The following is a 53,501-nucleotide window of genomic DNA, read 5'->3' on the forward strand; positions in this document are numbered from 1 at the left end:
GCGTTGGCCTCGTAGATCGGGATGATGTTGGGGTGCTCGATGCTGGCGACGGTCCTGGACTCCAGGATGAACCGCTGGCGGAACCGGTCGTCGACGCTCAGCACCGGGTTGAGGATCTTCAGCGCGACGCGCCTGCTCAGCCTCGGGTCCAGCGCCAGGTAGACGACGGCCATGCCGCCCTTGCCGATGATGTTCTCGATGTAGTAGCCGGCCACCTCCTGGCCGATGAGCGCTCTGTCGTTCACGTGCATCACGACGTCTCGATGGGCTGGCCACAGTAGCCGCAGAACCGGTGTGCCTGGCCGAGCCGCATGCCGCAGGCCGTGCAGAACGTGAGAGTGGGCTGCGGGGAGGTGAGCACCTGCTGCTGCTGCGGCACCACCGGGAACTGCAGCGACCGGCGCACCATGATCGTCTGGTTGGCGCCCTCGTCGTACCCCTGCTGCTGCGGGACCAGCGGCGGCGCCTGCTGCCCCTGGTCGTCGTCCGGCCCGCCGCCGGCCCGGTGGCGCCGCCACAGCAGGAACGCGCCCACGGCGGCGGCGACGAACAGCACGCCCGCCGCGACGATGAACGGCCACAGCGGCAGGCCGCTCGGCGCCGGGGCGGCCGCCCTCTTGGTGCCCGCGTCGTCGGGGCCGCCCCGCTTGGCGAGCGCCTCCTTGAGCAGGTCGGCGGCCACCACGTTGCCGGGGTAGAGCTCCAGCACGCGCTGGAAGCCCGGCGCGGCCTCGGTGTAGTACTGAGTGTGGTAGCGGGTCAGCGCCCCTTCGAAGGCGGAGTCGATCGCCCCGCGGCGCGGCGCGATGCCGGCCTTCGACAGGGTCGAGGTGATCTCCCGTACCCCGATCATCTTGCCTTCCTTGCCGCCGCCGATCAGCATCCCGACGACGTGGCCGTCCTTGTCGCCGATGACGGGGGCGCCGGCCAGGCCGCGGTCGGCCAGGCCGCCCAGCTTGACGGGCTCGTCGGCCTTCTTGTCCGGGTCGGCGAACGGCCGGCCATTCTCGCCCGCGCCGCCGCCCTTGGCGAGGTGGGCGATCTCGACGGTGGTGCGCACGTTCGGGCCGGGGCGGCCGAGGAAGCCGGCCACGCTGGTGGGGGAACCCGGCTGGTCGGGCACCTTGTCGGCGAGCGGGGCGGTGGGCATGCCGACGCTGCCGACCGCGCGGGCGACGGGCATCAGCACGGCGGGGGTGTCGGGACCGGAGCCGGCGCGCACCAGGTCGGCCTTGAAGCCGTCGGTGTCGGCGGGCGAGACGTTCGGGAAGATCGTGATGTCGGTGGTGACGTCGATGATGCAGGTCGCGGTGGCCCGCTTGGGCGGGTAGCAGTCCTTGAGGTGACGGTTGAGCACGGGGTTGTCGAGCGAGTGACGCTTCGCGTCCTGCGGCACCTTCACGTCGTGGTGCTCGGCGAACACCTTGTTGGCCGCCAGGACGGCGACGTCCTCGTCGTCGGTCTTGACCACGCGGGTGAGCGTGACGATCGCGCCCTCGGGGTTGACGACGATGCCGGTGCCCTCGCCGATGGGGAAGTCGTAGGAACGCTCCACGTGGCGTAACTGGCCGACGTGGTCGAGAAGCGTTATCTCGACGTGCGAGACCGCCTCCACCCGCACCACGGCCGGGGTCACCAGATCGGTGATGCCGCTGGGGTGCTCATGGGCGACCGCGGGAATGGCGAGCAGGGCGACCGTCACCCCGACGCCGCCTGCCAGCACTGTGAGACGTGCCATCACCGCTCCCGCACGAAGGGTTGTAACCAGGGTCCCAATCACCTGTCGTAAGTCAATAGATCCGCGTATGAAGAAGCGGTTGCAGTACTTCCCCCGACGTAAGAACCCCTCTCGACGCCCTATCGTCCGAGAGCCCTCCGGCGTTACAGATTTTCGTGATCAATTCAGCGCGGCCGGGTCGAAGCTGACGGAGAACGGTTCGGCCAGGTCGGCGACGGTCCCCGCCTTGTGGGCGCTCGGCGGTCCGTAGGCGTCGCCGTCGAGCTCGTACGCGTAGAGCACCGGCCCCTCGTCGAGCTCCACGCGCCAGTAGACGGGGATGCCGGCGGCGGCGTACGCCTCCGTCTTGAAGGCTCTGTCGCGCATCTGCGTGCTGGGGCTGACGATCTCGACGGCCAGCAGCACGTGCTCGGGCGAGAACATCAGCCCCACCTGGTCGGTGCAGGCCATCGGCACCACGACCAGATCGGGGATGTAGAAGTCCTTGGCGCTCACCCGGAGGTTCACCGTCGACAACGGCTCGAGCTCCGGAGGCGAGGCGTCGTCGAGGATCCGCTGAAGGCGGAAGATGACTCTTTGGTGCAGAGGAGTGGGGGCAGGGCTCACCAGTAGGCTCCCGTTGAAGAGCTCGTAGCGATTCCCGTCGTCGGGAAACTTGAGCAGGTCATCGACAGTGAACGGCGGCCTGCCCGGAAGAACCGTGCGCGCGCTCGTCGGTTCGGTCGTCGGTTCGGTCGTCGCCATGATGGTCACCCGCCCAGTATCGGGAATGCAGCCCTCGCCCACATGCTACTTACCCGCATTCCCTGACTTTCGGTAACCGGGCCGCCACGCTTCGGCGCCCTGTTTGACGGCCGCGTGGACGGCGCGGGCCAGGCGGGCGCCCCACTCCGAGCGCGGGCCGCAGAACACCTCCTGGGGACCGGACTCGGGGACCGCGACGCAGACCGCGTCCGAGGCGGTGCCCGTGCACGGGTAGCCCGCTTCCAGCAGCGCCTGCGTCTTGGCCTCGGTGACCGTCATGACGGCGTTGACCAGGGCCGCGTCCGTCATGGCCACCGGCAGCGCGGCGACGATGTTGACGGTGCCGGCGATCGGGGCCAGCTCCGGGTCGGCCGCGCCCGCCGGGGCCGCCGCCCAGGTCGGCACCCGTAACCCGACCGTGGCCACCGCCTCCGCCCCACCGTCGGCGGCGCGGGCGTAGCGGTCGACCGAGGCGGCGGTCAGCATGCCCACACCGTCGCCGCCCGGCCCCAGCCCGGTCAGGTGGGCGACCGGGTCCATGCGCGCGTAGCCGGCCGCGACCTGCGCGTTCAGCACCCACGTACGCGGCCCGATCCCGCCGCCCAGCATCGCCGAGGAGATCATCCGCCACCCCGGCCCGAACTCCCACAGCAGCGACCCCAGCCGCTCCCCGTCCTCGACGCGGTAGCCGAGCTTCACGTCTCTCCCCTGACCAGGTGCACCACGGGCCGCCCGCCGGGGCCCGGCTCGATCATGACACGGGCGTCGAAGTGCTCGCCGACGAGGGCGCCGGTGAGCACCTCGGCGGGTGCGCCGCGGGCCACGGACCGGCCGCCGGACAGGAGCAGGAGCGTGTCGGCGTACTGGCCGGCGAGCGTCAGGTCGTGCAGCGTGGTGATCACGGTGAGGCCGTCGGCGGTCCTGAGCCGGTCCACCAGTTCCAGCACCTGCTGCTGGTGCCCGAGGTCGAGCGCGGTGGTGGGCTCGTCGAGCAGCAGCACCGGCGCCTCCTGGGCGAGGGCGCGGGCGAGCACCACCCGCTGCCGCTCGCCGCCGGACAGCTCGCCGACCCTGCGAGCGGCGAAGCCGGTCAGTCCCAGCCGCGCCAGCACGCCTCCGGTGATCTCCCGGTCGCGGCGGCTCTCCCTTCCGAGGTAGGGGATGTACGGGGTACGGCCGAGCAGCGCGTAGTCGAAGACCGTCATGTCGGGCGGCAGCGCGGGCGCCTGCGGCGCGTAGGCGACGAGCCTGGCCCGCTCGCGCGGCTTGAGCCCGCTCCCCTGCCGGTCGTCGAGGACCACCTGGCCCCGGTGGTCCAGCACGCCCATGACGGCCTTCAGCAGGGTGGACTTGCCGGCGCCGTTGGGCCCGATGACCGCGAGCCACTCGCCCCGCGCCACGTCGACGTCCACCCGGTCGAGCACGTCACGCCCGCCGAGCCGTACCGAGAGGTCCTTGACCGTGATCATGTCGCCGTCCCCCGCGTCATGCGCAGCACGGCCACGAAGAACGGCGCGCCCACGAACATGGTGACGACCCCGATCGGCAGCTCGGCGGGGGCGATGACGGTCCGCGCGAGCAGGTCGGCGAGCACTAGGAAGGCGGCGCCGCCGATCAGCGACAGCGGCAGCACGCTGCGGTAGGAGCCGCCGGCCAGCCGCCGCACCACATGCGGCACGACGATGCCGACGAAGCCGATCAGCCCGCTCACCGCGACGGCCGCCGCCGTGGCCATGGAGGCGGCCAGCAGCACCACGAGCCGCACCCGGGCGGCCCGCACGCCGAGCGCGCCGGCCTCCTCGTCGCCGACCGCGAGCACGTCCAGCATCCGCCCGTGCACCAGCAGCACGGCCGCGGAGACGACCGCGTACGGCAGCACCATCCAGATCTGCGGCCAGCCGCCGCCGACGTCGCCGAGGATCCAGGAGTAGACGCGCCGCAGCTCCTCCACCCCGAGCTGCTGCACGAACGTCTGGATCGCGGTGAGGAACGAGGTGACCGCCACCCCGGCCAGCACCAGCGTCGCGGTGCCCCCGCCGGTGCGCCCGGCGGCGCTGCCCAGCGCGTAGGCCAGGAACACGCCGCCGACCGCGCCCGCGAACGCCGCGACCGGGGTGGTGAGCGCGGAGCCGGGCAGCAGCACCACGGCCACCGTGGTCATCAGCCCGGCCCCGGCGGCGGCGCCCAGCAGGTACGGGTCGGCCAGCGGGTTGCGGAACACGCCCTGGTAGCCGGCGCCGGCCATGGCCAGCAGCCCGCCGACCACGGCCGCCAGCAGCACCCTGGGCAGCCGCAGCTCGTACAGCAGTCCCTGCTCCACCGGCGACAGCCCGGCGTCGACCGACACGAACGGCAGCCAGTCGGCCACCTGGAGGACGACCTGCCGGGGCGAGATGTCGGCGGCGCCGCCCAGCAGCCCGGCGACCATGACGGCGGCCAGCACCAGCAGCGCCCCCGCCAGCCACACCGGCCGGGCGCGGGCGGGCTTGACGTGCGCCACCGGGTCGCGTCCCGCGGCCTGCCCGGTGGCCTGCTCGGCGAGCACTATCGGGAGGCCGCCTTCGTCACGGCGTCGCCGACGGTCTGCGCCAGGTCGGCGACGCGCGGGCCCCAGCGGGAGGCGATGTCGTCGTCGAGCTCGATCACCTGGTCGTTCTTGATCGCGGACAGGTTCGCCCAGCCGGGGCGCTTGGCGAGGGCGTCCCTGTTCTGCCCGCAGCACTTCACGTCGGCCAGGAAGATCAGGTCGGGGTCGGCCTGGGCGATGAACTCGGCGGACAGCTTGGGGTAGCCGCCGGCCGCGTCCGGGGCCTTGTCGGCGATGTTGGTCAGCCCGAAGAGGCCGTAGACCTGGCCGATGAAGGTCGTGGACGTGGCGCCGTACGGGGTCTGGTCGAGCTCGTGGTAGTAGGTGAGCCGCTTGTCCTTGGGCGCGTCGGCGGCGAGCTTGTCCAGGGTGGCGCGCATGGAGGCGACCACCTCCTCGGCCTTCTCCGCGTTGCCGGTGGCCGCCCCGAGGTCGCCGATCTCGTCGTACGCCTCGTCGAAGGTCTTGGCGGAGGGCTCCCACAGCACCGGCACGTTCAGTTTGCCCAGCTCGGTGATGACCTGCTCCATGTCGTCGGAGAGCACGACCAGGTCGGGCTTGTGGGCGACGATGGCCTCGACGTTCGGCTTGAAGCCGGACAGCTCGGTCCGCGGCGCCTCGGGCGGGAAGTTCGACTGGTCGTCGACCGCGATCACCTGCGGGCCGGCGCCGATGGCGAACAGCGTCTCGGTGTGGGTGGCCGAGAGCGACACGATCCGCTCGGGCCTCTTCGCGATGGTGACCGGGCCGTTGGCGGCCTCCACCGTCACGGGGAAGGCGGCGTCGGCCTGGGTGGCGGAGCTGGTGGCGGAGCTGGCGGCGGGGGTGGGGGCGGCTGTCGTGCCGGGCTGTCCGCATGCGGACAGGGCGAGCGTTCCCAGCAGCGCGCCCGCGAGAGCCTTGCGTACGGGCCTCACGAGGTAGTCCTTTCACACTGTCGGAACCGAGAGACCCGCGGTGAGCGACGGATCACCCTTTTCCACGAGGGTTGATGACGTCACGCAGAGGCAGGCGACCTGGCTATGACAGTTGCGGGACAGCGCCGGACTCACACCGGACTTCGCTGCGCACTGCGCGTCGGACAAACGCTATCAATCCTCTTGGAAGCGCCCGCGTCAAGGGGTACGCAGCTGTGCTTCGGCCTCCTCGATCACCTGCTGGAGCCGGAGGCCGTGCGCGGCGTCGAGCGGATGGCCGCCCTGCCGGACCGTCCTGGCGAACTCCTCGGCCACCCGCGGCAGCGGGTCGCCGCCGGGGTCCAGCACGGCGGCGCCCTTCCTGCCGTACACGGCCACGCTCGCGGGCGGCAGGTCGCCGACGGCGGCCTGGCTCAGCGACACCTCGCTGACCGCGCCGCCCTCGTGCTCCAGCAGCAGCCCGGCCCAGCGCAGCGGGTCGCCGTGCGCCCGCACCCCGGTGATCCGGCCGAGTGCCGCGTCCATCAGGTCGATCATGTGCGGCCCCGCGTCGAGCAGCGCGCCCCGTTCCAGCCGCCAGGGGGTGGCGAACGGGTGGTCGCCGACGAGGGAGCCGGAGATGTTCGCGGCGTGCCCGCCGAACGGCTCGATCTCGCGGCACCGGTCCAGGAAGGCCCGGGTGCCGGCCGCGTACCGCAGGGTGAGCACCAGCTGGCTCGGCACGCCCGACTCGGCGACCGCGTCCGCGAGCCGCCGCGCGCTGTCCAGCGAGTCGCCGAGCGGCTTCTCCAGCAGCAGCGCCTTGCCCGCCCGCGCGGCCCGCGCCGCCAGCTCGGCCTGGACCGCGGGCGGCACGCAGAACGCGACCGCCTCGCACGCGTCGAACAGCTCCTCCAGCCGCGCGTACACGGGCACGCCGAGCCGGGCGGCCGCCTCGGGCCTGCGCGCCCAGACGCCCGCGAGCCTGGTGTGCGGGCCCGCCGCCAGCATCGGCGCGTGCGCCATCTCCGCCCACGGCCCCGCCCCGACCAGCCCGACCGCCACCGGCTCCATAGCCATCTCCCCGTCCCGCACCGAGTCCGATCCTTCAGCCGACGTGACCCTACTGAAGCGGCCGGCAGGATGCGCGTCCACGAGGCCGGGCGGAGACCGCTGACGCCAGGCTCGTGGGCGTGCCGGATGATGGACCCCATGGAAGAGATGGTGTTGCTCCGCCACGGCGAGACGGAGTGGAGCAGGACGGGCAGGCACACCGGCCGCACCGACGTGCCGCTGACCCCGCGCGGCGAGGAGCAGGCCAAGGCCCTCATCCCGGTGATCGCGGAGAGCCCGTTCGAGCGGGTCGTGGTCTCGCCGGCGCGGCGCGCCACCCGCACCGCCGACCTGGCCGGGCTGGGCTCCTACGAGGTGGACCCCGACCTGTGGGAGTGGGACTACGGCGGCTACGAGGGCGTCTCCACCCCCGACATCAGGAAGGACCGGCCGGGCTGGTACCTGTGGCGCGACGGTGTGATCCCCGGCGAGACGCCGGGTGAGAGCGCGGCCGAGGTGGGCGCCCGCGCCGACCGGGTGATCGAGCGGTGCGCACGAGCGCGGGGGCGGGTGGCGCTGGTGGCGCACGGCCACCTGCTGCGCGTGCTCACCGCCCGCTGGCTGCGCCTGCCCCCGCAGGACGGGCGGCTGTTCAAGCTCGACACGGGCACCTACTCGCGGCTGTCCTACGAGCACGGCGAGCCGGTGATCAGGACGTGGAACGCCCCGGTCACCGGACCTTGACGCGCATCGCCGCCGCGTGCAGCGCCCTGGTCACCAGCCAGCCGCGCAGCGAGCCGAACCGGGGGTCGTGGGCGCGCGGCTCCTCCCAGAGCGCGGCGAAGACGTCCTGGGTGACCTCCTCGGCGTACTCCTGGCTGCCGGTCACCTTGATCGCGACCCCGTACACGTACGCGCAGTGCGCGTCGTAGACGGCGGCCAGGGCGTCGAGGTCGCCCGCCACGAGCCGGGCGTGCAGGTCGGTGTCGCCGCTCATCAGTCGCACCCCAGGGTCGCGGCGGCCTTGATCAGCTCCCGGGCCAGGCCCGCGTCGCCTTCGGCGGCGTACGGGAACGACTCGGGCGGCAGGCGGTCGGCGAGCAGCCGGCAGAAGTCGGCGGCGCCGGCCGAGATCAGCGCCGAGACCCGGCCGGGCCCGGACGACAGCGGCACCGTCCAGCAGCCGCCGCCCGGACCGGTGAGCTGGAAGGTGGCCGACGCGCCGTGGTCCTGCCGCGGCACCGCGCGGGGCAGCATGGCCAGCCCGAACTCGACGATCATGCGCAGGTGGGGCTCGGGCGGCTCGGCGACGGGCCGGTCGGTGAGCCGCCGGATGTCGTCGGCGTGCGTCCAGGTCTCGAACGCCCGCTGGATCAGCGCGTGACGCAGCGGGCCGCGTGCCGGCGCCTGCCGCGTGTTGCCGGCCAGCTCGACCTCGGCGGCCAGCAGCACGCCCTTGCTGGCCGAGACCCGTTCCAGCATCGAGCCGGCCTGCCGGCGCCAGCGCCGGTGCACGGGGTCGGTGCCGGGGTCCGGCACTCCCATGAAGCGGGCCACCCTGGCGTCGTTGGCGGCGAGGTGCTCGACCAGGCCGCGCACCGTGCCGTGCCGCGCCATCGGGGCGTCCCACTGCGGTTCGCTCAGCTCAGCCAGCAGGTCGTCCATGAGGGCCACCTGCTCGGCGTAGGGCACGCTCACCTCCGCCACCGCCGGCTCGGCGGGCTGCCTGCGGCGCCGGGCCATGGACAGCACGGCCTCGCGCAGTCGAGGGGGCGGCTCCTCCGCCCTCTCGTGGTCGCCGCGGAGCAGCGCGAGCGCGGCTCCGCACTCGGGGCACGAGGCGGCGTGGTCGCCGCGCCCGTTGAAGAGGTACGAGTCAGTCATGGCCGCCTCCGCAGCCTGAACCTAACCCGTGGCGGGCCGCGGCGCCAGGCCGCCGGCGAGGGCGGGCCTACCGGTGCGTGGCCCTGATCGCCCCGCAGGACGGCCGGCGGGGGTGACGCCCCGGAATGCCACCACGCGGTCCCCGGCCGCCTGCGGAGCGGCTCAGGAGAGCGCCTCGGCCGGTTGCGGGCCGCGGCCGGTCAGCCATTCCAGGACGCTGCGGTGGCCCCGGGCGGCGTCCTCGAAGTGGCCCCAGTGCCAGTAACGCGGCTGGTCCCGGATACCGGTCACCCAGGTCCGGTACGACACCGAGCCGGCGGAGGCCGCGGGCGCCACGCCGTAGGTGCGGACGACGACCTTGCCGCCGGGTGCGAACAGCACGTCATCGGCTATCGGATACAGCGTCATCTGGTCGAGCATGACCTGATCGTGCCCGGAGCAGTCGGCCCGCCCGTTACGCCTCCGGCGCGCCCTGGTTAAGCGAGCCCGCCGGAGGTTAACAGCGCGTTACACCAGCAGGCCGTCGAATTCTCCGTCCTTCACTCCGAGCACCAGCGCCCGGATCTCGTCGCGGGTGTAGATCAGCGCGGGGCCGTCGGGGAAGCGGGAGTTGCGCACCGCTATCCCACCGTCGGGGAGCTTCGCGAGCTCCACGCAGTTGCCCTGCGAGTTGCTGTAGCGGCTCTTGCGCCACGCCACACCGGACAGATCGCCCGCGGGCATGCCGTTATAGGTCTGATTCATCTACATCTTTCTGAGAAGGCCGCCGATGAGCTCGACGGTGCCCCCCGGCGTGGTGCTCTCCACGCACAGCTGCTCCATGGCCGTGAGGTACGGGTCGATGTCCTCGCGCTTGTCCAGGTACAGGGCACCCCAGAGCTGTTCGACGTAGACGACGTCCGACAGGTCGGACTCGGGAAACCGCAAGATGCTGAACGCGCCCCCTTCGGCGGCGTGCATGCCGTATCTGAAAGGCATCACCTGAAGGGTGATGTTGGGCAGAGCGGCGACTTCCAGCAGATGCCGGAGCTGCTCGGCCATGACCTTCCGTCCGCCGATGGTCCGTTTGAGGGTCGCCTCGTCGATGACCGCCCACAGCCGCGGGCCGTCGTTCTTGGTGAAGCGCTCCTGCCGCTGCATGCGCAGATGCACGCGGCGTTCTATCCGATCGGCGGACATGTCAGGATTGCCGAGTTGGATCACTGATCGCGCGTACGCGGCCGTCTGCAGCAGGCCGGGCACGAACTGCACCTCATAGGTGCGGATCATGCTCGTCGCCTCCTCCAGCCCCACGTAGGTGGTGAACCAGGAGGGCAGCTCCTGCGAGTAGTTCTGCCACCAGCCGGGAGTGTTGGCCTCCCGGACCATCTCCAACAGGGCACGGCGCTCGGCGTCGTCGTCGACGCCGTACAGCGTGAGCAGGTCTTCCACGTCACGTGTCTTGAATCCGACGCGCCCGAGCTCCATCCGGCTGATCTTGGACTCGGAGGCGCGGATGTGGAATCCGGCCTGGTCGCGCGTGAGTCCGCACTTCTCGCGCAGGCGCCGCAGGCTCGCACCGAGCATGATGCGCCGAACGGTCGAAGCTGAACCGGGCGGATCGATGGACACGTGGTGCTCCTTGGTCGTTTCCTTGGCACACAGTCTGTCACTTCACGGCCGAAAGATCATGGGCCGCGGACAAGATCCCCTTTCCCACTGATTGACCTTTTGGAGCAAACCGTAGCGCCTGCACGCACTGTCTGCACGTGCATTCGCTCTTGCAAGTGCACGAGAGTTTGCCGCACAATGATCACCGTGCAATCCACCACGGCAGCCGGCCAATGGACCACGTTCGACTGGTGGCCCCCCGTCGGCTGGTGGCCGGAGGCGGCGCGTGATCTCCTCGAGCCTGGCCCGTCCGCGAGCGCCACGTTCGTGCTCCCCGCCACCCCCACGTCCGTCCACTCCGCGCGCAGCTACGCCGCCGGGGTGCTCACCGCGTGGGGGCTGACCGAGGTCGGCGACAACATGGAGCTGGTGGTCTCCGAGCTGGCCACGAACGCGCTGCGGCACGGCGTGCGCGCCGACGACCCGTGCCGGCGCGGTCCCGTGCACATGTCACTGGTCCGCCGCGGCCACCTGGTCACCAGCGCCTTCACCGATCCCGGCTCCTCGGTGCCCACGCTGAGATACTCTGGCCCTCTGGATACCGGCGGCCTGGGTCTCCACATCGTCGACTCACTGAGCCTTCGCTGGGGCTGGTCCGCGCTCTCGCCCCACGGGAAGATCGTGTGGGCGGTGCTCTCCTGACCCGGAGTGATCTGCACTACCGTGGATGGTCATGGCTCACGGTGAGTTCCACGCTCGACCCCATGAGAGTGCTGACCGATGGACGATCACCTGCTCGGCTGGCTGAGGACCCTCGACGAAGACAGGCTCGCCCGCGTCCTGACGCACCGGCCTGACGCCCTCGCCGCGCCCTGGCCACGGCGGCTCGACACGCTGGCCCAGCGGCTGAGCAACGGCTTCGCGGTGATGGCCGCGCTGCGCGCTCTCCCCCTGCCCTGCCTGCAGCTCGCCGAGGCGTGCCTGGTCCTGACCCGGCCCACCGCCGAGCGGCTGGCCGACTTCCTCGCCGCGCCGCGCGCCGAGGTCGAGCGGTGGCTCGACCATCTCTACGACCACGCGCTGGCCTGCCCCGCGAGCGACGGCGAGATCCGCCTGGCCGAGGCCGTGACCCGCTACTGGAGTTCGCCGCTCGGCCTGGGCGAGCCGCTCGACCACTATCTCAACTCCTGGACGATCAGCGGCGACACGCTCCGCGCGCTGGCCCGCAACCTGGGCCTGCCGCCCCACTCCAGCAAGCGCCGCACGATCCTGCGGGTGAGCGAGGCGCTGTCCGACGAGGACCACCTCGACACGCTGCTGCGCCACGCCCCGGCCGGGGCCGCCGAGCTGCTCGACGAGTTCGCCTGGCACGGCCCCGTGCGCGAGGTCGACGGCGGCCGGTTCGTCACCCGGGGCACGCCGGAGAAGTGGGCGGCCGACCACGGCCTGCTCTACCGGCCGAGCTGGAACGTCGCCGAGATCCCGCGCGAGGTGGCGCTGTCCCGGCGCGGCCCCGGCTATCACCCGCCGTTCACGCCGCGGCCGCCCGAGGTGGCCACGATCCCGGTCGACCCCGAGGAGGTCGACCACCTGATGACACTGGCCGCGCCGCACGTGGTGGAGCGCTGCGCGGCCCTGCTCGACAACACCTCCAAGACACCGCTGCCGCTGCTCAAGACCGGCGGCGTGGGCGTGCGCGAGGTGCGCAGGATCGCCAAGGAGACCGGCTGCGACGAGGACGAGACCCGGCTGCTGCTGGAGATCTGCGCGGTGGCGCGGCTGCTCGCCTGGGACGAGGAGTCCGGCGGCCTGGTGCCCACCGAGCGCTTCGATCGCTGGCGGCTCGACGAGGGCGCGGCGCGGCTGCGGGTGCTGCTGTCGGCGTGGTGGCGCATGGAACGCTCGTCCCTGCGCAAGACCGACGGGCGTTACGGCACGGTCCTGGGCGACGACCAGAGCGGCGCGGCGATGGCCCGCATCCGCCACGCCGTGCTGCCGGCGCTGCTGCGGCTGCCGTCCGGCACGGCCTTCGCCGACCACGAGAGCCTGGTGGCGAACGTCCACTGGCACGCGCCGCTGGTCGACCGCGACCTGCTCGACCGGTGCGCCTCCGCGGTGGTCGAGGAGTCGCGGCTGCTCGGCCTGGTGGCCCACGACGCGCTCACCGACCTCGGCCGGGCGCTGGCCGGGCTGGCGGCCGGCGCGGGCAGCGAGAGCGACGACGCCGCGCCGCTGGTCGAGCACGACCCCGCGCTGGTGGAGGCGTCCACCCGGGCGCTCGCCAGCGTGCGCAGGAGCGCCCTGTTCGGCCCCGACCTGACCGCGGTGGTGACCGGGCCGCCGTCGGCGGAGCTGGCCGAGCTGCTCGACCGGGTGGCCGAGCGCGAGTCGCGGGGCGCGGCCTCGGTGTGGCGGTTCACCACCGAGAGCGTGCGCCGCGCGCTCGACCGCGGCTACGACGCTGACGAGCTGCTGGAGGAGCTGGCCGAGGTGGGCGCCGTCCCGCAGCCGCTCGACTACCTGGTGCACGACGTGGCCCGCCGGCACGGCGAGGTGACGGTGACCACGGTCGGCTGCGTGGTGCAGGCCTCCGACCCCGCGCTGCTGGCCGAGATCGCCGCCCACCGGCGGCTGTCGCGGCTCGGGCTGCGGCTGCTCGCGCCGACCGTGCTGATCGCCGCCGCCGACGCCGAGCGCACGCTCGCCGTGCTGCGCGAGGCGGGATACGCGCCGGTGCCGATCGCCGACACCGGCGAGATCGCGATCCGCCGCACCCGCGCGGAGGAGCCCAGGAACGGCAAGCTGATCCTGCTGCCCGGCGGGCAGGTGGCCGAGCTGTCCGACGTCGTCCCGGTGATCGCCGAGCCGGCGCCCGACCCGCACGAGCACGCCGAGCGCCTGATCGCCGAGAGCCACAGGGCGGGCGAGCGCAACGGCCGCACCTGGGCCGTGATCGGCCGGATGGCGACCCGCCTGCCCACCGCTCAGCAGTCGCTGCTCGGCTTCGTGGTCGACCGGGGCGTGCGCGCGGGCATCACGCTGACGGGCGGCCTGACCGCCACCATCAGCCACGGCGAGCTGCGCGGCGGCGCGCTCGACGCCTGGTGCGAGGAGGCGGGCGACTACCTGGAGTTCCCCCTCGCCGAGATCGTCGAGGTCAGGGGAGCTTACTAGCCTTCTTCAGGTTGGCCACGAGCTCCTCCAGGAAGTCGGCGTAGCCGGCGTAGCTGAAGGGCGCCTCGGCCCGCCACGGGTAGAGCTGCCCCGCCTTGACCGCGGGGAGCTCGGCGAAGGTCGGCTTCTTCATCATCTCCTCGGGCTTGAGCGCCTGCGTGCGGGTGTCGTACAGGATCACGTCCGCGTCGTAGGCGTCGGCGTTCTCCCAGCTGAGGGTCTGGAAGAAGCCGCCCTCGTCGACCTTGTCGGGCACCACGATGTCGAGGCCGTTGTCGACGAGGTGGCGGATGTCGGCGTACTCGGGCGGGTTGACCACCCACATCTGGTCGGCGCCGCCCGACATCATGAGGATCTTGAGGTCCTTGAGCCCGGCCAGCTCCTTGGTGGCGGCCTCCATGCGGGCCTTGGCCTCGGGCACGCCCGCGAGGTCGGCGCCGAGCGACTTGGCGAGCTCCTCGTATGTGCCGATCACCTCGGTGGCGGTCTTGCCGGTGAGCATGATGCCGGCGGTGGGGGCGACCTGCTCGATGGTGTCCTTGGACTTCTCGGGCACGTACCAGAGCGTGCCGTTCTCGTACATGCTGCTGACCAGGAGCTCGGGCTGCAGGCTGATGTACTGCTCGACGTTGAACTCGTCCCACACGTTGCCCAGGCCGGTGACCTTGGTGATGTCGACGTTGCCGGCCTGCGGGTCCCTGCTGCCGTCCTGGAGCTTGTGCGGGCCGAAGACGCCGATCGGGCGGACGCCGAAGTCCCACAGGGCGGCGGCGGCGCCGACCTGGGCGACGATCCTGGTGGGGGTCTTGTCCAGTTCGAGCTTCTTGCCGCGGTCGTCGGTGAACGTCCAGGCCTGCGCGGCCGGGGATGCGGCGGGTTCGGCGGATCCTGCCGGGGCGGCCGTGCCGCCCCCGCCGCCCCCGCCGCACGCGGCGAGCGTGACGGCGGCGGCCAGACCTGCCGTCGCGGCGAAGAATCCCCGTCGAGCCATGACCGGTCCCGACATGACCACTCCCTAAGGTTAGGCTTGCCTCGCTATCGAGGCTTTAGATTAGCCTTGCCTAAGCTTGATGGTGAGGAGAGGGGGTCGGGTGCGTCCGGCTGAGCACACGGGGCCTGTCGCCGGACCGGCCCCCGGGCCCGTGCCCGGTGACGGCGAGCCGCCGTCGCGACGCCGCCGCAGACAGGCCGTGCTCGCCGCGGGCCTGCTCCTGGCCCTGGCGCTGCTCGTCCTGGTGGCGCTGGCCAGTGTCGCGCTGGGCGCCCGGGCGATGCCGCTGACGGCGGCCCTGGACGCGTTCCTGGCCCCCGACGGGTCCAGCGACCACACGGTCATCAGGGAGCTGCGGGTGCCGCGCACGCTGCTCGGCATCGGCGTCGGCGCGGCGCTCGGCCTGGCCGGCGCACTCATGCAGAGCCTGACCCGCAACCCGCTGGCCGACCCCGGCATCCTCGGCATCAACGAGGGCGCCGCGCTGGGCGTCACGCTCGCGCTCGGGCTGTTCGGGCTCTCCGACCCGGCCGTCTACGTGTGGTTCGCGTTCGCCGGCGCGGCCGGCGCCTCGGTGGTGGTGTACGCGCTCGGCGCGTCCGGGCGGACCGGAGGAGGGCCGGTACGGCTCGCGCTGGCGGGCATCGCGGTGGGCATGGTGTTCACCGCCATCTCCTCGGCCATCCTGCGCATCGACTCCCAGACCTATGACCGGATGCGGTTCTGGCTGACCGGTTCGCTGGCCGGGCAGACGGCCGACACCGCGCTGCGGCTGGCGCCGTTCCTGGTGGCCGGGCTGGCGCTGGGGCTGTTCCTGGGCCGTCCGCTCAACATGCTGTCGCTGGGCGACGAGGCCGGCCGCGCGCTGGGCGTGGCGGTCGGCCGCACCCGCGCGCAGACGGCGGTGGCCGTGACGCTGCTGTGCGGGTCGGCGACGGCGGCGGCCGGGCCGCTCTGGTTCATCGGGCTGGCGGTGCCGCACGCGGTGCGCGCGGTGGTGGGCCAGGACATGCGGTGGGTGCTGCCGTACTCGGCGCTGGTGGCACCGGTGCTGCTGCTCGGCGCGGACGTGGCCGGACGGCTGATCGCCCGGCCGGGCGAGGTGCAGGTCGGCATCATGTGCGCGGCCATCGGCGCGCCGATCTTCATCCTGATGGCCCGGCGCAGGAGGATCGCCGCGCTATGAACGTCCGCCTGGGCCCCTGGTCGATCCGGCTGGCGCCGCGCGCGCTCGCCGTCACCGTCATGCTGCTGCTGATCGCGTGCGCGGTGGCGGTGGCGGCGATCTCGACGGGTGAGTTCACCGTGCCGGTGCCCGACATCCTGGCCGCGCTCACCGGCGACGGCACCCCGGTCGCCGAGCTGATCGTCAACCAGCTGCGCGCCCCGCGGGTGGCCACCGGGCTGCTGGTGGGGGCCGCGTTCGGGCTGAGCGGGGCCATCTTCCAGAGCCTCACCAGGAACGCGCTCGGCAGCCCCGACTTCATCGGCTTCACCGCCGGGGCCTCGTCGGGCGGGATCCTGGCCGTGATCGCGGGCGGCTCGGCCGCGGTCATCGCCGGGGGCGCGCTGGCCGGGTGCGTGATCACCGCCGTGCTGGTGTACGCGCTGTCGTACCGGCGGGGCGTGCAGGGCTACCGCCTCGTCCTGGTCGGCATCGGCGCGAACGCCCTGCTCCTGGCCGCCAACTCCTACCTGCTGACCCGGGCCAACATCTACGACGCGGCCACCGCCGCCGCCTGGCTGACCGGCAGCCTGAGCGGGCGCGGCTGGGACCACGCGATCCCGGTCGGCGTCGCGCTGGCACTGCTGCTGCCGCTCTGCGCGTACGTGGCCAGGCCGCTGCGCATGATCGAGATGGGCGACGACGCGGCCCGGGCCATGGGCATCAAGGTCGAGGCGGTGCGCGCCGCCGCGATCGTGGCGGGCGTGCTGCTGTGCGGGGTGGCCACCGCCGCCGCCGGGCCGGTCATGTTCGTCGCGCTGGCCTCGCCGCAGCTCGCCCGCCGGCTGACCCGCTCCCCCGGCGTCACCCTCGCCTCCTCGGCGCTCATGGGCGCCGTGCTGCTGACCGCTTCCGACCTGATCGCCCAGCGCCTGCTGGCCCCCGTCCAGCTGCCCGTGGGCGTGGTGACGGCCGCCATCGGCGGCGCGTACCTGGCTTTCCTGCTGCGAAAGGACCGCTACTGATGACCGCCCGTCTGTCAGGCACCGACCTCACCCTCGCCTACGACCAGCGGATCGTGGCCAGCGAGCTGTCCGTGTCCATCCCCGACCAGTCGTTCACCGTCATCATCGGCCCGAACGCGTGCGGCAAGTCCACCCTGCTGCGGGCCCTGGCCAGGATGCTCAAGCCGAAGAAGGGCGCCGTGCACCTCGACGGCAGCGTCATCACCTCGCTGCCGTCGAAGGAGGTGGCGCGGCGGCTCGGCCTGCTGCCGCAGAGCTCGATCGTGCCCGACGGCATCACCGTGGCCGACCTGGTGGCGCGCGGCCGCTACCCGCACCAGCGGCTGATGCGGCAGTGGTCGAAGGCCGACGAGGCGGCCGTCACCGAGGCGATGCGCGCCACGGACGTGACCGAGCTGGCCGACCGGATCGTGGACGAGCTGTCGGGCGGCCAGCGCCAGCGGGTCTGGCTGGCCATGGCGCTGGCCCAGGAGACGCCGATCCTGCTGCTGGACGAGCCGACCACGTTCCTCGACATCTCGCACCAGATCGAGGTGCTCGACCTCTGCGCCGACCTGCACGAGGCCGGCCGGACGATGGTGGCCGTGCTGCACGACCTGAACCAGGCCTGCCGCTACGCCACCCACCTGATCGTCATGCGGGACGGCAGCGTCCTGGCCGAGGGCCACCCGGCGGACGTCGTCACCCCCGAGCTGGTCGAGCAGGTATTCGAGCTGCGCTGCGAGATCATCCAGGACCCGCAGTCGGGCACCCCGCTGATCGTCCCCGAGTCCCGCCGCCGGGTCACGTCTCCCGCGTGACCCGGCACGGGGATCGTCAGGGCGCGCAGCGGCGCACGGCCAGCACGGCCAGGGCGCGGATCACGTCCAGGAACTCCGGCACCGCCACCTGCTCGCGCGGCGCGTGCGCGAAGCGCACGTCGCCGGGGCCGTAGTGCAGCGTCGGGATCCCGCCGCCCGAGTACAGCCGCAGGTCGCTCCCGTACGGGGCCGCGGCCTCGGGGAGCGTGGCCCCGCTGGTGTCGGCGGCCGCCCGCCTGACCTCGTCGAGCAGCGGGTGCCCGGCGGGCAGCCTGCCGCTGGCGAACTGACCGCCCGGCCAGGTCACCGCCGGCGGGTGCGCCCGCAGCCACGGGTGCGCGACCGACAGCACCGCCTCCTCGAACGCGGCCCGCGCCGCCGCCGGGTCCTCGTCCAGCCGCACCCCCAGCCGGCCCTCGGCGACCAGCAGGTCGGGCACGGTGCTCGCCCAGTCGCCCGCGCGCACGGTGCCGATCTCGATCGGGTACGGCAGCGGGTTGCCGTCGAACACGGCCGGGACGTCCCGGTTGCGCTCGGCCTCCAGCCGCCTGATCGCCTCGAACACCGGCCAGAACACCTCGACGGCGTTGACCCCTTCCAGGCGGGCGGCGCCGTGCGCGGCCCGGCCCGCGATCTCCAGCCGGAAGGTGAGCGCGCCCGCGTTGGCGGTGATCACCTTGCCGCTGGTCGGCTCGGTGATCACCGCCGCCTCGGCGGTGTGGCCCCTGGCCAGGGTGCCGAACGCGCCGAGCCCGCCGTCCTCCTCGCTGACCACGCAGTGCACGGCCAGCGGACGGGTGAGCTTGATCCCGGACCGGTGGACGGCCCGCGCGACGGCCAGGTTGGCGACCAGGCCCGCCTTCATGTCGCAGGCTCCCCTGCCGTGCAGGACGTCGCCGCTGATGCGGGCGGCGAACGGGTCGCTGCCCTGCCACTTGGCCAGGTCGCCGACCGGGACCACGTCCACGTGGCCCTGGAGGGCCAGCGCCGGGACGCCGTCGCCGCCGGTCACCCCGACCACCCCGTACCCCTCGACCCGCGGCGCCTCGGTGCCGGGGAACCCGTCGCGGCCGCGCAGGTCGTCGAGGTCGAGCTTCCACACGTCCACGTCCATGCCGGCCTCGGTCAGCAGGCCGGCGAAGTGATGCTGCAGCTCCGACTCGGCGTCGGTGCCGGTGATGCTGGGCACGCCGACGGTCTCGGCCAGCAGGTTGACTGCCTCTGACTCGTCGATGGCGTCCAGGACCCTGGTTTCCACGTCGCGCATGCGCACACTGTCTCATGTCCGGAATGCCGTGGCTCGTGGTGAACTCGTGCCGGGAGTCGGGACGATACAGAGTTGTGAGACCTGTGACGAGTGCGGCGGCGAGTACGGCGGCGAGTACGGCGGCATGGGGCGTGGCGGGGCTGTCGGCGGCGTGGGCCGCGCTGCGGCTGTCGGGATTCGAGCCGGACTGGCCGTGGGTGCCGGCGGTGGCGATGACACCGCACGCGACGGCCGCGGCGGCGGCCGGGCTGGTGCTGGCGGCGCTGCTGCGCAGGCGGGCGGCGGCCGTGCTGGCGCTGGCCGCCACGGTGGCGCTGAGCTGCGCCGTGGTCCCCCGGGCGGTGGCCGACGGCGGCCCGGCGGCGGCAGGCACACCGCTGCGGGTGCTGGCGGCCAACCTGATGGTCGGGTCGGCCGACACCGGCGAGCTGATGGCCCTGGTGTCCCGGGTCCGGCCCGACGTGCTGGCGCTGCAGGAGCTGACCCCCGGCGCCATGGAACGACTGGAGAAGGCCGGGTTGCGGGAGGCGCTCCCGTACGCCGTCACCCGCCCCAGGAGCGGAGTCGGCGGCTCGGCGCTGTACGCGCGGCACCCGCTCGTCCCCGGCGAGGCGATCGAGCACGGCCGGTTCGGCCAGGCTCGCGCGGAGCTCGCGCACCCGGGCGGCGCGCGGGTCGATCTGGTCTCGGTGCATCCGTGCGCGCCCAAGCGGTACGGCCGGCAGCCCTGCTGGCGGACCGGGCTGGAGGCGCTCCCCCGCGCCGGCGGGACGCTGCGGGTGCTGGCCGGCGACTTCAACGCCACGCTCGACCACCTGCTCATGCGCGAGCTGCTGGCGAGCGGCTACCGGGACGCCGCCGACGTCACCGGCCACGGCCTGCGCACGACGTGGCCCCAGGGCGGCTGGGGCCCGGTCCCCGGGGTGGCCATCGACCACGTCCTGGCGGACGCCCGCGTCGGCGTCCGCTCCTTCGCCGTGCACGCGCTCAGGGGCACCGACCACCACCCGGTCTCGGCCGTGCTCACCCTGCCCGCCGTGGAATGACCCCTGATCCGGCGGACGTAAACTTGCCCCGTGGAAGAGCCGAAGTTCGAGATTCAGATGCTGCACGATCGGGTGATGATCCGGCTGGAGCGCGACACCGAGGAGCGGCGCAGCGGATCGGGCATCGTCATCCCGGCGACGGTGAAGATGGCCAACCGGCTCGCGTGGGGCGAGGTCTGCGGCGTCGGGGCCAACGTGCGCTCGGTCCGGGTCGGCGACAAGGTGCTGCTCAACCCTGAGGACCAGTTCGAGGTGGAGCTGCGCGCGCAGACCTATCTGGTGATGCGCGAGCGCGACCTGCACGCCGTGGCCACGCAGGAGACCGACCACGGCACCGGCCTCTACCTCTGACGGCTCACGAGAGCACGAACTGCCTGGCCACCTGGATGACGTCCACGCCGAACGTGAGCATGCTGAGGTAAATGATCACGCCCATGGCGCAGAGGGTCACGATCGCCACGATGATCCGCACGGTCCAGCCCTGCCGCTTGTACCACTCGGTCCAGGCGTGCAGGGTGCGGCGGCCGAACCCCAGCAGCTTGTGCGCCCAGTGGAACTCGGTCGACAGCACCGCCAGCCCGGCGAACACGACGAGCCAGCCGGGGCCGGGGAACGGCACCATGATCAGGCCGCCGATCACCATGACGGTGCCGATCACGCCGATCACGATCTTGAGCGTCATCGCGCCGGTGCGCGTGGCCCTGATGCCGTCGAGCCAGCCATGAAGGCCGCGACGGCGGGGGATGCTGGAGCGACGCTCGGCCTCTTCCTTCATGAGGTCGGCGTCCCCCGTCTCGGATCTCTGCGTCGGCACGGTCCCCCCGGACAGTCGGTGTGTTCACCAGGATACGGGTAGGCCCACCGGGGCGCGTGACCAAATGCGGACTACTCCTGGTACGGCCACCAAACCCGTCATACGGTAAAATCTAGTGACAAAGCAGGAAATCCCGGGCTTTTTTCGAATACTGTAGAGCATGCCCGAGGTCATGCTCCGCACCGCCACCGGCCCCGTTCTGACGGCCGCGATCACCGGTGCCGTACTCCCCCACGAACACCTCCGCACCGACACCCGCTGGGCGGTAGGCGTCGATTCCGACCCGTACCGCTGGCTGGACGAGGAGCAGGCGGTCATCACCGAACTCCGCGCGCTGCGCACCGGCGAGGACCCGCTCGGCCTGGTCGTGGAACTCACCTCGCTGGGCATGGGCCGCGACGCCACCGCGCTGGCCAGGATCGCCGCCGGCAGCCGCGTCCCGGTGATCGCCGCCACGGGCCTGTCCACCGGCCCGTTCTCCGGGCGCCTTCCCGGCGTCCGCGACGCCGACGCCGACACGCTCACCGGCCTGCTGATGGCCGACATCCTCAACGGCCTGGACGACACCGGCGTCTTCCCCGGCGTGATCGGCGAGGTCGGCTGCTGGGGCCCGCGCCCCACCCCGGCCGAGGAGCGCGCCCTGGTCGCCGCCGCCCGGGCCGCGCTGGCCTCCCGCCTGTCGGTGGCCACGTGCGGCCAGGACGGGCTGGGCATGCTGGAACTGCTGATGATCGAGGGCCTGGCGCCCTCCCGGGTGTCCGTCGGGTACGCCGGCACCGACCCGGCCGTGGCCCGCAAGATCGCCGAGACCGGCGCGTACGTGAGCCTGGGCTCGATCGGCATGGGCGCCGAGCGGGCGGCGGCCGTGGCGCTGGACCTCGTCCGCGAGGGCCACGCGGAGCGCCTGCTGCTCAGCAGCGGCGTCAGCCGCGTCGCCCAGCTGCGCAAGTACGACGGCCCCGGGTACGGGCACCTGTCCGGCGAGCTGCTGCCCAGGCTGCGCGAGGCCGGCGTCCCCGCAGAGACGCTGCGCGCGATCACCCGCGACAACCCGCTGCGCTGGCTGACCGGCGGAGCGGCCTGACCCGCCTGCCAGACTGGGTCCATGATCTGGGTCGTCAGCGGCCCGCCGGGGGCGGGCAAGTCCACGGTCGCCGCCGCGCTGCTCGCCCGCCTGTGGCCGGTGCCGGCCCTGCTCGACAAGGACACGCTGTACGGCGGGCTGGTCGCCGAGGTGCTGGCCGCTCACGGCAGGCCGCACGGCGAGCGCGAGGGCCCGTGGTACGACGAGCACGTCAAGCGGCACGAATACGCCGGGATGACCGCGACGGCCCGGCGGATCCGCGAGCACGGCTGTCCCGTCATGCTCGACGGCCCGTTCACCGGGCAGGTGCACGACGCGGCGCGCTGGGAGCGCTGGGTGACGGAGCTGGGCGGCCCGCCGGTGCGGCTGGTGTGGGTCCGCTCCGACGCAGCGACGCTGCGCGAGCGGCTGACGGCCCGCGGCCTGCCCAGGGACGCGGGCAAGCTGGCGGCGTTCGACGCGTACCTCGCCCGGATCATGGTGGACGAGCCGCCCGCCGTGCCGCACCTGGAGATCGACAACCGGCGCGGGGCGGCGCCGCTGGAGGCGCAGCTCACCGCGGCGGGTATAGCGCCGCGAGCACCGCGGGCAGACGCGTCACCCACCGGGTGAACCGCCCCTCCTCGAACGCGGCGCCCGGCTCGTTGGCGAGCTGCTGCGACAGCAGGCCGGCGATCAGGCTGGAGCCGAGGGCCTGCCCTTCCTCACTCGCGGCGTCGGGGTGCAGCTCGCCGCGCTCGATCGCGGCCGCCGTCAGCGCGGTGAAGTGGTCGTGCACGGCCAGGGCCGGCGCGTACGCCTCCGCCGAGGGCTCGAAGCCGGGCACCGGCCGCCAGAACAGCAGCTGGGCCAGCGCCTGGTTGGCCATCACCCACCGCGCGCCGGCCTCCAGCGAGTCGGCCATCGCGGTCAGGCCAGGCTCCCGGCCCGCCGCGCCCCGCCGCACCGCCTCCAGATAGGCCCGCTGGCCGCGCTCGAACAGCGCGTCGTAGACGGCGTGCCGGGACGGGAAGTACTTGTAGAGCGACGGCGGCCGGATGCCGAGCCGCCTGGCCACGGCCGACAGGCTCAGCCCGGCCACGCCCTCCTCGGCCATCACTTCCAGGGCGATGGCCAGGATCTCCTCCAGCGTCTCCGCCCGCCGGCGGGCCCTCCGATCGGGAATGTCAGCCATGGCATGTAGCTTAGGCTATAGGTAGTAGCTGAAGCTATGAAGGAGAGCCATGTCCCGCGAGATCGTGCTCACCGGACTCCGGCAGAACAACCTCCGCGACGTCTCCCTGCGGCTGCCAAAGGAGAGGCTGATCGTGTTCACCGGCGTGTCGGGCTCGGGCAAGTCGTCGGTGGTGTTCGACACCATCGCCGCCGAGTCGCAGCGCCAGCTCAACGAGACCTACACCGCGTTCATCAGGAACCGGCTGCCCAAGCGCGAGCGCCCGCGCGCCGAGCGGCTGTCCGGGCTGACCGCCGCGGTGGTCGTCGACCAGCGGCCGGTGGCGGGCAACGCCCGCTCCACGGTCGGCACGATGACCGAGATCCACCCGATGCTGCGGGTGCTGTTCTCCCGGCGCGGCGAGCCCTCGGCGGGCCCGGCGACGGCCTACTCGTTCAACGATCCGTCGGGCATGTGCCCGGAGTGCCACGGCCTGGGGCGGAAGACAGAGGTCGACGTCGACCGGCTGGTCGACGTCGACCTGTCGCTGGCGGAGGGCGCGCTCCGGCCGTACGCGGTCGGCGGCTACGTGTGGGGGCTCTACGCCGGCTCGGGGCTGTTCGACCCGGACAAGCCGCTGCGCGACTACACCGCACGGGAGCTCGACCTGCTGCTGTACGGAAGCGGTCTCAAGGTCGAGCGCGACGGCCGCGCCCATGACTACGAAGGCGTGATCACCCGGTTCGACCGCGTCCACCTGCACCGCGACGTCGAGTCGCTCGACCGGGCGGCCCGCGAGGTGGTGCGCGAGCGCGTCTGCCCCGCGTGCGACGGCCGGCGGCTCAACGCGGCGGCGCTGGCCTCCCGCGTCGGCGGGCACACCCTGGCCGACTACTGCGCCATGGAGATCTCCGACCTGATCGGCGTGCTGGCCGGGCAGGCCGACCCGGTGGCCGAGGCGGCGGCGGAGGCGCTGCGCCGCATCGACGCGATCGGGCTCGGCTACCTCAGCCTCGACCGGGAGACGCCGACGCTGTCGGGCGGCGAGGCCCAGCGCCTGAAGACCGTGCGCCACCTGGGCAGCAGCCTCACCGGGCTGACGTACGTCTTCGACGAGCCCACCGTCGGCCTGCACCCGCGCGACGTGCGCCTGCTCGGCGACCTGCTGCGGGAGCTGCGCGACAAGGGCAACACGGTGCTCGTGGTGGAGCACGACCGCGACGTGATCGCTCTCGCCGACCACGTGGTCGACCTGGGGCCGGGCGCGGGCGCCGAGGGCGGGCGGGTGGTCTACCAGGGCCCGCCGGCCGGTCTCGGCGACACGCTGACCGGCAGGGCGCTGCGGCGGGCGCGCGGGTTCAAGGAGCGGGTGCGCGCCCCGTCGGGGTGGCTGGCGATCGACGGCGCCCGCGCCCACAACCTGCGGGACGTGACGGTCCGGGTGCCGCTGGGCGTGCTGACGGCGGTGACCGGCGTGGCCGGTTCGGGCAAGAGCACGCTGATGACCCGCGAGCTGCCCGCCCGTCATCCCGGCACGGTGCTGGTCGACCAGTCGGCCGTGCGCGCCTCGCCCCGCTCGACCGTCGCCACCTACCTGGGGGCGATGGACCGGCTGCGCAAGCTGTTCGCGACCGCCCACGGGGTGCCGGCCACCTGGTTCAGCGCCAACGCGGCGGGCGCCTGCCCGGCGTGCGAGGGGCGCGGCGAGATCCGGACCGACCTGGCCTTCATGGACCCGGTGACCCGCGTCTGCGACGCCTGCGGCGGCACCCGCTACAACCCCCGGGCGCTCTCGTACCGGCTGGCCGGGCGCGACATCGCCGGGGTGCTGGCGCTGACCGCCGACGAGGCCGTACGCGACTACGCCCTGCCGGGCCTGGACCGGCTGGGCGAGCTGGGGCTGGGCCACCTGACGCTGGGGCGCGCGCTGACCACGCTGTCAGGCGGCGAACGGCAGCGGCTCAAGCTGGCGCACCGGCTGCACGAGACCGGTCAGGTGTACGTGTTCGACGAGCCGACCACCGGCCTGCACCCGGCCGACGTCGACCGGCTGCTGGCGCTGCTCGACCGGCTGGTCGGGGGCGGCAACACGGCGATCGTGGTGGAACACGACCTCGACGTGGTGAAGCACGCCGACTGGGTGATCGACCTGGGGCCGGAGGCGGGGCGGCACGGCGGGCGGGTGGTGTTCGAGGGCACCCCGGCGGAGCTGGCCGAAGCCTCCACCCATACCGGGAAATATCTGGCTATGTCTCTCGATAGTCCTCATCCCGCGCGTCGATGATCGCCATGTGCCCCGGCAGGTGACCGATGGCGAACTCCACGCCGCTGGCCATCACCGCCGCCTGCGGCGTCACCCCGCACGCCCAGAACACCGGCACCTCCCCCGCCCGCACCTCCACCGGGTCGCCGAAGTCGGGGCTGCCCAGGTCGGCGACGCCGATCACGGCCGGGTCGCCCACGTGCACGGGCGCGCCGTGCACCATCGGGTAGTGCCCGCTCACCTCGATCGCGGTGGCCACCAGCGGCTCCGGCACCGGCCGCATCGACACCACGAGCGGCCCCGCCAGCGGGCCCGACGGCTCGCACGGCACGTTCGTCCGGTACATCGGCACGTTCACGCCCTGCTCCAGGTGCCGGATCGGCACACCGGCCGCCAGCAGCGCCGCCTCGAACGTGAAGCTGCAGCCGAGCAGGAACGGCACCAGGTCGTCCCGCCACTCCGACACCACGTCGGCGGTGTCGGCGACGGCCCGGCCGTCGCGGTAGACGCGGTAGCCGGGCAGGTCGGTGCGCAGGTCGCCGGGGAACAGCCGGGTGCGCACCGCGCCCGGCTCACCGACGTCGAGCAGCGGGCACGCCTGCGCGTTGCGGTGCGCGAACAGCAGCAGGTCGTAGGCCAGTTCCTTGGGGACGGCGATCAGGTTGGCCTGGGTCCAGCCCCTGCACCAGCCCGCCGTCGGCGCGCGCTCCCCGCCGCGGAAGCGCTCGCGCGCCTGCGCGGGGGTCAGGTCTGCGACGTCCACCCCTCGACAGTACGCGCCGGAAGCCGGATCATCCCGTCCCCGGCCTGCCTCGGCGGATCAGCGCCAGACGCCGAAGGTGTGCGGCCCGAGCGCGTACCCCTCCCCGGTCACGCGCACGTACCCCTGGCCGATCAGCCGTTCGAGACTCTCCCGCACCTCCTCGCCGGGCAGGCCGGTGCTGTGCACCAGCTCGCCCAGACCGATGGAGCCGTGCTCCACGGCCTGACCGGCGACCGCCTCGTACACGTGGATGTCGACGTCGGACAGCGCCTGCACGTCGTGTTCCCGGTCCATCAGCGTGCCCTCGCTCCCTCGCGCAGCCGGTTCGGGTCGACCTCGCGCGCCGGGTAGCGGCGCAGGTATTCGGACTCCAGCTCGTTCGTGCGCGAGGTGTGCCGGGCCAGCGCGTCGTCGGAGCCGTGCAGGAAGGTGTCGGTGCGGGTGGTGTGGAGTTGCCGCAGCTCGCGCAGCAGGTCTTCGTCGCTCAGGGTGGCCGGGTCGATTCCCATCATCGTCATGGGCTTGCCCCTACCCCAGAAGACGCTCAACAATATCTGTCATATTTCCTGACACATAGGCATTGTTTGGGAGATTGGACCGCCTTACCTTCCCGTTATGGACCTCGAGCTCAGGCACCTCAAGATCGTCCGCGCCGTCGCGGACGCAGGAAGTGTCAGCAAAGCCGCTTCCATGCTCGGGTTGGCCCAGCCCGCCCTCACCGCCCAGCTCAAGCGCATCGAGCGGATGCTCGGCGGCGCGCTCTTCGAGCGCGACCGGCACGGCGCCCGCCCCACCCGCCTGGGCGAGCTGGTGCTCGCCCGGGCCCGGGTGCTGCTGCCCGCCGCCAAGGAACTCCAGGAGGAGGCGGTACGGTTCGCGCACGCCCCCTCCCCCGGTTACCGCATCGGCGCCACCAACGGCCCGATACTCGGCGGCCTGGTGCACCGCCTGGCCGCCGAACGACAGGTCAGCACCTACACCAGCTGGTCGGCGCACGAACTGACCACCATGGTCGAGCTGGGCCGCCTCGACTACGTGCTCACCGGCGCGTGCGGCGACAACGGCACCCCCGCGGGCACGCTGGCCTGGGAGACGATCAGCCTCGACCCGGTCTTCACCCTGCTCTCCGAGCACCACCCGCTCGCCGTGGAGAAGGAGGTGGAACTGGCCGACCTGGCCGACGAGCAATGGGCCGTCACGCCCGGGGACGGCTGCTTCAACGACTGCTTCGCCATGGCGTGCGCGCGGGCCGGGTTCACCCCGGGCACCATCTACGAGACCGACGTGGCCACCTGCGTGCACCTGGCCGCCGTGGGCCGGGCGGTGGTGCTCTGCCAGGCCACCCACCAGCCCGCGGCCGGCATGGTGGTGGTGCCGCTGAAGAACGCGCCGCTGCGCTGGCGGCAGCTCCTCGGCCGCCACCCCGCCGCGCCCGACGCCGCCTGGGTGCTCCTCCAGGCCAAACAGACACACCGGGAGGCGGTACGGCGCAGCCCCGTCTATCACGACTGGCTGGCGCGCAATCCCGCGTTCGGCACAGCGCCATAACACCGTGGTAGGGCCGAACTGGTACTCCTCGGCCTTCGGCCCCCCGCGTACGTTGACGGCACCCCCCAGCCACAGCGAGGAGACACCCCATGCTCCGAACTCCAGCCATGATCGCCATCGCGATCGGCGCGTTAGTCGTGACGGCCACCCCGGCCGTCGCCACCGCCACGACCGCCGGTGCGGCCGAACCCCCCAAAGGCGTGATCGACGCCATCGAACGCGACCTCGGCATCAGCGAGAAGCAGGCCGTCACCAGGATCGCCAACGAGACCCGCGGCAACCAGGCCGCCCCCGCCCTGGCCAAGCGCCTCGGCGACCGCTACGCCGGCACCTGGTTCGAAGGCGCGGAGAGCAAACTCGTCACCGCCAGCGTCAGCCAGGCCGACGCCGCCGCGATCAAGAGCGCCGGCGCCGAGCCCCGCATCGTGCCCCGCACGCTCGCCCAGCTCAACGCGGTGAAGGAGGGCCTGGACAAGACGGCGGCCCCGGACACCGTGCACAGCTGGTCGGTCTCCCCGGCCGACAACGCGGTCGTCGTCCAGACCGCCGACCAGGACGCCGCCATCGCCTGGGCCAAGAGCGCCGGCGTGGACACCGAGGCCGTCAAGATCGCCGACTCGGCTGACCGGCCCAAGCTCTTCTACGAGATCCGCGGCGGCGACGCCTACTACATCTCGTCCTCGCGCTGCTCCGTAGGGTTCGCCGCACGCCGCGGCACCCAGCTCGGCTTCACCACGGCCGGCCACTGCGGCTCCACCGGCGCCTCCACCACCGGCTACAACCGCGTGGCGCAGGGCACCTTCCAGATCTCGTCGTTCCCCGGCAACGACTACGCCTGGGTCGCGACGAACGCCGACTGGACCGCCGCCGGCGTCGTCAACGGCTACTCGGCCGGCATCCTCCCGGTGCGCGGCGCCACCGTCACCCAGCCCGGCGGCTCCGTGTGCCGCTCCGGCTCCACCACCCAGTGGCGCTGCGGCGCCGTCCAGGCGCTCAACAGCACCGTGAACTACCCGCAGGGCACCGTCTCCGGCCTCACCCGCACCTCCGTCTGCGCCGAACCCGGCGACTCCGGCGGCGCCTTCATCTCCGGCGACCAGGCCCAGGGCATGACCTCCGGCGGCTCCGGCAACTGCAGCGTCGGCGGCACCACGTACTTCCAGCCCATCGGCGAGATCATCTCCGTGGGCGGCCTGACCCTGGTGACCAGCGGAGGCGGCGGCGACCCCGACCCGCCCACCGGCTGCCAGAACTACCAGTCCACCCACACCGGCTCGCTGAGCTCCGGCCAGAGCGTCTACCAGCCGAACGGCTCGTACTTCCAGACCACCACGTCCGGCAACCACAGCGCCTGCCTCGACGCCCCTGACGGCACCGACTTCGACCTCTACCTTCAGAGGTGGAACGGCTACTCCTGGAGCACCGTGGCCCAGGGCATCACCCCCGGCTCCGACGAGACCATCACCTACAACGGCAGCGCCGGCTACTACCGCTACCGCGTCCACGCCTACAGCGGCTCCGGCTCGTACACCCTGGGCTTCAACCGCCCGTAACCCCTATCCCGCTTCGAGCTCGAACTCCCACCCGGGACGCCACTGGAACGGAGCCGTCACCAGCTCCTCCAGCGGCGTCCCGGCCAGCAGGTGCAGCAGGGCCCACCGGTTGGCCGCATGCGCGACCACCAACACGGTGCGGCCCTGCCACCGTGCGGACGCATCACCCGGTTCCCGCACGCCCGGTCCGTCCCCCACATCCGGCACGCCCGGCCCACCCGCCTCGACCCGCAAGCCATCCCGCACATCCGGCACGCCCCGCAAGCCATCCCCCACATCCGGCACGCCCCGCAAGCCATCCCGCACGTCATTCAGATCGCTGCGCACGTCCCTGAGAAAGGCCGCCGTACGCGCCACCACCTGCCGGTAGCTCTCCCCGCCCGGCCACGGCACGTCGATGTGCCGCACTCGCAACGGCGCCAGCTCCCGCACCGGCCGCCCGGTGAGATCCCCGTAGTCACACTCACGCAACCTGGCGTCGAACCTGACCTCCCGCACCCCGCCGAAGGCAAGCTCCACGGTCTCCACCGCCCGTCCCAGGTCCGAGGCGTAGACCACCTCCACGCCCCTCCGCCGCTCCCCCAGCTCCCGCGCCTGCTCCCGCCCCACGGCCGACAACTCCCCAGGCAGATGCCCGGTGGCGATCCCCCGCTCGTTGTCCACCGTCGTGGCATGCGTCTCGTAGACCAGCCTGACCGACATACCGCGATCCCGTCCGCTCTGGGAAGAATGATCGTCCCAGTCTCCCCGCAGGGGGCTCGACGTGGAATGATGTGCGAGGTATCGAACGGGGCGGGGGCGCACACCATGCTTTAGCCTTGTCGATGCGCACAACTCAATTCCAGGGGCGGTAGCTCAGCCGGTCAGAGCATCGGACTCATAATCCGTGGGTCGTGGGTTCAAGTCCCACCCGCCCTACTCACCAATACCGTGTTCGACCTGGGGTTTCTCGGTTTTCGCCGACCTCGGATCTCATTGTTGATCATGGCTGGTTGCTCGGTGGTTGCTCGTGTGTACGGATCGTGTATCGCGGTAGATCATTTAGGCCGCCACCGTCAGTTCAGACCTCAGAGATGACTCGACCCGCACCCCCTTGCCGGTCAGCAGCCGCACGATACGGACAAGCGTCAAGAAACCGCGCGGAGGACTCTAACCTGACGTTTTTCGATGCAGTGGTGGGTGTGGTGTTGGGGTGTACCCCAACCAACATCAGTATCAGTCGATCACGGCGTGCCGCACCAACGGTGAGGTGCGGACAGAGCCGCACCCGTCGCGCCGAGCTTTGGCAGGAGACGATGGGTGCCGCTCAACGAAGCGGATCATCGCCGCTCCACACCGCTGGCATCGCACTCCAAGTAGCCGATCGGCGGATGCGCAACCGCATGGAGGCAGGAGCCGCGGCGGGCGGCCTCGTCCGCATGGCTCAGGTGTCCTGCGGCCGTGGCTCGGTGGCGCGGTGGTAGCGTCCGGCGAGTGCACGCACGAGTTCGACGAGTTCCGCGGGTTCGGTCACGGTGAAGTCGACGCCGAGCAGGCCGAGGTGGACGGCGAGCGCCTCGATGCTGTCCGCGCCGGTGTCCAGCAGGCAGCGGGTGTCGTCGACCGACGTGATGGTGCCGATGGCGGGGTTGATCCGCTCGGCGAGCTGTTCGGCCGGTGCGTGTATGACGACCTGGGCCCGGTACCGCCAGGCGGCCGACGACACACCCCGGCGTACCTGGTCGACGGCTTCCTCGGGGAGATCGCGGGGGGTGAATCGGGGACCGGTCGGGGTGCGTGGGTGGAGCCGGTCCACCCGGAAGGTCCGCCAGTCGCTCCGCTCGACGTCGAACCCGACGAGGTACCACCGGCGTCCCCAGTTGACCAGCCGGTACGGTTCCACCTCTCGCCGGCTCTCGGAGCCGTCGTGGCTTCGGTAGTCGAATCGCAGGCGCTCGTGATCCCGGCAGGCGGCGGCGAGGGCGCTCAGCGTGTCCGCGTCCACCCGCGGGCCCAGGTCGTCCCGCGGCACCGCGACGGCGTACCGCTGGAGGGCGTTGACACGGCGCCGGAGCCGGGTCGGTAGCACCTGCTCCAGTTTGGCCAGCGCGCGCAGCGAGGTCTCCTCGACTCCGGTGATCGTGCCCCCGGCGGCGGTGCGCAGTCCGATCGCCACCGCGACCGCCTCTTCATCGTCGAGCAGCAGCGGCGGCAGCGCGGCCCCGGCACCGAGCCGGTAGCCGCCTACCGCGCCTCGGTTGCCGTGCACCGGATAGCCGAGGTTTCGCAGGCGTTCCACGTCGTTGCGGACGGTGCGGGTGCTGACCGACAGCCGTTCGGCCAGTTCGGCGCCGGTCCACTCGCGGGGCGTCTGGAGCAGCGAGAGCAGGCGCAGCAGCCGCGCCGAGGTTTCCAACATTCTTCGAGTCTGCCCGTTCATTAGGAACGGTTCTTACCTAATTGGTTCCTACGCTGATGACCATGACGAACGACAGCACGATCGCCCCGTTCCGGATCGACATCCCCCAGGCCGAGCTCGACGATCTACAGCAGAGGCTGGCCCGGACCCGGTGGGCGGAGGAGCTGCCCGCGAGCGAGTCGGCGCCGGTCGGCCCGGTGCCGCCGGGTTGGGAGTACGGCGTCCCGGTGGGCTACGTCAAGCAACTGGTCGAGCGGTGGCGCACGGGGTACGACTGGCGGGCCTGGGAGGCGAAGCTGAACGCGTACCCGCAGTTCACCACTGAGATCGACGGCCAGAACATCCACTTCCTGCACGTGCTGTCGCCGGAGCCGGACGCGACGCCGCTGATCCTGACCCACGGCTGGCCGACCTCGGTGGTCGAGTGGCTGGACGTGATCGGCCCGCTCACCGACCCGCGGGCCCACGGCGGCGACCCGGCGGACGCGTTCCACCTGGTCATTCCGTCGGTGCCGGGCTTCGGCTTCTCCGGGCCGACCCGGGAGCGTGGCTGGGACCGGTACCGGGTGGCCCGGGCCTGGGCCGAGCTGATGCGCCGGCTCGGGTACGACCGGTACGGCGCGGTCGGCAACGACGGCGGGTCGCTGATCTCGCCCGAGGTGGGCCGGGTTGACCCCGGGCACGTCTGCGGCGTGCACGTGACGCAGGTCTTCTCCTTCCCGTCAGGTGACCCCGCCGAGCTGACCGGTCTCTCCGAGGAGGAGCGCGGCAAGCTCGCGTTCGCCGAGTGGTTCACCCAGAACCGTGGTGCGTACGACAAGCTCCAGTCCACCGAGCCGCAGAATCTGGCGCACGCACTGGCCGACTCCCCGGCCGGTCTGCTGGGCTGGCACGCGCAGCTGCTCGGCGCTTCGCTCGACCCGGATTTCGTGCTCACGAACGTGATGATCTACTGGCTGACCAACACGGCCGCCTCAGCCGCCCGGTTCTACTACGAGGACGCGGCGGCGGCCCCCGTACAACAGAAGTCGAACGGCCGGGGCACCTCCGTGCCCGAGCCGACCACCGTGCCCCTCGGCCTGGCCAACTTCGCCTGGGACTTCCAGTCCATCCGGACGTTCGCCGACCGCGACCACACGAACATCCTCTCCTGGAACGTCTATGACCGGGGCAGCCACTTCGCCGCGCACGATGCCCCCGATCTGCTCGTCGGCGACATCCGGCAGTTCTTCGGCAAGGTTCGCTGATCCGCCGCCGGTTGTCGGCGGACCCCCCTCAGACCCTATGTATTCGCACGAAAGGAAATCCCATGTATCTCGTCATCGGTGCCACGGCTCACTTCGGACGTCAGGCGGTAGAGGAGCTGGTCGCCGCGGGTGCGCCGGTGCGGGCGCTGACCCGTACTCCGGAGCGGGCGGAGCTTCCGGAGGAAGTCGACGTCGTCCGGGGCGATCTGACCAAGCCCGAGACCCTGCCGGCGGCGCTGGCCGGCGTCGAGGCCGCCTTCCTGGTTCTGCAGTACGGGATGGATGTCGCTCCGCTGCTGGCGGCCGCGGGCCGGGCCGGGGTGCGGCGGCTGGTGTTCCTGTCCTCGGGGGCGGTCGTCCCGGGCGCCGAGCGGCAGCCCGACGTGATCGCCCAGTACCACCGCGACGTCGAGCGGGCTGTCGAGGCGTCCGGAATCGAGTGGACGTTCCTGCGGCTGCTGTTCCCCGCCATCAACTCGTTGACGTTCGCGATGCAGCTCCAGGGCGGTGACGTCATTCGCGCGCCGTACACCGAAGCGGCCTTCAGCGCCGTGCACGAGAGGGACGTCGCCGAGGTGGCCGCGCGGATCCTGATCGGCGGCGGGTACGCGGGGCGGGCCTACGACCTGACCGGCCCCGAGTCGCTGACCCAGGCACAGCAGGTCCGCATCCTCGGCGAGACGCTGGGGCGCCCGCTCACCGTCGAGGACCTCGACCCGGAGCCTGTGCTGGAGCAGATGAGCCAGTTCATGGACCCCGAGTTCCTGGCCGCGCTGTTCGCTCTCATGGCGCAGGCGGTCGGCAAGCCCGCGCCGGTCAACGACGTCATCGAGCAGATCACCGGGCACCCCGCGCGCACCTACGCCCGGTGGGCCGCAGATCACCGGGCCGACTTCGGCGGATGATCAACGAGGGCAGCGGCATCCGCCGCCCCAGCCGGATGGACGGAGAGGACGGCACAGTGGCACAGGTGCTGGGGCGACGGGAGTTGGGCAGAGCCCTGCTGGCCCGTCAGTGGCTGCTGGAACGGGCCGACGCGACCGCCGAGGAGGCGGTCACCCGGCTGGTCGGCATGCAGGCGCAGGCGCCGTACGCGCCCTACTTCGGGCTCTGGAGCAGGTTGCGGAAGTTCGGCACCGCCGACCTGGCGGACACGCTGACTGAGCGCCGCCTGGTGCGGGTCGCGCTGATGCGCAGCACCGTCCACCTGGTCACCACGGCGGACTACCGCTCGTTGCGGCCATGGGCGCAGCCCGCGCTCGACCGTGAGCTGGACACCGCGTTCAAAAAGGTCCTGACCGGTCTGGACCGTGTGGCCGTGGCGGAGTCGGGCCGGGCGCTGCTCGACGCACGGCACCTCACCCCCAAGGAGCTCAGGGCGGCGCTGCACGAGCGGTGGCCCGATCACGAGCCCCGCGCGCTCGCCACCGTAGTGCGCAACCTCGTGCCGCTAGTCCAGGTGCCGCCACGCGCCGTCTGGGGCGTCGGCGGCACCACCCGGTACGCGACGGCGGCCGGCTGGACCGGAGCCGAGCCCGCCCCCGCGGCCGACTCCGAACACATCGTGCTGCGCTACCTCGCCGCGTTCGGCCCGGCCTCGGTCACCGACGTGCAGACATGGGCCGGCCGAACCCGGCTGCGTCCCGTCCTGGAAAGGCTGCGGCCGCAACTGGCGGTCTTCCGCGACGAGCACGGGGTGGAACTGTTCGACCTGCCGGATGCGCCACGCCCCGGCGCCGACGCCCGCGCGCCGGTTCGCTTCTTGCCCGAATACGACAACCTCCTGGCCTCCCACGCCGACCGCACCCGCGTGATCTCGGAGCAGGACCGCAAACGGGTCATGACGCGCAACGGGATGCGCGCCACCTTCCTGGTGGACGGGCAAGTGACGGGCGCCTGGAAGCTCCATCTGGGCAAGGCATCAGCGACTCTGGAGATCGACCCGTTCCGGCCGCTGGCCACCACCGAGCGCGCCGAGGTCGAGGCCGAGGGCGCCCGGCTGCTGGAGTTCGCCGCGCCCGGCGCCGACCACGACCTCCGCAGCGGCAGGGCCACGCTCGTGGGCCACGACGACGCGGTGACCGGCGAGAAAAGCGATCGGCAGTGAGCAGGCCCTGCTCATGCGTGCCATCCACAGACGCCCGCTCATGCCGCTGACCGCGCCTTACGGAACGTGACCATATCCGCCCACCGGCAACAATTCGTGCAGAGGACCTCGATCATCCGTGCAGTCCACTTCGGAAATCGACAGACACTGAACCGCGCCGGGATTGATGGAGACTCTGGTGTGCCACTTTCCGTGATCGGACCTGCTGAGTAGATCACAGTTCGGGCGTTCCGGCCGGTAGCCGTGCCTCTTCGACAGCTGCTTCCCGGTAGCGAGGGTCACCTCCTCCAGATCGCCGTCCACCCACCGCGCGCCGCACGCCTCACCCCGCCGCAGACCCGGAACGCCACCAGGTGGTGGAGCGCATACAGCCCGTCGGTGGCCGTGTGGTCCAGAAAGGCACCCAGCTGGGCCGGCGTCCACACCGTCACCGGCGAAGGCCGCGAGTCGTCACCTTTTGCGACTTCCCGGTGGGCGGTCGAGGAGGAGGTCGGCGGCGCGGGCGATGACATCCTCGCGGGTGCGGCCGGCATGGTCGGCGGCCAGGAAGTGGCTGCCGATAGCCGCACAGAAAGCAAGCAGGCTACGCGCCTCTACCTCGTCGGGGTCCTGGCAGAACGTGCCGATCGCCTCGCGCAGCAGGTCCATGCGGCGATTGTCGACGCGGCGCAGGCGCTCGGCGACGTCCTGGTCCCGGCGAGCCCAGTCACGGACGGCCAGGTCGATGGGCAGCAGGCGGTCGCTGGAGAAGGTGAGCTGCCCGGCCAGCCAGACCTTGTCGAGCACATCACCGTCTTCGCGCTCGATCCTTTCCAGGACGTCGTCGACGCTCTCGCGCTCCCAGGCGTCGAGCATCTCGGCCAGCAGGGCTTCCCGGTCGGCGAAGTAACCGTAGAAGCCGCCCTTGGTCACGCCGAGCGCTTTGGCCAGGGCCTCGACCCGTACGGAGGCCACGCCTCCCCGCGCCAGGGCTCGCAGTCCCTCTTCCACCCACTTCTCGCGTGGCGTCCGCAGCCCGCCCATCGTGGCCCACCTCACCTTGCATCCGGTTGTACGCACCCGTATAACTAGGCTTATACGGAAGCGTATATTCAGGAGGACACCCTGTCATGTCCACACGACTGCCCGACACCGAACACACCAGCCGCCCCTGGCGCATCCACGACCTCACCCGCGACTTCCACCTGCAAGACGTCTGGGCCTTCCGCACACCCGGCGGCGGACCCGACGACTTCGCCACGATGCTCGCCGCCCTCCGGGCCAGCGGCGAACCCGTCGCCCAGTCAACCCTGGCCCGGCTCCTGTTCGCCGCGCGATGGGAGCTGGGCGCCCTGTTCGGCTGGGACGAACCCGAGCAGCGAGTGGGCGCGCGCGTGCCCTCCCTGCGCGAGCGCCTGCCCGCCGACCTACGCCAGGCACCGCTCGGCCCCGACTTCGACGACATCCCCTTCACCAACGTCTACGAACTCGACGACGAGTTCGCCATGGAACTGTCGAACCGGACCGTGCACACGATCTGTCACCTCGGATGGGTGGAGACCCGCGACGGCGAGCACGAACTGCGGATGGCGGCATTGGTCAAGCCCAACGGCCTGCTCGGACGCCTTTACATGGCAGCCATCGCCCCGTTCCGCCACCTGATCGTCTATCCGGCCCTCACCCGACAGTGGGAACGGGCCTGGCGGGACCACACCGCCCCTACCGTGAGCGCGAGCACCCCCGACCCCGGCCCGGACCGAGCGGTCCGCGTGGCCATCCCGCCGAGGACGGAGAGCTGAGATGGTCAAATGGGCAGGCTGGCTCATTCTGCTGATAGGACTCGGGCACACGATCGGCGGCCTGGTCCTGACCGCCCCGGATCACGCCGACGCGTGGTTCAGCAGGGGGCTCTGGGGCGAGGATCTCGCTGCGATGAGCCCGGCGCACGGCGCATACTGGCTGGCCTTCGGCAGCTTCGGCCCGCCACAGGTGGTGATCGGCCTGATGGTGCTGTGGCTGGACCGCCGAGGCATGATACCTCCGCCCTTCATCGCATGGATATTGGCGATCAACGCCGTCCTGTGCGGTGTGATCTTCGGGCCTGCACCTTGGCCTGTCGACCTGATTTCGGCGGGGCTGCTGCTGACCGCAGCCCGGCGGTCCGCACGCTCTCGCCGTCTTCAACCCACGGCCGCAAAGGCACCCGCCGCGCCTGTCGCAGCCGACGAGTAGCCCGGCCATGAGACAGGGAAGTACGCATCGCATGGGCGAGCACAGTGGCTCTCGGGTCACAACGCACAAGACGCTGTCCACCTCGCAGGTCAAGGCAGGCGCGCGGCGGAGACGGCCTGCTCGATGTCGACAAGAGCAGCCAACTGCCCCGCCGACAGCGCTCTGCCGAAGTGCCGGTCGATCGACGCCAGATGCGCAGGCGTCGCCTCCTCATACGTCCGGCGTCCGGCCTCGGTGAGCAGAACGTCGTCGCCCCGGCCATCCAGCTCGCAGGACTCGCGCGCGATCAGCCCGCGGCCTTCCATACGGCCCAGCTGGCGGGACAGGCGGCCGTGGGCCCACTGCAACCGAGCCGCCAGGCCGCCTACCCGCACGCACATCTGCGTACTCGCCAGTTCGGCCACCGCGGACAGCACCTCGTAGTCGGGCATCGACAGGCCCGACTCCTTCTCCAGGTCGCGGGCGACCTCGACGTCAACCAGCAGCTGCAGCCTGCGGTAGGCGGCCCAGGCGTCGTATGCGGGTCGGGTCATGAACCGATCGTACCAATACTTGGTTACATGTAACCACTTTCGTGCTAGCTTCTACGTTACATGTAACGAACCTATCCGGAAGGTGGCTGCAATGGAACGCACCCTCAACGTCAACGGGGTCGAACTGGCCACCGAAGCCTTCGGCGTCCCGGCCGACCCCGCCATCGTGCTGATTCACGGCGGCGGCCACAGCATGCTCAACTGGGAGGACGAGTTCGTCCAGCGGCTGGCGGCCGGCCGACGCCACGTCATCCGCTTCGACAGCCGAGACGCCGGACGCTCGACCCACTCCCCCGCCGGCGCTCCGCCCCACGACCTGCGCGACATGGTCACCGACACCGCGGCCCTCATCGAGGCACTCGGCTTCGACCGCGCACATCTGGTCGGCATGTCACAAGGCGCCGCGATCGCCCAGCTCGTCGCACTCGACCACGCCGAGCGTGTGGCCACGCTCACCCTCGCATCCTCAACCCCTGGCGGCCCCGGCCACCAGCACGACGGCCTACCGGGCATGACGGCTGAGCTGCAGGCTCTGTACGCGACCGAACCCGCGGAGCCGGACTGGCAGGACCGCCAAGCCGTCATCGACTATCTCGTCGAAGCCGAACGCCCCTTCGCTGCTCCAGGACATTTCGACGAGCTCGCCGTACGACAGCTGGCCGGGCGTGTCGCTGACCGCACGATCGACATCGCCGCCCAGCTGACCAACCCGTTCCTCCTGGACGCCGGCAAGCCCTGGCGGCACCGGCTCGGCGACATCAAAGCCCCGACGCTCGTGCTGCACGGCGCCGACGACCCCTTCCTCCCCCTGGATCACGGTCGCGCCCTGGCCGCGGAGATTCCCGGCGCCCGATTCATCGCCATGGAACGGACCGGGCATGAGGTCTTCCCCCGGTACCACTGGGACATGATCATCGCCGCGATCCTTGATCACACCGAGCCGCGTTGACCGGGACGACCCGTGATCGCCATCGCATTGGCCCTTGGCGCCGCGCTCGGCTGGGGGGCGTCCGACTTCCTGGGGGGACTGAAGAGCCGTTCCCTCCCTCTGCTGTCCGTCCTGCTCGTCTCGCAGGCTGCCGCTCTCATCCTGCTCGCGACCGTCATGGCCATACGCGGCGCAAGCCCACCGGACCCCGCCTTCCTCGTCCAGGCCGCCATCGCCGGCCTGGGCGAAACAGCAGGCATAGCTGCTCTCTACCGCGGCCTTGCGGTCGGCACGATGAGCATCGTCGCCCCGGTCGCAGCCGCAGCACCCGCCATCCCCCTGCTTGCCGGGCTGACGGCAGGTCAAGTCCCTGGGCCGTTCCAGTTCGCCGGTCTCGCGTTCGCCGTACTCGGACTGATCATCACCTCACGCGGCCCGGCCACCGAGGCAGGGGCCCGGCCGCTGGCGAGCATCCTGTACGGCCTGCTGGCGGCGCTCGGCTTCGGCGCCTTCTTCCTCACGATGCACAACGCCGGTCAGGCCGACACGGGCTGGGCCCTGCTGACCGCCCGTCTCACGACTGTACTCATGATCGTCTCTGTGCTGCTCATCAAGCGTCACCGCGTCACCGTCCGGCGGAGCGATCTTCCTGTGCTGGCCGCGATCGGCGTCCTCATCGTCGCAGCTGACGCCCAGTACGCCTTCGCCTCGATTCTCGGCCAGGTGGGCGTCGCGGCCGTTCTGGCCTCGCTGCACACAGTCGTGACCATCACGCTCGCCCGGATCGTCTTGAAGGAACGACTCCAGCGCCGGCAGCAGATCGGCATCGGCATCGTCCTGCTCGGCGTCCTGGCCATCTCCGTGGCATGAATCGTGCGGGTCCCCGCTCAGGCATCCGAAGCACTTGCTGTAGCAGTCGATCCGCGGACCGGATGGGGTGAGCGGAGCGTCGGACCGTCAGAGATGGCCAGTCAGGGAAGACAGACCTGCTGGCGAATGACCTGCATAGAGACGAGCTGTAGCTGTATCCCAGCTGTCCTTCCGGACAGCAGGGGCGAAGCGTTCTCGGCTGGTGAGACGCGTGAGTGGGACCGGAACGCGGAGCCGAGACACCCGCGCGGAGGCGACAACGCGACGCCCGATGATCGCTGATTGCCCAACTGAGGGGTTCGCCCTCATGGAGGGCCGACTATACGCTGCGATCTTGGTCGCGGATGTTCCCAGGAAACGGCGATGGCCGGAGGTTTCATGTCGGAGTGACTCGACTACGAAGCGCGCTATCTCGCCATGCTCGACGAACTGACCAACTGCTCCGAAGCGAAGATCCTCTACGAGGAGCGGGGGCCGATCGAGGAAATGATCGGGGACGCCTCGGAGACCTTCGAGCTCATCGCCGACGAGGAAGGCGTTCATCTGGATCCGACCTTGCATCGCACCTTCCTTCGCTTCGAGGGACTGTCCAGCCACTGGGCCATAGAGCGCCCCGGCCTGTACCTGGCGGGCGAGTTCTCGATCCGCCATATCGGTGCCGCCATGCTCACGGTCGGAGCCGAACGTGCCACTGATGACACTCCGGAGGAGGAGCGCCGCGTCTACTCGGAACTTCGCGTCTTCGACGAGCACCCGCGCGGCGGTGGCGGCACCCTGGCCGGCCTGCGCATCTCTCCCTGGATGTCGTCACCGGAGGTCTGGTATTGCGACGGGCCGCACGGCGCGTTCAAGCTGAATCTGGGTTACGACGAGTACCTCGATGCGCTGCTGGTGACCAAAGGTGTCTACGGCTGGCAACACCTCTACACCGACGTTTCCCTAGGGGACATCGACTTCCTGGCAGCGGCGGAAGCCATGGAGGCGATGCTGGATGTGTTCCCGGAACTCTTCCCCGACCACGACTATGCTCCCTTTCATCAACGGCTCGCGGAAAGACGTGGCTAGCCCCGCAGGGCCAAAGAAGCGTTCTCATGTTGTGAAACCGAGTAGCTGAAGGCCGTCGGTAGGGTGGCTGCGGTAGTGGCCGGTGGCGGCGGTGATGTCGGTCCAGCCGATCAGGCGGGCCAGTGTCCGACCCCGATCCCGAGCACGTCGGCCACATCAGCTCCCAGCCTGCCTGGCGCGACCAGCGGCTCCTGCAGGAACATGCCGCCTCCAACCGAGTCGGCATCGCCGCCTGGGCGTGGGAGAGCGGGCTGGTTCACCGATCAGGGTGAGGCGTGCTTGTTCGATGCTGATGGCGGGAAAGATCCAGCGCTTCGGGGCATGACGAGCATCCGAACGGACGCCCGCATCCGCCATGCAGCACTCGGCGTTCGATCATCTTCGCGTCCCCGCCGGCAACCAGCACCAGCCCCTTCCACTCCTGTCCGACGAACCAGCCGCACGACGATGGGCACGAGGCGGCAACATCTCCGTCAAAACCACCGGCCGCCTCTCCCCGGGCATGCTGCGAACCCCCGCTGCTCATCTCCTCCCCCGCATCGGCTGTACTCAAGTGCCGTTGTCGCTGTCGAGCACCACCGTCACGCGTATGCCTCGGCAAGGTGTAGAGCACCTGGCCCGCCACCGCGATGATCCCGCGGATGCCCCGTCCCGGTCGTCACGATCAATGCCCTTCGCCGGGCGAAGGCGAGTGCGGCGGCCACTCCCCGCGGTCTTGCCCGCGCCGACCGACCTCACGCATGCCGCGCTCGTAGTGGTTCGCCAACGCGACAAGTGCGCGGCGGGCTCGGGTTCAGCCGATTCTGGCTCAGCGTAGCTCGCCGGTGATGATCCACAGGTGGCCGAACGGGTCACGGATGCGTCCTGACCGCTTGCCGTAGGGCCGGTTCTCGATCGGCACAACCACTGCGGCGCCGTGGGCGATCATGCGTTCGCCGACCGCGTCCGGATCGTCGACCTCGACCTCGAGGAGGACCGCGGATCCGCCGAGATCATCGGGTGACAGCCATCCCCACGATGAGACGGCCGGCGAGATGCGGAAGGACGACCCGCCGACGCGGTGCTCAATGACGCTGGGCCGGCCATCGTCCCCGCTCCCTGGCGCACTGAACACCTGCTCGGCGCCGAGGGCAACCTGGTAGAACGCCGACGCCCGGTCCGGGTCAGGCACGATGAGACGGGGAGAGAGATGAGTGTTTGGCGTCATGCACCGATCGTCGGGCCTGACGGAGGCAGGAGTCTTGAAGATTTGGGAACGCCCCATGCCAGACCTTCGGCGCGTAGCCACTCGGTCGGCGTGCACCCGGCCATAGCCCGCCATTCCCGGGTGAGGTGCGCCTGGTCGGCGAATCCCGACGCCGCGGCCACTGCCGCCAGGCTGAGGGTCCCGGCACGAGCGCCGGCCACGAGCCTGCCACGCGTGGCCTCGAACCGCAGCAGGCGTTGGTACTCCTTCGGCGTCACCCCCAACGCGGCGCTGATCCTGCCGCTCAGGTGACGCCGGGAGCACCCGAGAAGCCGAGCCGCCTCCTGCACCCGGCTGGTCCCTGACAGCGCGGCCAGCGTGGCGCGCAGGTGACCGCCCGGACTTTCCTCATGCCGGGCCCGTCCGGCGATCAGGGCGCCTTCGACGAGGGCTCGGCGTTGCGGCCAGGACTGGCAGGCCGCAAGCTGCTCCGGCAGGTACGCCATCGCCGGGGCCACGTCGGCGAGATCGGCGACGTGCCCGGCCACGGCCGACGCCGGGATTCCCAGCAGCGCACCGGCACCCAGCGGACTCAGTCTCAACCACACGCCGCGAGTGCCGCCCACCTGCCTCAGCTCGGCCGCGTCCAGGTGAAGCCCGGCGACGACGGCCCGGAACCGTTTCGGCGAGCAGCCGTGCCGCCCAGGCCACGCGATCTCCACCGAGTCCGACTCCGGGATCGTGATCGATATCGTGGACGAGGGCAGCCCGCGATGAACGCCGACCAAGCCTGGGCCGAGCTCGTAGGCGGTCAATGTCGCCACGAACGGTGCCAGAGCCGCGGACCTCTGATGAGCAGGCGCGACGGTCATCTCTTCACTGTACGGCCGCCCGGCGATGCGATCGGTTCCCGTCTCGCGACTCCCACCCACTTCACCGAAGCGAACTGCCGACTTGCCAGCTGGAAGCGGCACTTCGCGGGTTCCTGGGTCAGAGCGGGACGTGTACCTCCAGGATGGGACCCCTGGTGGACGAGGACGCTCTCACGTAGTGGTCCGTGAGGACGATCTCCGTCCGGTACGAGGACATGGTGCCGTACCGCTGATCGGCCGCCCGGTTGATCGCGTAGATCAGCGCCACGGCCATGTAGAGGAGAAGGAACAGCCCCACGACGACGACCAGAGTGACCATGCAGCCCTCGATCGAACCGGACGACCTGGGGGCATGGTACGGCGGTGGCAGCGGCGGGCGGACCGGTGGCCACGGCCGGACAGGGCCCGGCGGAGGCGGGCCCGGCAGGAGCAGCGGGGGCGGGGGCGGGGATGGGGGCGGCGGCGGGGATGGGAAGAAGATCGCGCTCGGCTCCGGAGGGACGAAGCGGTGCCCTGCGTCATGTCCCGGGTCGGGTTCGGCGTGCCCGTTGCCGAGCCAGGGATCAGGCCCGGTGGCGTGCCCGGCCGCACGCCCGGTGTCGCACCCCTGGCAAGTGGCGTCCGCGGGGTCGTTCCACACGTCGCACAGCGAGCACCGCCAGTTCGGGCCGGCACCGCTCACAGGCTGTTCGCGATCGTGTCGATGATCTCGTCGAGTTCGAACTCCTCCAGCCCGTCTCCGGCTTTGGAGGGGAAGTGCAGAGTCATGTTCCACTCTTCGGTGATGTCGGTCCAGGGATAGGCATCGGGCGCGAAGAGCACGAGGCGCTTGGCGCCGTTGTCCATGACCGACGACTGGCTCTTGGTGTATCCCCACTGCTCGAAGAGCTCGTCCATGTCCCGGGGAAGGTGCTGGGGATAGGTGTGCGCGGCGACCGCCTGCGGCGACCGCAGCGGATGCGCCGGCGCGTCAGTGAACATGACGATGACGTGACGGCGCCGGTCCAGCCCCTTCTCCCACGGCGAGCCGATCGCCAGCGCGAGCGCCTCCAGCCCGGACTCGGGGACGTCGCCGCCGCCGGTCGCGCGCAGCTTCCGGACGAACTGGTCGAACTCCGTCGCCTCGCCGGGGAACGTCAGGAACTCGGTCTGCTCGATGGCGTCCTCGGCGAAGTCGCCGAAGTCCCGGAAGGCGACGAGCTTGATCCGGAGCTGGCTGATCTCCTTGCCCTTGCGCCCCATGACCTGACTCAGCCGGTCGTGGAAGGTGAGGGCGCTCTGCTTCACCCTGTCGAGGACCGGAGCCATGCTCTCGGTCACGTCGACGCAGAGGACGATGTCCACCGCGTACCGCAGGTTGCCCTGGTATCCGTCGTCGTTGTTCATGGCTGGTCCTCCTTGGTTCGTACGGTGATGCGGACTCGGGAGCCCGGCGACGTCGCGTACCTGGGGCGCAATTCGCACACCCCGGGTTCCTTGAGCACCTGGAGAAAAGTGGTCATCCCCGGCCGGGCCATCGGCGCCCTGGACGTCATCGCGTCGAGGAGGGCCCGCATGGGCTCGGTCAGCCGGTCGTCGAAGCGCAGCCGCCCGCCGGCCAGCGCGGCGTCCGCGGGCGTGCCGAACCGGTCGTCGAATCCGGGCAGGGAGCCGGTCAGGTAGTAGTGCGCCATCAGGCCCAGTGCGAAGACGTCGGTCTTCGTCGTGAGCTGCTCCGGCCGTGTGCCGGGGTCCTCCTGCACGTAGCGGCGCCACTCCGGGGCCGCGTACACCGAGTCGCCCGTGATGTCCTCCCGCGCGGGCGGCAGGCCGGAGAAGTAGGCGTCGTCGAAGTCGATGAGTTTGGCCGTGTAGAACGCGGCCTGTCCCCTCTTGGTGAGGAGGACGTTGCCGGGCTTCAGGTCTCCGTGCACCACGCCGATGCGGTGCAGCAGCCGCACGCTGAGCCCGAGCGTGCGCAGCAGCACGGCCTTCTCCTCCGTGCCGAGCGCCTGCGGCCGGGGCGGAGGGTTCGCGTGGACGCGTTCGGTCACCTTGTAGTACGTGACGCCGTCCAGGAAGAAGTCGAGCGCCAGGACCAGGTTGCCGCCGCCGGGAGCGTCCCAGGGCAGCCGGTCCATGATGGCCCGGTGCCGCCGCTCGAACTCCTCGCACGCCTCCGTGCGCAGCCGGACGCTGGCCGCGCTCGCGGAGGAGCCGGGTTTGGGCCGTTTCGGGTCCAGGAAGCGCTTGATGAAATACTGCTGCCGCCCTCGCTCGGCGAAGGCCCAGACACACTTCCCTCCGCCGCTGTTGGTCGGCTCACTGATGATCCGGTAGTCCTTGACGTACTTGCCCGCCTTCACATCCGCTCCTTGACGGGCTGCTCCTTCAGGGGCGGCATGAGCCGCTCGTACGCCGGCCGATAGTCGTCCCACGCGCGTGACCGCCACTCCGGCTCCGTGGGGTCTCCTGCCGCGCGGTAGCGCGTCCCGGTCTCCAGCGCCCGGCCGGCGAAGTCCGTCCGGAGCCGGGCGAAGTCGGCGTACCCCAGTGCCGCGAGGCTGAGCGAGGCGTCGTCACCGGTGTAGCCCGACACCAGGCGGGCCAGCCGCTCGGCCCAGTCGAGTTCGTCGTGCGCCGCCTGCAGCGTGCTCAGCAGATGGCACTCGAAGTGCGCGGGCGTCTCGACATAGCCGAAGAAGCCATCGGTGGCGCAGATCAGCACGCACGGCAACGGCAGCCGCAGCGTGTGCGAGTCGATGACGAACTCCTGGTCGGCGGAGATCATGTTGGTCATCGGCGGGTCCTGCGTGAGTTGCCGCAGGCCGTCCGTCTCCTCCGTGTGGTCCCGGGTCAGCGCCTGCAGCCCGCGTCCAGGGCTCAGCGCGTACGCCCGTGAGTCGCCGGCCCAGAGCGTCCGGCACTCGGCCTCCTCCCCGTCCAGCCGGTAGCACGAAACGGCCATGGTGGTGGGCAACCACCGTCGCATCCGGCTGACGATCTTTCCGCGGGGCGGCGCGGGCACTCCGGTCAGCAGCCCGGTCAGGTGCTCGCGCAGCGAGTCCGGCGTACGGACCGGGGTCCGGGCCCCGGAGCGGTCGCCGAACCACTCCTCCACGCCGGCCCTGACCAGCCGGGCCGCCACCCAGGCCCCGCTCCTGCGCGTGCCGTCGGGCAGCTCGCACGAAGCGCCCGCCCCGGCTCCGCCCAGCCCGTCGAAGACGCCCAGCATCCCTTCGCCGTCCGGCATCAGGTGCGTGAACAGCGGCGGGGCGTCCTCACCCCGTCCTTCGCTCCGTTCGGTCCACACGCCGATGGCCAGCACGCGCGGGACCACGCAGTGCCACACGACACCCGCCCCTGGCGGATCGGACAGGCGGGTCCCGTGCACCTTCACCTCGGTCACCTACCGGGTCACCCGTTCACGTCGTCGATCTTCGACAGCTTGATGCCGCGGACGCGGCTGGGGCGGTGCGAGCCGTTCTGCGCCGGGTCCTGCTCTTCTGGGGTGTCGTCCGGCTCATGGCCGGTCTCCGCGACGGGGCCGGTGGAGAGCGCGCCCCGCAACCTCCCCGAGCGGATCCCGCCGAACGGTGCCGTGGATCCACCGGTGACCCGGTCCCGCAACGCCCGCTCGGCCTGGAGGAGCTCCCATGGCTCGAGCTCCGTGCCCGCCTGTGAGATGACCTTGTTCCAGGCGGCCAGCAGCTCCTGGCGTTCTTCACGTTCGGCCCCGGCGATCAGGTCGTACGCCGCCCGCGGCCCCTCCCGTTCCATGATCTCCGCGATCAGGCCCTCGGCCCCGTCCTCGCGGAGCATGCGCAGGTGCCGCTGCCTGCGCATCTCCATCAGCCGGGTCTCGCGCTCGATCTCGCGGTACGCCCGGCCGCTCGCCAGGATCTCGTCGGTGTCGACCACGAGCTCGATGGTGATGTTGCGCAGCCGGAGCGCGGAGTCGCCGGCGAAGTCCCGCATCGACTCGGTCAGCGCGTCCTCGGCCCGGTGCAGGTCACCGATGTCGTAGCCGCGCGAGACCCGGCGCAACATGCTCTGCAACGGCAGACGCAGGGCGCTGCCGACGTCCTCGATGCCGCGGGAGACGACCTCGTCGGGCTCGGCCACCCGGCAGTTCAGCCGGACCAGGCTGGAGAAGCCGAAGGCGGGGTCCCTGCTGAGCAACGGCAGGTGCAGGACCAGCCGGTGCTCTCGCATGTCGACCAGGTAGGAGTGACGGTAGGTGCCGTACCAGGCGTCCGGGACGGACTCGCCGTGCCGGATCGTCAGCAGGTCGCCCTTGCGCGGCGCCAGGACCAGCGCCGTTCCCGGAGCGGGCGGCCGCAGCGGCTTGCGCGGCAGGACCAGCGGCAGGCCGGACCTCTTGAGAATCGGGTTGTAGGTGTAGGCCTCCACGATCAGGTCCTTCCGGTCGTGTACTCGCGTGATCGGTCGAGCGCCGCGTGGATCTGCGCGGCGGGGTGGTCTCGACGACCGGCCGCCCTGGCCCATTCGTCGAGGTGGTACAGCAGCCGTTCTCGATGCCTGCCGGAACGCCCGGCCACGGCCAGCACGATGAGCCGCGCGTTGCGGTTGGCCGTCCGGTCGTGGCCGACGTGCTTGTCCAGGTAGTCGCGCAGGGTCTGCAGCGCCTGCTCCTGCACCGGCCTGCGGGACAGCGCGCGGGACCAGAGCTCGGTCAGCGGCGCCAGGTGGCTCTCGGCCTCGGCGATCAGCAGCGGGCACGAGGACGTGCGCTCTCCCGGCCCAGCGAGCGCGGCCGCCGTCCCGCTCGCCGGGAGCCCGGCCACGAAGACGAAGGCCGACAGGGCCTTGGCGACCTCCGTCGAGCCGTCCTGCGCCTGCGACCAGTCCAGCAGTGCCTCGAGCACGTCGCTCGCGTGCCCCTGCTCGATCAAGTGGAACAGGCTCACGCCGACCGGCAGCAGAGTGCCCCAGTCCTCTTCCTTCCGGTTCAGCAGCATGCGCAGCGCGCGGGCGGCGCGATCCGGACGGGCGGCGCCCAGCCTGCCGCTCAGCGTCATGGCGGCGGTCAGCCCCCGCCGCCGCTGGGCGACGGTGTCCGCCTCCGTCACCCAGCCTTCCAGCAACTGCCACACGGCCTCGGTGAGATCCGGGTGGCCACCGGCGACGTCGAGCGCGGTGGCCGCGCTCTGCCTCAGCACGAGCGACCCGTCCTCGGCCCATTGCCGCAGGTAGCGGTGGACGGCATGATCGTAGTCGCTCCAGGCGAGCACGCCTGCCGCCACCGAGGCGCGAGCCCGCACGTCGATGTCGGGATGGGTGACGAGCTTCCGGATCCAGCCGAGCAGCGCCAGGCGCCGGCCGTCGAGCGAAGTCCAGGCGTACCCCAGCACGGCCTGCCTGACCAGCGGGTTGCGGTAGCGGACGCGGGGCGCCACGTCGCCGGCGACCGTTCCCGAGCCGAGCGACACCTCCAGCCACGGATGGTCCGACTCCAGACGCTCACGGAATCGCAGGTCGGCCGGCGCCTCTGCGGGCGGGGCCAGCCGCTCGTGCAGGGCGGTGGCGGCGTCGGACACCGTGAGGTAGGTGGCGTCCTCCAGCACCGCCGCCGCCAGCGCGAAGCTCGTGCTCTCCGGCTCGCGGTGCCGGCTGAACCACGCGTGGACCTGTGCCGTGGGATCGCGCAGGTCCCTGACGGCGCTCGCAAGGTCCTTGCCCTCCCTGATCACGGCGGCCAGGCGCACCGCGGTCCGCGGGCGTGGGTCCTCGCGCAGGAGTTCCAGCGCGCCCGCGTCGGCGAGCCGTCGCCGCAGCTCCGCCGACTCCTCGGGCGTGGGCTCGTCCTCGTGGAGCTGCCGCTCGATCAGGCGTATGAGGTCAGGCCGGCCGAGCGTCGTCATGACCTGCTCGAAACGCCCGGCCTGCACCAGCGCGCCCCTCGGCGGGCCGGTCACCACGACGAGGTAGCTCTTCCGCTCCTGGAGGCGGTCCGTCGTGTCGTCGATCCACTGCTCGTCGAGGAGCGCCGGATCAAGAGTGGTGGTCGCGTCGTCCAGGACGAGCAGGTAGCCGGTGTCCGTCTCGGACGCCCACTGCGCCTCCTTCACCACGGACGGGTCCAGCACCATGTGGCACGCGCCGGCCGGATGCCTCTCCACCGCTCGCGCCAGCAGATTCATGCCCGTGGTGCGTCGTCCGCCGGGCGGGAGGGCGAGGATCAGCAACCGGTGCTCGACGAGGACGCGCAGCGCTTCGTCGAAGCCGGGCGCGGGGAGATAGCCCTTGGTCCACCGGACGAGTCCCCTGGCGCTGATCTTCGTGGTCGTCTGTCCCGCGCGCTGTCCGCCCCCGCCGACGGACATCCCGCCGGCCACGTCCACACGGCCGTTGAACAGGGCCAACGTGTTGATCCGCATGCCTAGCGGATCTCCGTTCAGCCGCTCCATGACGCGGGCCGCGATGGCGGCCGCCTGCGCCGCCTCCGCGCGTTCCGGGTCGTCCTCGCCGCCGTGGCGCAGCGCGTTCAGCGCGTCCTCGGCGCTCAGCGGCGTGGTGTCGTCCTTGTTCTGCTGATCCGGCTGTGGACGCTGGTCGGCGGCCGCGTGCGCCCCCTCGTCGCCGGAGGCGCCTTCCTCCACCGGGGGCTCGTCGGTCTTCTGGCTCATGCGCTACTGACCTCCGTCGTGGTCATCCGTCGTGGTCAGGAGATGGTGAAGTCGCCGGCGATGTGCACGGGCGCCTGGTAGACCATGGCGTTCTTGATGGTCTCGGCGACGATCGCGGGGCCGCCCGCGCGCGCCCGCTTCTCCTGGTCGACCAGCCGCTCCACGCTGTCCAGGAACGCCTGGTCGCGGACGAGGTGCGCGACCAGCACCCGCTCCAGGACCGCGACGGCCGCGCCGTTCACCGGGTCGACCTCGACGCGCGCCAGCGCGTCCGCCGCCTCCGGGTCGCCGGCGAAGCGGGCCCTGACGAGTTCGAGCAGTTCGTCCGGGTGACGGGTCCAGGAGACGCCGCTCTGTGCCTCGCCCCTCGTGATGGCGTCCGTGACAAGGCGGACGGCGTTCTTCCCGATCTCGTTCGCTGATCGCATGTTCCCTCCTGGGGGATCGACGGTGTAAGCGCCGGGTGGCGGGTCGAGCACGGGGTCCTGGCGCAAGATCAGCTGCTGAAGCTCCTTGACCCGGGTGCCGGGGTCGTTGCCGACCTCGTCGCGCAGCCTGCGCCGCAGGTCCTCGTACGCGGCGAGGGAGTCGGTCGCCCGGCCGACGCGGTAGTGGGCCAGCATCAGCAACCTCGCCGCCTCCTCGTCCAGCGGCCAGGCGTGGACGAGGTCCTGCAGCTCGGGCACGAGCCGGGCGTGCTGACCGAGCCGCAGCTCGGCCTCCAGGCAGGCGAGCAGTGCGGCGCGGTACTCCTCCAGCAGCCGGAGCCGCGCCTCCTCGGCCCCCGGTCCCGGCAGGCCGGCGAGCGGCTCACCCGGGCGTGGCCCGTCGGGCTCCCACTGCTGGAGCGCGTCCCGCAGCAACCGTGCGGCCTGCTCGTCGTCCTGCCTCAGCAGCGGCCAGGCCGACTTGACGCGATCTCGGAAGCGGAGGGCGTCCACCTGGTCCCGCTCGACCACGACCCGGTAGCCGTTGTCGTACATGGGCACCACGAGGCCTCCCGAGGAGGTCCTGCCCAGCCGGGTGCGCAGGTCGCTGGCGTAGTGCGACAGGACGCGGCGCGCCGCGCGGATGCCCGGCTCGCCCCACACCTTCGTGATGAGCCGCTCGATGGTGACCGGCTGCCCCTCGGCGAGCAGCAGCAGGGCGAGCAACAGTCGTTGCTGCCGGTCCCCCAGGGGCACCGGACGGTCGCCCCGGTACGCCTCCATACCGTTCAGCAATTGATACCGCACGGCCGCTCCCCTCCGCTCAGGATTTCCTATGACGCACCTATGACAAACCGCCTACCGGATCTCTCACCTGGTTTCACACCGCGATATTCGATCCTTTTCTCAAGGGCGCGGCAAAGCCCCCGCCGAAAAGAAAAGGAGAAAAAAATGAACGAGGTCCGGGAAAACAACCCGCAGCAGCCCGGCTGGGTCAAGGCCGCCGCTTGTGACAATGGCGGCACCTGCATCGAGGTCGCCCTCAGCGGCAACGCGATCCTCATCCGGGACTCCAAGGACCCGGACGGGCCGGTGCTCCGCTTCACCGTCCCCGAGTGGCTCGTCTTCGTCTGCGGGGTGCTCGTCGGCGACTTCGACCACCTGATGTGACGTACGCCGGCCCCGGGAAGGGCGTCGCGGCGCGCGGGCCGCGACGCCCCCCGGCGGGGACGCCGGGCCGGTGTCGGCGATCGAGCGGGGCGGGCGGCCATTCCGGTCAGCCCGCCTCGGCGCGCAGGTCCGCGCCCAGCTTCGCGAGAAAATCCCGCGCCGCGTCGCCGTAAATCGCCATGTCGCGGAGCAGCGACCATTGCCGCCGATACATCGCCACGTCCTCTTGATTGCGCGCGGTCAATCTCATGTGCGTCACTTCTATCTCCACGAAACTTTCGCCGGCGCTGCCGTCACTCTCGAACAACGTGAATCCGTGCGAAGGACAGACGAGTGATTCCGTGTCCAGGGGGATCAGCCCCATGGACACGTTCTCCAAGGTGCTCACCGACGCGATGCGGTCGAGCTGCGCCAGGAGGAGCCGGACCGGCCCGGGACGGCAGCGCAGCGCGGCCTCGGTGATCAGGAACTCGAAGCACCGGTTCTCGTCGTACAGGGCGACCTGGCGCTGCAGCCGGGCCGCGACGATCATGGGCAGGTCGCCCACGGCGTACGGGGGGTCGAACAGGGTGAACACGCGGCGGGCGTACTCCGCTGTCTGCAGCAGCCCCGGAACGAGCGACGGCTGGAAGGAGCGGATCAGCCGTGCCTGGTCCTCCTGCTCGCGGATCTGGTCCTGCAAGTGGGTCTGCTGTTGCAGGGCGGTCCGCCACGAGTGCATCTCGACGAAGACCGCCTGCGTCAGGTCGGCGAGCATCTCCCGCGCCTCGGGCGGCGCCTCCACCGCCTCCCCCCAGGCCGTCACCTCGGGCAACGACGGGATGACGTTGCCGGACTCGATGCGTGAGATCTTCGACTGGCTGATGCCGATGCGAGCAGCGAGGTCGCGGCCCGAGATGCCGGCCAGGTCGCGCAAGCGTCGCAGCTCCATGGCGAGCCGTTGGCGTTTGGTCCGCGGCTTCCCCGTCTCCTGTGGGAGGTCTTCCATCGATCCCCGATCTCGCTGGGCGGTCGGCCCAGGTCTTGCTGATTCAAAATGATGCAAAACGATACATCAGTCTGTGAGCCAAGACCATGGAGCGACCGATCCATGCTCAACAGGTATGGCTATCTGTCAGGAGAAACGCCTATTTGTCGCCCGATCACCCAGTTTTTGTTCACACTCGATCCATGACGATTCACTTCGATTCTGTGGCAGCGGGGATCTCTGAGCCTCCTGATGATGCGCACAGTGGGCGCGGCAGCACCATGACTCCCGATGGATCCGGATGATCCCGGATCAAATCGCACCCTCCGGGCCTATCCGGCCTCGTCCGGACACGTCCGGCCCTGAGTCGCGTATCAGTGCAACCGATCTGGAACCAACGCGGGCCGGCGATCCCGTGAAGCTGGCACCAGGTGATGCCAAGATGGCTACATCACCACGCGTACATCGAAGATCACTCAGTTTCGGTTCGGAGCGATGGCGAAAAAACCTCGCACAACGGCACTGGACGCCTTCGTCGGTCAACTGACCGAGCTGGTCGCCCTGGCCGGGTCTCCCACGCTGTCCGAGTTACGGAAGATCTCGCGCAACAGCAGCAGGGACCTGGCGGAGAGCACCACGCATGACATCCTGACCGGCAAGCGCAAACGAGCGCCCGACTGGCCGTGGGTGCATTCCTTCGTGATGGCGTGCCGCACGGCCGCCGAGCGGACCGGGCTCGACATACGTCCCCTGGACGACGTCAAGACCTGGCACCACCTGTGGCGGGCAGCGCGTGAGACGCCCGGCGGACCCGCCGAGTCCCCTCCCGTGCCGGCCGCCCCCGCGGTTCCGGAGCGTCCGGTACGGGAGGACCTGCTGAGAGCCTTCGGCCGGATCGGCCTGCGGTTGCTGGCCCAGAGCGACCGGCAGGACCCCCGCGACTGCCTGCGATTAGCCGTCGTCGCCTTGTTACGGGGGCACCCCGACGACGCCCGCCCCTGGCTGCGGCTGGCCGACGAAGCCGGTTCCGCCGAGGCCACCGCGTTGCTCGACCACCCGAGACGGCGGCAGATGGCCGCGCGCCTCGCCTACACCTACGGACGCGACTTCGAGCAGGCCTCTCCCGGCAACCTGCACATCGCGATGTTCTACTACCGGCTGGCCGCGGAAGCCGGGCACACCGAGGCCGCCTACCGCCTCGGGCTCGTCCACCACAGCAGGGACGAGCGGGGGGTCGCGGCGAGCTGGTTCCACCGCGCCGCCGACGACGGGCATCCCGAGGCCGTCACCGAACTGAACGGCTCAGCGCGACAGCCGGCGGGGCGGAACGCGGCCGGGCTCAAGGATCGGCGATGACATCCGAAGCTTTCGCCGGTCACCTGCCGGAGGCTCGACCCGGTCGTCGGCGCCGAGCCGTGATCCATGGGAGCCGCGTCCTATCGCGAATCTCCTCGCTGCCAGAGCATCTCCAGGCCCAGGGCGATCGCGCACAGCACCGCCACGAAACCGGGGACGGCCACGAACGCGACATGGATCGGGCTGCCCTCGTCCGGGAGGAAGAGATCCACCCACCCCAGGGCGAGGGCCAGAGCCGTGGCCACCCCGCCGATCCTGGAGGTCCACCCGAACAACTGCGCAAGCCACGGTCCTGAGACCGTCGACTCCCTCGACCGTACGTCGATGCTGAAGAAGATCAACAGAACGGCGAGGAACGAGATCAAGCTGACCATCTCGGCTGACGGCATCGGGCGC

General features: G+C 71.3%; 58 protein-coding genes and 1 tRNA gene (2 of these 59 only partly in view). 24 read left to right on the forward strand and 35 right to left on the reverse strand.

Annotation, left to right across the window (positions count from 1 at the left end; all coding sequences use genetic code 11):
* The 8 genes from ACGFI7_RS17890 to ACGFI7_RS17925 form a co-directional block, all read right to left on the reverse strand.
* Window positions 1-251 carry the beginning of a serine/threonine protein kinase gene (locus ACGFI7_RS17890; protein ID WP_393405497.1) on the reverse strand. The gene continues 1,567 nt to the left of window position 1, outside the view, so 251 of the gene's 1,818 nt are visible here — the first part of the coding sequence; the start codon lies at window positions 249-251; the stop codon falls past the left edge of the window.
* Window positions 251-1,738, reverse strand: coding sequence for a hypothetical protein (locus tag ACGFI7_RS17895; protein ID WP_393405499.1), 1,488 nt, complete (start codon window positions 1,736-1,738; stop codon window positions 251-253). The genes ACGFI7_RS17890 and ACGFI7_RS17895 overlap by 1 nt, the downstream gene beginning before the upstream one ends.
* A gap of 159 nt (window positions 1,739-1,897) precedes the next feature.
* On the reverse strand, window positions 1,898-2,482 hold the full coding sequence (locus ACGFI7_RS17900) for a Uma2 family endonuclease (RefSeq protein ID WP_393405501.1): 585 nt from the start codon (window positions 2,480-2,482) through the stop codon (window positions 1,898-1,900).
* A gap of 45 nt (window positions 2,483-2,527) precedes the next feature.
* A complete protein-coding gene (locus ACGFI7_RS17905; protein WP_393405502.1) occupies window positions 2,528-3,181 on the reverse strand; it encodes an adenosylcobinamide amidohydrolase in 654 nt (217 codons plus the stop codon).
* The gene (locus tag ACGFI7_RS17910; RefSeq protein WP_393405504.1) at window positions 3,178-3,951 is read right to left on the reverse strand and encodes an ABC transporter ATP-binding protein; all 774 of its coding nucleotides are present in this window, start codon (window positions 3,949-3,951) and stop codon (window positions 3,178-3,180) included. Before ACGFI7_RS17910 ends, ACGFI7_RS17905 begins: the two co-directional genes overlap by 4 nt.
* Window positions 3,948-4,982, reverse strand: coding sequence for a FecCD family ABC transporter permease (locus tag ACGFI7_RS17915; protein ID WP_393405703.1), 1,035 nt, complete (start codon window positions 4,980-4,982; stop codon window positions 3,948-3,950). Before ACGFI7_RS17915 ends, ACGFI7_RS17910 begins: the two co-directional genes overlap by 4 nt.
* Before the next feature lie 44 nt (window positions 4,983-5,026).
* On the reverse strand, window positions 5,027-5,986 hold the full coding sequence (locus ACGFI7_RS17920) for an ABC transporter substrate-binding protein (RefSeq protein ID WP_393405506.1): 960 nt from the start codon (window positions 5,984-5,986) through the stop codon (window positions 5,027-5,029).
* 198 nt (window positions 5,987-6,184) lie between these two features.
* Window positions 6,185-7,039 carry a Gfo/Idh/MocA family protein gene (locus ACGFI7_RS17925; protein WP_393405508.1) on the reverse strand — a complete coding sequence of 285 codons (855 nt, stop codon included), beginning with the start codon at window positions 7,037-7,039 and terminating at the stop codon, window positions 6,185-6,187.
* 138 nt (window positions 7,040-7,177) lie between these two features.
* On the opposite strand from ACGFI7_RS17925, the gene ACGFI7_RS17930 reads away from it, so the two are divergent.
* On the forward strand, window positions 7,178-7,762 hold the full coding sequence (locus ACGFI7_RS17930) for a histidine phosphatase family protein (RefSeq protein WP_393405510.1): 585 nt from the start codon (window positions 7,178-7,180) through the stop codon (window positions 7,760-7,762).
* Here ACGFI7_RS17930 and ACGFI7_RS17935 read toward each other — a convergent pair.
* The 5 genes from ACGFI7_RS17935 to ACGFI7_RS17955 form a co-directional block, all read right to left on the reverse strand.
* Complete coding sequence (locus ACGFI7_RS17935; RefSeq protein WP_393405512.1) at window positions 7,749-8,015, reverse strand: sigma factor; 267 nt, start codon at window positions 8,013-8,015, stop codon at window positions 7,749-7,751. The two genes, ACGFI7_RS17930 and ACGFI7_RS17935, sit on opposite strands and share 14 nt — an antisense overlap.
* Window positions 8,015-8,902 carry a maleylpyruvate isomerase N-terminal domain-containing protein gene (locus ACGFI7_RS17940; protein ID WP_393405514.1) on the reverse strand — a complete coding sequence of 296 codons (888 nt, stop codon included), beginning with the start codon at window positions 8,900-8,902 and terminating at the stop codon, window positions 8,015-8,017. Before ACGFI7_RS17940 ends, ACGFI7_RS17935 begins: the two co-directional genes overlap by 1 nt.
* Before the next feature lie 162 nt (window positions 8,903-9,064).
* The gene (locus ACGFI7_RS17945; RefSeq protein WP_393405516.1) at window positions 9,065-9,322 is read right to left on the reverse strand and encodes a hypothetical protein; all 258 of its coding nucleotides are present in this window, start codon (window positions 9,320-9,322) and stop codon (window positions 9,065-9,067) included.
* 87 nt (window positions 9,323-9,409) lie between these two features.
* Window positions 9,410-9,646, reverse strand: a complete 237-nt coding sequence (locus ACGFI7_RS17950) for a DUF397 domain-containing protein (protein ID WP_148032926.1) — start codon at window positions 9,644-9,646, stop codon at window positions 9,410-9,412.
* The gene (locus ACGFI7_RS17955; RefSeq protein WP_393405518.1) at window positions 9,647-10,468 is read right to left on the reverse strand and encodes a helix-turn-helix domain-containing protein; all 822 of its coding nucleotides are present in this window, start codon (window positions 10,466-10,468) and stop codon (window positions 9,647-9,649) included.
* Between the two features lie 222 nt (window positions 10,469-10,690).
* On the opposite strand from ACGFI7_RS17955, the gene ACGFI7_RS17960 reads away from it, so the two are divergent.
* Together ACGFI7_RS17960 and ACGFI7_RS17965 are read left to right on the forward strand one after the other, a co-directional pair.
* Window positions 10,691-11,194, forward strand: coding sequence for an ATP-binding protein (locus tag ACGFI7_RS17960; RefSeq protein ID WP_393405520.1), 504 nt, complete (start codon window positions 10,691-10,693; stop codon window positions 11,192-11,194).
* Window positions 11,195-11,272: 78 nt separating this feature from the next.
* Window positions 11,273-13,666, forward strand: coding sequence for a helicase-associated domain-containing protein (locus ACGFI7_RS17965; RefSeq protein WP_393405522.1), 2,394 nt, complete (start codon window positions 11,273-11,275; stop codon window positions 13,664-13,666).
* Here the strand turns inward: ACGFI7_RS17965 and ACGFI7_RS17970 are convergent.
* Window positions 13,650-14,657, reverse strand: coding sequence for an ABC transporter substrate-binding protein (locus ACGFI7_RS17970; protein ID WP_393405524.1), 1,008 nt, complete (start codon window positions 14,655-14,657; stop codon window positions 13,650-13,652). The two genes, ACGFI7_RS17965 and ACGFI7_RS17970, sit on opposite strands and share 17 nt — an antisense overlap.
* A gap of 100 nt (window positions 14,658-14,757) precedes the next feature.
* Between ACGFI7_RS17970 and ACGFI7_RS17975 the strand changes: the two genes are divergently transcribed.
* The 3 genes from ACGFI7_RS17975 to ACGFI7_RS17985 are packed head-to-tail and all read left to right on the forward strand — an operon-like array spanning window position 14,758 to window position 17,647.
* The gene (locus ACGFI7_RS17975; RefSeq protein WP_393405526.1) at window positions 14,758-15,843 is read left to right on the forward strand and encodes a FecCD family ABC transporter permease; all 1,086 of its coding nucleotides are present in this window, start codon (window positions 14,758-14,760) and stop codon (window positions 15,841-15,843) included.
* Entirely contained in the window at window positions 15,840-16,847 is a 1,008-nt protein-coding gene (locus ACGFI7_RS17980; RefSeq protein ID WP_393405528.1) for a FecCD family ABC transporter permease, read from the forward strand. Before ACGFI7_RS17975 ends, ACGFI7_RS17980 begins: the two co-directional genes overlap by 4 nt.
* On the forward strand, window positions 16,847-17,647 hold the full coding sequence (locus ACGFI7_RS17985) for an ABC transporter ATP-binding protein (protein WP_393405530.1): 801 nt from the start codon (window positions 16,847-16,849) through the stop codon (window positions 17,645-17,647). The genes ACGFI7_RS17980 and ACGFI7_RS17985 overlap by 1 nt, the downstream gene beginning before the upstream one ends.
* Window positions 17,648-17,663: 16 nt before the next feature.
* Here the strand turns inward: ACGFI7_RS17985 and ACGFI7_RS17990 are convergent, their stop codons facing one another.
* On the reverse strand, window positions 17,664-18,914 hold the full coding sequence (locus tag ACGFI7_RS17990) for an ArgE/DapE family deacylase (RefSeq protein ID WP_393405532.1): 1,251 nt from the start codon (window positions 18,912-18,914) through the stop codon (window positions 17,664-17,666).
* An 83-nt stretch (window positions 18,915-18,997) separates the two neighbouring features.
* Between ACGFI7_RS17990 and ACGFI7_RS17995 the strand changes: the two genes are divergently transcribed.
* Both ACGFI7_RS17995 and ACGFI7_RS18000 read left to right on the forward strand, forming a co-directional pair.
* The gene (locus tag ACGFI7_RS17995; protein ID WP_393405534.1) at window positions 18,998-19,960 is read left to right on the forward strand and encodes an endonuclease/exonuclease/phosphatase family protein; all 963 of its coding nucleotides are present in this window, start codon (window positions 18,998-19,000) and stop codon (window positions 19,958-19,960) included.
* Between the two features lie 30 nt (window positions 19,961-19,990).
* A complete protein-coding gene (locus tag ACGFI7_RS18000; RefSeq protein ID WP_393405536.1) occupies window positions 19,991-20,311 on the forward strand; it encodes a GroES family chaperonin in 321 nt (106 codons plus the stop codon).
* Between the two features lie 4 nt (window positions 20,312-20,315).
* Here ACGFI7_RS18000 and ACGFI7_RS18005 read toward each other — a convergent pair whose 3' ends face one another.
* Window positions 20,316-20,774, reverse strand: a complete 459-nt coding sequence (locus ACGFI7_RS18005) for a TIGR02611 family protein (RefSeq protein WP_393405537.1) — start codon at window positions 20,772-20,774, stop codon at window positions 20,316-20,318.
* A 160-nt stretch (window positions 20,775-20,934) separates the two neighbouring features.
* Here ACGFI7_RS18005 and ACGFI7_RS18010 point away from each other — a divergent pair, with 160 nt between their 5' ends.
* On the forward strand, window positions 20,935-21,858 hold the full coding sequence (locus ACGFI7_RS18010; RefSeq protein WP_393405539.1) for an aryldialkylphosphatase: 924 nt from the start codon (window positions 20,935-20,937) through the stop codon (window positions 21,856-21,858).
* Between the two features lie 21 nt (window positions 21,859-21,879).
* Window positions 21,880-22,470 (forward strand): AAA family ATPase, encoded by a 591-nt coding sequence (locus tag ACGFI7_RS18015; RefSeq protein WP_393405541.1) that lies wholly within the window; start codon window positions 21,880-21,882, stop codon window positions 22,468-22,470.
* Here the strand turns inward: ACGFI7_RS18015 and ACGFI7_RS18020 are convergent.
* Window positions 22,412-23,032, reverse strand: a complete 621-nt coding sequence (locus tag ACGFI7_RS18020; RefSeq protein ID WP_393405543.1) for a TetR/AcrR family transcriptional regulator — start codon at window positions 23,030-23,032, stop codon at window positions 22,412-22,414. The genes ACGFI7_RS18015 and ACGFI7_RS18020 overlap by 59 nt on opposite strands.
* A 49-nt stretch (window positions 23,033-23,081) precedes the next feature.
* Between ACGFI7_RS18020 and ACGFI7_RS18025 the strand changes: the two genes are divergently transcribed.
* Window positions 23,082-25,295 carry an ATP-binding cassette domain-containing protein gene (locus ACGFI7_RS18025; RefSeq protein ID WP_393405545.1) on the forward strand — a complete coding sequence of 738 codons (2,214 nt, stop codon included), beginning with the start codon at window positions 23,082-23,084 and terminating at the stop codon, window positions 25,293-25,295.
* On the opposite strand, the gene ACGFI7_RS18030 is transcribed toward ACGFI7_RS18025, so the two are convergent.
* From ACGFI7_RS18030 to ACGFI7_RS18040, 3 genes are read right to left on the reverse strand one after another with little or no spacing between them, the layout of a single operon-like run.
* On the reverse strand, window positions 25,258-26,037 hold the full coding sequence (locus tag ACGFI7_RS18030; RefSeq protein ID WP_393405547.1) for a putative hydro-lyase: 780 nt from the start codon (window positions 26,035-26,037) through the stop codon (window positions 25,258-25,260). The two genes, ACGFI7_RS18025 and ACGFI7_RS18030, sit on opposite strands and share 38 nt — an antisense overlap.
* A 57-nt stretch (window positions 26,038-26,094) precedes the next feature.
* Window positions 26,095-26,331, reverse strand: a complete 237-nt coding sequence (locus tag ACGFI7_RS18035) for a hypothetical protein (protein ID WP_393405549.1) — start codon at window positions 26,329-26,331, stop codon at window positions 26,095-26,097.
* A complete protein-coding gene (locus ACGFI7_RS18040; RefSeq protein ID WP_393405551.1) occupies window positions 26,331-26,555 on the reverse strand; it encodes a DUF6158 family protein in 225 nt (74 codons plus the stop codon). The genes ACGFI7_RS18035 and ACGFI7_RS18040 overlap by 1 nt, the downstream gene beginning before the upstream one ends.
* A gap of 97 nt (window positions 26,556-26,652) precedes the next feature.
* Between ACGFI7_RS18040 and ACGFI7_RS18045 the strand changes: the two genes are divergently transcribed.
* Together ACGFI7_RS18045 and ACGFI7_RS18050 are read left to right on the forward strand one after the other, a co-directional pair.
* Window positions 26,653-27,585: a LysR family transcriptional regulator gene (locus ACGFI7_RS18045; protein WP_393405553.1), complete on the forward strand. Its 933-nt coding sequence runs from the start codon at window positions 26,653-26,655 to the stop codon at window positions 27,583-27,585.
* Window positions 27,586-27,674: 89 nt separating this feature from the next.
* Window positions 27,675-29,138 (forward strand): alpha-lytic protease prodomain-containing protein, encoded by a 1,464-nt coding sequence (locus ACGFI7_RS18050; protein WP_393405555.1) that lies wholly within the window; start codon window positions 27,675-27,677, stop codon window positions 29,136-29,138.
* A gap of 3 nt (window positions 29,139-29,141) precedes the next feature.
* Here the strand turns inward: ACGFI7_RS18050 and ACGFI7_RS18055 are convergent, their stop codons facing one another.
* Window positions 29,142-29,840, reverse strand: coding sequence for a histidine phosphatase family protein (locus ACGFI7_RS18055; RefSeq protein ID WP_393405557.1), 699 nt, complete (start codon window positions 29,838-29,840; stop codon window positions 29,142-29,144).
* A 142-nt stretch (window positions 29,841-29,982) separates the two neighbouring features.
* Between ACGFI7_RS18055 and ACGFI7_RS18060 the strand changes: the two genes are divergently transcribed.
* Window positions 29,983-30,056, forward strand: a tRNA-Ile gene (locus tag ACGFI7_RS18060).
* Between the two features lie 505 nt (window positions 30,057-30,561).
* Here ACGFI7_RS18060 and ACGFI7_RS18065 read toward each other — a convergent pair.
* On the reverse strand, window positions 30,562-31,536 hold the full coding sequence (locus tag ACGFI7_RS18065) for a helix-turn-helix transcriptional regulator (RefSeq protein ID WP_393405559.1): 975 nt from the start codon (window positions 31,534-31,536) through the stop codon (window positions 30,562-30,564).
* 56 nt (window positions 31,537-31,592) lie between these two features.
* Between ACGFI7_RS18065 and ACGFI7_RS18070 the strand changes: the two genes are divergently transcribed.
* The 3 genes from ACGFI7_RS18070 to ACGFI7_RS18080 all read left to right on the forward strand — a co-directional run bounded on the left by ACGFI7_RS18070 (window position 31,593) and on the right by ACGFI7_RS18080 (window position 34,890).
* Complete coding sequence (locus ACGFI7_RS18070) at window positions 31,593-32,783, forward strand: epoxide hydrolase family protein (protein WP_393405561.1); 1,191 nt, start codon at window positions 31,593-31,595, stop codon at window positions 32,781-32,783.
* Between the two features lie 62 nt (window positions 32,784-32,845).
* Window positions 32,846-33,688: an NAD(P)H-binding protein gene (locus ACGFI7_RS18075; protein ID WP_393405563.1), complete on the forward strand. Its 843-nt coding sequence runs from the start codon at window positions 32,846-32,848 to the stop codon at window positions 33,686-33,688.
* Window positions 33,685-34,890 carry a winged helix DNA-binding domain-containing protein gene (locus tag ACGFI7_RS18080; RefSeq protein ID WP_393405565.1) on the forward strand — a complete coding sequence of 402 codons (1,206 nt, stop codon included), beginning with the start codon at window positions 33,685-33,687 and terminating at the stop codon, window positions 34,888-34,890. Before ACGFI7_RS18075 ends, ACGFI7_RS18080 begins: the two co-directional genes overlap by 4 nt.
* Before the next feature lie 450 nt (window positions 34,891-35,340).
* Here ACGFI7_RS18080 and ACGFI7_RS18085 read toward each other — a convergent pair whose 3' ends face one another.
* Window positions 35,341-35,913, reverse strand: coding sequence for a TetR/AcrR family transcriptional regulator (locus tag ACGFI7_RS18085; protein ID WP_393405567.1), 573 nt, complete (start codon window positions 35,911-35,913; stop codon window positions 35,341-35,343).
* 86 nt (window positions 35,914-35,999) lie between these two features.
* Here ACGFI7_RS18085 and ACGFI7_RS18090 point away from each other — a divergent pair, with 86 nt between their 5' ends.
* Window positions 36,000-36,668, forward strand: coding sequence for a DUF2867 domain-containing protein (locus ACGFI7_RS18090; RefSeq protein ID WP_393405569.1), 669 nt, complete (start codon window positions 36,000-36,002; stop codon window positions 36,666-36,668).
* 1 nt (window position 36,669) lies between these two features.
* Window positions 36,670-37,101, forward strand: a complete 432-nt coding sequence (locus ACGFI7_RS18095; protein ID WP_393405571.1) for a DUF6463 family protein — start codon at window positions 36,670-36,672, stop codon at window positions 37,099-37,101.
* Window positions 37,102-37,190: 89 nt separating this feature from the next.
* Here ACGFI7_RS18095 and ACGFI7_RS18100 read toward each other — a convergent pair whose 3' ends face one another.
* On the reverse strand, window positions 37,191-37,634 hold the full coding sequence (locus ACGFI7_RS18100) for a MarR family winged helix-turn-helix transcriptional regulator (RefSeq protein ID WP_393405573.1): 444 nt from the start codon (window positions 37,632-37,634) through the stop codon (window positions 37,191-37,193).
* 91 nt (window positions 37,635-37,725) lie between these two features.
* On the opposite strand from ACGFI7_RS18100, the gene ACGFI7_RS18105 reads away from it, so the two are divergent.
* The 3 genes from ACGFI7_RS18105 to ACGFI7_RS18115 all read left to right on the forward strand — a co-directional run bounded on the left by ACGFI7_RS18105 (window position 37,726) and on the right by ACGFI7_RS18115 (window position 40,497).
* The gene (locus tag ACGFI7_RS18105; RefSeq protein ID WP_393405575.1) at window positions 37,726-38,583 is read left to right on the forward strand and encodes an alpha/beta fold hydrolase; all 858 of its coding nucleotides are present in this window, start codon (window positions 37,726-37,728) and stop codon (window positions 38,581-38,583) included.
* A gap of 12 nt (window positions 38,584-38,595) precedes the next feature.
* Window positions 38,596-39,432, forward strand: a complete 837-nt coding sequence (locus tag ACGFI7_RS18110) for an EamA family transporter (RefSeq protein WP_393405577.1) — start codon at window positions 38,596-38,598, stop codon at window positions 39,430-39,432.
* 417 nt (window positions 39,433-39,849) lie between these two features.
* The gene (locus ACGFI7_RS18115) at window positions 39,850-40,497 is read left to right on the forward strand and encodes a hypothetical protein (RefSeq protein ID WP_393405579.1); all 648 of its coding nucleotides are present in this window, start codon (window positions 39,850-39,852) and stop codon (window positions 40,495-40,497) included.
* Between the two features lie 808 nt (window positions 40,498-41,305).
* Here the strand turns inward: ACGFI7_RS18115 and ACGFI7_RS18120 are convergent.
* The 9 genes from ACGFI7_RS18120 to ACGFI7_RS18160 form a co-directional block, all read right to left on the reverse strand.
* On the reverse strand, window positions 41,306-41,704 hold the full coding sequence (locus tag ACGFI7_RS18120; RefSeq protein ID WP_393405580.1) for a VOC family protein: 399 nt from the start codon (window positions 41,702-41,704) through the stop codon (window positions 41,306-41,308).
* Window positions 41,701-42,555, reverse strand: coding sequence for a helix-turn-helix domain-containing protein (locus ACGFI7_RS18125; RefSeq protein WP_393405582.1), 855 nt, complete (start codon window positions 42,553-42,555; stop codon window positions 41,701-41,703). Before ACGFI7_RS18125 ends, ACGFI7_RS18120 begins: the two co-directional genes overlap by 4 nt.
* A gap of 118 nt (window positions 42,556-42,673) precedes the next feature.
* Window positions 42,674-42,874 carry a hypothetical protein gene (locus ACGFI7_RS18130; RefSeq protein ID WP_393405584.1) on the reverse strand — a complete coding sequence of 67 codons (201 nt, stop codon included), beginning with the start codon at window positions 42,872-42,874 and terminating at the stop codon, window positions 42,674-42,676.
* Window positions 42,875-43,233: 359 nt separating this feature from the next.
* Window positions 43,234-43,941, reverse strand: a complete 708-nt coding sequence (locus ACGFI7_RS18135; protein WP_393405586.1) for a vWA domain-containing protein — start codon at window positions 43,939-43,941, stop codon at window positions 43,234-43,236.
* Window positions 43,938-44,900: a lipopolysaccharide kinase InaA family protein gene (locus ACGFI7_RS18140; protein WP_393405588.1), complete on the reverse strand. Its 963-nt coding sequence runs from the start codon at window positions 44,898-44,900 to the stop codon at window positions 43,938-43,940. Before ACGFI7_RS18140 ends, ACGFI7_RS18135 begins: the two co-directional genes overlap by 4 nt.
* A complete protein-coding gene (locus tag ACGFI7_RS18145) occupies window positions 44,897-45,943 on the reverse strand; it encodes a hypothetical protein (RefSeq protein ID WP_393405590.1) in 1,047 nt (348 codons plus the stop codon). Before ACGFI7_RS18145 ends, ACGFI7_RS18140 begins: the two co-directional genes overlap by 4 nt.
* An 8-nt stretch (window positions 45,944-45,951) precedes the next feature.
* Window positions 45,952-46,947 carry a hypothetical protein gene (locus ACGFI7_RS18150; protein ID WP_393405592.1) on the reverse strand — a complete coding sequence of 332 codons (996 nt, stop codon included), beginning with the start codon at window positions 46,945-46,947 and terminating at the stop codon, window positions 45,952-45,954.
* Window positions 46,948-46,949: 2 nt separating this feature from the next.
* Window positions 46,950-49,184: a hypothetical protein gene (locus ACGFI7_RS18155; protein ID WP_393405594.1), complete on the reverse strand. Its 2,235-nt coding sequence runs from the start codon at window positions 49,182-49,184 to the stop codon at window positions 46,950-46,952.
* 35 nt (window positions 49,185-49,219) lie between these two features.
* A complete protein-coding gene (locus ACGFI7_RS18160; protein WP_393405596.1) occupies window positions 49,220-50,419 on the reverse strand; it encodes a BTAD domain-containing putative transcriptional regulator in 1,200 nt (399 codons plus the stop codon).
* A 144-nt stretch (window positions 50,420-50,563) separates the two neighbouring features.
* Between ACGFI7_RS18160 and ACGFI7_RS18165 the strand changes: the two genes are divergently transcribed.
* On the forward strand, window positions 50,564-50,782 hold the full coding sequence (locus ACGFI7_RS18165) for a DUF397 domain-containing protein (protein ID WP_393405598.1): 219 nt from the start codon (window positions 50,564-50,566) through the stop codon (window positions 50,780-50,782).
* Window positions 50,783-50,888: 106 nt separating this feature from the next.
* On the opposite strand, the gene ACGFI7_RS18170 is transcribed toward ACGFI7_RS18165, so the two are convergent.
* The gene (locus ACGFI7_RS18170) at window positions 50,889-51,713 is read right to left on the reverse strand and encodes a helix-turn-helix domain-containing protein (RefSeq protein WP_393405600.1); all 825 of its coding nucleotides are present in this window, start codon (window positions 51,711-51,713) and stop codon (window positions 50,889-50,891) included.
* A gap of 531 nt (window positions 51,714-52,244) precedes the next feature.
* Between ACGFI7_RS18170 and ACGFI7_RS18175 the strand changes: the two genes are divergently transcribed.
* Window positions 52,245-53,105, forward strand: a complete 861-nt coding sequence (locus ACGFI7_RS18175) for a tetratricopeptide repeat protein (RefSeq protein ID WP_393405602.1) — start codon at window positions 52,245-52,247, stop codon at window positions 53,103-53,105.
* An 80-nt stretch (window positions 53,106-53,185) separates the two neighbouring features.
* On the opposite strand, the gene ACGFI7_RS18180 is transcribed toward ACGFI7_RS18175, so the two are convergent.
* A protein-coding gene (locus ACGFI7_RS18180; protein WP_393405604.1) for a hypothetical protein crosses the window boundary here: on the reverse strand, window positions 53,186-53,501 show its 3' portion. It continues 2 nt past the right edge of the window; 316 of the gene's 318 nt are visible here — the last part of the coding sequence; its start codon straddles the right edge of the window (only 1 of its three bases is visible, at window position 53,501); its stop codon occupies window positions 53,186-53,188.

The sequence above is a fragment of the Nonomuraea sp. NPDC048826 genome (genome assembly GCF_043198225.1).
In the GTDB taxonomy this organism is placed as follows: domain Bacteria; phylum Actinomycetota; class Actinomycetes; order Streptosporangiales; family Streptosporangiaceae; genus Nonomuraea.

What these genes read in the sequence shown, in the direction of transcription:
- ACGFI7_RS17895 (WP_393405499.1), bottom strand. Translation starts at nt 1,738, where the DNA reads ATGGCACGTCTCACAGTGCTGGCAGGCGGCGTCGGGGTGACGGTCGCC.
- ACGFI7_RS17900 (WP_393405501.1), bottom strand. Translation starts at nt 2,482, where the DNA reads ATGGCGACGACCGAACCGACGACCGAACCGACGAGCGCGCGCACGGTT.
- ACGFI7_RS17910 (WP_393405504.1), bottom strand. Translation starts at nt 3,951, where the DNA reads ATGATCACGGTCAAGGACCTCTCGGTACGGCTCGGCGGGCGTGACGTG.
- ACGFI7_RS17925 (WP_393405508.1), bottom strand. Translation starts at nt 7,039, where the DNA reads ATGGAGCCGGTGGCGGTCGGGCTGGTCGGGGCGGGGCCGTGGGCGGAG.
- ACGFI7_RS17930 (WP_393405510.1), top strand. Translation starts at nt 7,178, where the DNA reads ATGGAAGAGATGGTGTTGCTCCGCCACGGCGAGACGGAGTGGAGCAGG.
- ACGFI7_RS17935 (WP_393405512.1), bottom strand. Translation starts at nt 8,015, where the DNA reads ATGAGCGGCGACACCGACCTGCACGCCCGGCTCGTGGCGGGCGACCTC.
- ACGFI7_RS17940 (WP_393405514.1), bottom strand. Translation starts at nt 8,902, where the DNA reads ATGACTGACTCGTACCTCTTCAACGGGCGCGGCGACCACGCCGCCTCG.
- ACGFI7_RS17945 (WP_393405516.1), bottom strand. Translation starts at nt 9,322, where the DNA reads ATGCTCGACCAGATGACGCTGTATCCGATAGCCGATGACGTGCTGTTC.
- ACGFI7_RS17950 (WP_148032926.1), bottom strand. Translation starts at nt 9,646, where the DNA reads ATGAATCAGACCTATAACGGCATGCCCGCGGGCGATCTGTCCGGTGTG.
- ACGFI7_RS17955 (WP_393405518.1), bottom strand. Translation starts at nt 10,468, where the DNA reads ATGCTCGGTGCGAGCCTGCGGCGCCTGCGCGAGAAGTGCGGACTCACG.
- ACGFI7_RS17960 (WP_393405520.1), top strand. Translation starts at nt 10,691, where the DNA reads ATGATCACCGTGCAATCCACCACGGCAGCCGGCCAATGGACCACGTTC.
- ACGFI7_RS17965 (WP_393405522.1), top strand. Translation starts at nt 11,273, where the DNA reads ATGGACGATCACCTGCTCGGCTGGCTGAGGACCCTCGACGAAGACAGG.
- ACGFI7_RS17970 (WP_393405524.1), bottom strand. Translation starts at nt 14,657, where the DNA reads ATGGCTCGACGGGGATTCTTCGCCGCGACGGCAGGTCTGGCCGCCGCC.
- ACGFI7_RS17980 (WP_393405528.1), top strand. Translation starts at nt 15,840, where the DNA reads ATGAACGTCCGCCTGGGCCCCTGGTCGATCCGGCTGGCGCCGCGCGCG.
- ACGFI7_RS17985 (WP_393405530.1), top strand. Translation starts at nt 16,847, where the DNA reads ATGACCGCCCGTCTGTCAGGCACCGACCTCACCCTCGCCTACGACCAG.
- ACGFI7_RS17990 (WP_393405532.1), bottom strand. Translation starts at nt 18,914, where the DNA reads ATGCGCGACGTGGAAACCAGGGTCCTGGACGCCATCGACGAGTCAGAG.
- ACGFI7_RS18010 (WP_393405539.1), top strand. Translation starts at nt 20,935, where the DNA reads ATGCCCGAGGTCATGCTCCGCACCGCCACCGGCCCCGTTCTGACGGCC.
- ACGFI7_RS18015 (WP_393405541.1), top strand. Translation starts at nt 21,880, where the DNA reads ATGATCTGGGTCGTCAGCGGCCCGCCGGGGGCGGGCAAGTCCACGGTC.
- ACGFI7_RS18020 (WP_393405543.1), bottom strand. Translation starts at nt 23,032, where the DNA reads ATGGCTGACATTCCCGATCGGAGGGCCCGCCGGCGGGCGGAGACGCTG.
- ACGFI7_RS18025 (WP_393405545.1), top strand. Translation starts at nt 23,082, where the DNA reads ATGTCCCGCGAGATCGTGCTCACCGGACTCCGGCAGAACAACCTCCGC.
- ACGFI7_RS18035 (WP_393405549.1), bottom strand. Translation starts at nt 26,331, where the DNA reads ATGGACCGGGAACACGACGTGCAGGCGCTGTCCGACGTCGACATCCAC.
- ACGFI7_RS18040 (WP_393405551.1), bottom strand. Translation starts at nt 26,555, where the DNA reads ATGACGATGATGGGAATCGACCCGGCCACCCTGAGCGACGAAGACCTG.
- ACGFI7_RS18045 (WP_393405553.1), top strand. Translation starts at nt 26,653, where the DNA reads ATGGACCTCGAGCTCAGGCACCTCAAGATCGTCCGCGCCGTCGCGGAC.
- ACGFI7_RS18050 (WP_393405555.1), top strand. Translation starts at nt 27,675, where the DNA reads ATGCTCCGAACTCCAGCCATGATCGCCATCGCGATCGGCGCGTTAGTC.
- ACGFI7_RS18055 (WP_393405557.1), bottom strand. Translation starts at nt 29,840, where the DNA reads ATGTCGGTCAGGCTGGTCTACGAGACGCATGCCACGACGGTGGACAAC.
- ACGFI7_RS18065 (WP_393405559.1), bottom strand. Translation starts at nt 31,536, where the DNA reads ATGTTGGAAACCTCGGCGCGGCTGCTGCGCCTGCTCTCGCTGCTCCAG.
- ACGFI7_RS18070 (WP_393405561.1), top strand. Translation starts at nt 31,593, where the DNA reads ATGACCATGACGAACGACAGCACGATCGCCCCGTTCCGGATCGACATC.
- ACGFI7_RS18075 (WP_393405563.1), top strand. Translation starts at nt 32,846, where the DNA reads ATGTATCTCGTCATCGGTGCCACGGCTCACTTCGGACGTCAGGCGGTA.
- ACGFI7_RS18080 (WP_393405565.1), top strand. Translation starts at nt 33,685, where the DNA reads ATGATCAACGAGGGCAGCGGCATCCGCCGCCCCAGCCGGATGGACGGA.
- ACGFI7_RS18085 (WP_393405567.1), bottom strand. Translation starts at nt 35,913, where the DNA reads ATGGGCGGGCTGCGGACGCCACGCGAGAAGTGGGTGGAAGAGGGACTG.
- ACGFI7_RS18090 (WP_393405569.1), top strand. Translation starts at nt 36,000, where the DNA reads ATGTCCACACGACTGCCCGACACCGAACACACCAGCCGCCCCTGGCGC.
- ACGFI7_RS18095 (WP_393405571.1), top strand. Translation starts at nt 36,670, where the DNA reads ATGGTCAAATGGGCAGGCTGGCTCATTCTGCTGATAGGACTCGGGCAC.
- ACGFI7_RS18100 (WP_393405573.1), bottom strand. Translation starts at nt 37,634, where the DNA reads ATGACCCGACCCGCATACGACGCCTGGGCCGCCTACCGCAGGCTGCAG.
- ACGFI7_RS18105 (WP_393405575.1), top strand. Translation starts at nt 37,726, where the DNA reads ATGGAACGCACCCTCAACGTCAACGGGGTCGAACTGGCCACCGAAGCC.
- ACGFI7_RS18115 (WP_393405579.1), top strand. Translation starts at nt 39,850, where the DNA reads ATGCTCGACGAACTGACCAACTGCTCCGAAGCGAAGATCCTCTACGAG.
- ACGFI7_RS18120 (WP_393405580.1), bottom strand. Translation starts at nt 41,704, where the DNA reads ATGACGCCAAACACTCATCTCTCTCCCCGTCTCATCGTGCCTGACCCG.
- ACGFI7_RS18125 (WP_393405582.1), bottom strand. Translation starts at nt 42,555, where the DNA reads ATGACCGTCGCGCCTGCTCATCAGAGGTCCGCGGCTCTGGCACCGTTC.
- ACGFI7_RS18130 (WP_393405584.1), bottom strand. Translation starts at nt 42,874, where the DNA reads ATGGTCACTCTGGTCGTCGTCGTGGGGCTGTTCCTTCTCCTCTACATG.
- ACGFI7_RS18135 (WP_393405586.1), bottom strand. Translation starts at nt 43,941, where the DNA reads ATGAACAACGACGACGGATACCAGGGCAACCTGCGGTACGCGGTGGAC.
- ACGFI7_RS18155 (WP_393405594.1), bottom strand. Translation starts at nt 49,184, where the DNA reads ATGAGCCAGAAGACCGACGAGCCCCCGGTGGAGGAAGGCGCCTCCGGC.
- ACGFI7_RS18165 (WP_393405598.1), top strand. Translation starts at nt 50,564, where the DNA reads ATGAACGAGGTCCGGGAAAACAACCCGCAGCAGCCCGGCTGGGTCAAG.
- ACGFI7_RS18170 (WP_393405600.1), bottom strand. Translation starts at nt 51,713, where the DNA reads ATGGAGCTGCGACGCTTGCGCGACCTGGCCGGCATCTCGGGCCGCGAC.
- ACGFI7_RS18175 (WP_393405602.1), top strand. Translation starts at nt 52,245, where the DNA reads ATGGCGAAAAAACCTCGCACAACGGCACTGGACGCCTTCGTCGGTCAA.